Origin of the sequence: Cytobacillus sp. IB215316, from assembly GCF_033963865.1 — a bacterium.
GTDB lineage: Bacteria > Bacillota > Bacilli > Bacillales > SM2101 > Nanhaiella > Nanhaiella sioensis.
Map to the genome: position 1 here is coordinate 692,060 of NZ_JAXBMC010000001.1, position 57,671 is coordinate 749,730.

General features: G+C 34.3%; 67 protein-coding genes and 2 pseudogenes (1 of these 69 cut by a window edge). 56 read left to right on the forward strand and 13 right to left on the reverse strand.

The genetic code is table 11. From position 1 onward, the window contains the following. From SLH48_RS03225 to SLH48_RS03245, 5 genes and pseudogenes are all read left to right on the forward strand, one after another. A protein-coding gene (locus tag SLH48_RS03225) for an ORF6N domain-containing protein (protein WP_320256981.1) crosses the window boundary here: on the forward strand, window positions 1–580 show its 3' portion. It extends 107 nt beyond the left edge of the window; only the last 580 of its 687 coding nucleotides appear in the window; the start codon falls outside the window, past its left edge; the stop codon is at window positions 578–580. A 45-nt stretch (window positions 581–625) separates the two neighbouring features. After that, window positions 626–877, forward strand: a complete 252-nt coding sequence (locus tag SLH48_RS03230; RefSeq protein ID WP_320256983.1) for a hypothetical protein — start codon at window positions 626–628, stop codon at window positions 875–877. 153 nt (window positions 878–1,030) lie between these two features. Continuing rightward, complete coding sequence (locus SLH48_RS03235) at window positions 1,031–2,005, forward strand: DnaD domain protein (protein WP_320256984.1); 975 nt, start codon at window positions 1,031–1,033, stop codon at window positions 2,003–2,005. A 42-nt stretch (window positions 2,006–2,047) separates the two neighbouring features. Then, on the forward strand, window positions 2,048–2,233 hold the full coding sequence (locus SLH48_RS03240) for a hypothetical protein (protein ID WP_320256985.1): 186 nt from the start codon (window positions 2,048–2,050) through the stop codon (window positions 2,231–2,233). Between the two features lie 123 nt (window positions 2,234–2,356). Beyond that, window positions 2,357–2,895, forward strand: a pseudogene (locus tag SLH48_RS03245) (site-specific integrase). 34 nt (window positions 2,896–2,929) lie between these two features. Here SLH48_RS03245 and SLH48_RS03250 read toward each other — a convergent pair. Continuing rightward, complete coding sequence (locus SLH48_RS03250; RefSeq protein ID WP_320256986.1) at window positions 2,930–3,400, reverse strand: hypothetical protein; 471 nt, start codon at window positions 3,398–3,400, stop codon at window positions 2,930–2,932. 692 nt (window positions 3,401–4,092) lie between these two features. Between SLH48_RS03250 and SLH48_RS03255 the strand changes: the two genes are divergently transcribed. From SLH48_RS03255 to SLH48_RS03405, 31 genes are all read left to right on the forward strand, one after another. Continuing rightward, entirely contained in the window at window positions 4,093–4,266 is a 174-nt protein-coding gene (locus SLH48_RS03255) for a hypothetical protein (RefSeq protein WP_320256987.1), read from the forward strand. Window positions 4,267–4,673: 407 nt separating this feature from the next. Continuing rightward, window positions 4,674–5,006, forward strand: a complete 333-nt coding sequence (locus tag SLH48_RS03260; RefSeq protein WP_320256988.1) for a hypothetical protein — start codon at window positions 4,674–4,676, stop codon at window positions 5,004–5,006. Window positions 5,007–5,038: 32 nt separating this feature from the next. Then, entirely contained in the window at window positions 5,039–5,206 is a 168-nt protein-coding gene (locus tag SLH48_RS03265) for a DUF3954 domain-containing protein (RefSeq protein ID WP_320256989.1), read from the forward strand. Between the two features lie 92 nt (window positions 5,207–5,298). Beyond that, window positions 5,299–5,499 (forward strand): hypothetical protein, encoded by a 201-nt coding sequence (locus SLH48_RS03270; RefSeq protein WP_320256990.1) that lies wholly within the window; start codon window positions 5,299–5,301, stop codon window positions 5,497–5,499. Window positions 5,500–5,519: 20 nt separating this feature from the next. Beyond that, complete coding sequence (locus SLH48_RS03275) at window positions 5,520–6,005, forward strand: ArpU family phage packaging/lysis transcriptional regulator (protein ID WP_320256991.1); 486 nt, start codon at window positions 5,520–5,522, stop codon at window positions 6,003–6,005. Then, window positions 6,002–6,544, forward strand: coding sequence for a site-specific integrase (locus SLH48_RS03280; RefSeq protein ID WP_320256992.1), 543 nt, complete (start codon window positions 6,002–6,004; stop codon window positions 6,542–6,544). Before SLH48_RS03275 ends, SLH48_RS03280 begins: the two co-directional genes overlap by 4 nt. 340 nt (window positions 6,545–6,884) lie before the next feature. Then, window positions 6,885–7,154, forward strand: coding sequence for a hypothetical protein (locus SLH48_RS03285; protein ID WP_320256993.1), 270 nt, complete (start codon window positions 6,885–6,887; stop codon window positions 7,152–7,154). A gap of 215 nt (window positions 7,155–7,369) precedes the next feature. Beyond that, on the forward strand, window positions 7,370–7,681 hold the full coding sequence (locus SLH48_RS03290) for an HNH endonuclease signature motif containing protein (RefSeq protein WP_320256994.1): 312 nt from the start codon (window positions 7,370–7,372) through the stop codon (window positions 7,679–7,681). A 137-nt stretch (window positions 7,682–7,818) separates the two neighbouring features. After that, window positions 7,819–8,154 (forward strand): hypothetical protein, encoded by a 336-nt coding sequence (locus SLH48_RS03295; RefSeq protein WP_320256995.1) that lies wholly within the window; start codon window positions 7,819–7,821, stop codon window positions 8,152–8,154. Continuing rightward, window positions 8,151–9,785, forward strand: coding sequence for a terminase TerL endonuclease subunit (locus SLH48_RS03300; RefSeq protein ID WP_320256996.1), 1,635 nt, complete (start codon window positions 8,151–8,153; stop codon window positions 9,783–9,785). The genes SLH48_RS03295 and SLH48_RS03300 overlap by 4 nt, the downstream gene beginning before the upstream one ends. Before the next feature lie 6 nt (window positions 9,786–9,791). Then, a complete protein-coding gene (locus tag SLH48_RS03305) occupies window positions 9,792–10,949 on the forward strand; it encodes a phage portal protein (RefSeq protein ID WP_320256997.1) in 1,158 nt (385 codons plus the stop codon). Next, the gene (locus SLH48_RS03310; RefSeq protein ID WP_320256998.1) at window positions 10,939–11,646 is read left to right on the forward strand and encodes a head maturation protease, ClpP-related; all 708 of its coding nucleotides are present in this window, start codon (window positions 10,939–10,941) and stop codon (window positions 11,644–11,646) included. The genes SLH48_RS03305 and SLH48_RS03310 overlap by 11 nt, the downstream gene beginning before the upstream one ends. Before the next feature lie 19 nt (window positions 11,647–11,665). Continuing rightward, window positions 11,666–12,811: a phage major capsid protein gene (locus tag SLH48_RS03315; RefSeq protein WP_320256999.1), complete on the forward strand. Its 1,146-nt coding sequence runs from the start codon at window positions 11,666–11,668 to the stop codon at window positions 12,809–12,811. Between the two features lie 22 nt (window positions 12,812–12,833). Further along, window positions 12,834–13,181: a hypothetical protein gene (locus tag SLH48_RS03320; RefSeq protein WP_320257000.1), complete on the forward strand. Its 348-nt coding sequence runs from the start codon at window positions 12,834–12,836 to the stop codon at window positions 13,179–13,181. Window position 13,182: 1 nt separating this feature from the next. Beyond that, window positions 13,183–13,485, forward strand: a complete 303-nt coding sequence (locus SLH48_RS03325; RefSeq protein ID WP_320257001.1) for a hypothetical protein — start codon at window positions 13,183–13,185, stop codon at window positions 13,483–13,485. Beyond that, entirely contained in the window at window positions 13,472–13,819 is a 348-nt protein-coding gene (locus SLH48_RS03330; RefSeq protein ID WP_320257002.1) for a phage head closure protein, read from the forward strand. The genes SLH48_RS03325 and SLH48_RS03330 overlap by 14 nt, the downstream gene beginning before the upstream one ends. Further along, window positions 13,820–14,179, forward strand: coding sequence for an HK97 gp10 family phage protein (locus tag SLH48_RS03335; protein WP_320257003.1), 360 nt, complete (start codon window positions 13,820–13,822; stop codon window positions 14,177–14,179). Then, window positions 14,176–14,490 carry a hypothetical protein gene (locus SLH48_RS03340; protein WP_320257004.1) on the forward strand — a complete coding sequence of 105 codons (315 nt, stop codon included), beginning with the start codon at window positions 14,176–14,178 and terminating at the stop codon, window positions 14,488–14,490. The genes SLH48_RS03335 and SLH48_RS03340 overlap by 4 nt, the downstream gene beginning before the upstream one ends. 1 nt (window position 14,491) lies before the next feature. Beyond that, window positions 14,492–15,061, forward strand: a complete 570-nt coding sequence (locus SLH48_RS03345; protein ID WP_320257005.1) for a major tail protein — start codon at window positions 14,492–14,494, stop codon at window positions 15,059–15,061. Next, window positions 15,061–15,387 (forward strand): hypothetical protein, encoded by a 327-nt coding sequence (locus tag SLH48_RS03350; protein ID WP_320257006.1) that lies wholly within the window; start codon window positions 15,061–15,063, stop codon window positions 15,385–15,387. The genes SLH48_RS03345 and SLH48_RS03350 overlap by 1 nt, the downstream gene beginning before the upstream one ends. Window positions 15,388–15,601: 214 nt before the next feature. Then, entirely contained in the window at window positions 15,602–19,225 is a 3,624-nt protein-coding gene (locus tag SLH48_RS03355) for a hypothetical protein (RefSeq protein WP_320257007.1), read from the forward strand. A 14-nt stretch (window positions 19,226–19,239) separates the two neighbouring features. Next, complete coding sequence (locus SLH48_RS03360; protein WP_320257008.1) at window positions 19,240–20,127, forward strand: phage tail family protein; 888 nt, start codon at window positions 19,240–19,242, stop codon at window positions 20,125–20,127. Window position 20,128: 1 nt separating this feature from the next. Beyond that, window positions 20,129–21,238 (forward strand): siphovirus ReqiPepy6 Gp37-like family protein, encoded by a 1,110-nt coding sequence (locus SLH48_RS03365; protein WP_320257009.1) that lies wholly within the window; start codon window positions 20,129–20,131, stop codon window positions 21,236–21,238. After that, on the forward strand, window positions 21,235–22,389 hold the full coding sequence (locus tag SLH48_RS03370) for a phage tail protein (protein WP_320257010.1): 1,155 nt from the start codon (window positions 21,235–21,237) through the stop codon (window positions 22,387–22,389). Before SLH48_RS03365 ends, SLH48_RS03370 begins: the two co-directional genes overlap by 4 nt. A gap of 12 nt (window positions 22,390–22,401) precedes the next feature. Further along, window positions 22,402–22,803, forward strand: a complete 402-nt coding sequence (locus tag SLH48_RS03375) for a hypothetical protein (protein ID WP_320257011.1) — start codon at window positions 22,402–22,404, stop codon at window positions 22,801–22,803. Window position 22,804: 1 nt separating this feature from the next. Continuing rightward, a complete protein-coding gene (locus SLH48_RS03380; RefSeq protein WP_320257012.1) occupies window positions 22,805–22,918 on the forward strand; it encodes a CD1375 family protein in 114 nt (37 codons plus the stop codon). Between the two features lie 169 nt (window positions 22,919–23,087). After that, entirely contained in the window at window positions 23,088–23,603 is a 516-nt protein-coding gene (locus SLH48_RS03385; RefSeq protein ID WP_320257013.1) for a hypothetical protein, read from the forward strand. An 11-nt stretch (window positions 23,604–23,614) separates the two neighbouring features. Further along, window positions 23,615–23,815 (forward strand): hypothetical protein, encoded by a 201-nt coding sequence (locus SLH48_RS03390; RefSeq protein ID WP_320257014.1) that lies wholly within the window; start codon window positions 23,615–23,617, stop codon window positions 23,813–23,815. Window positions 23,816–23,910: 95 nt separating this feature from the next. Continuing rightward, on the forward strand, window positions 23,911–24,318 hold the full coding sequence (locus SLH48_RS03395) for a phage holin family protein (protein ID WP_320257015.1): 408 nt from the start codon (window positions 23,911–23,913) through the stop codon (window positions 24,316–24,318). Then, on the forward strand, window positions 24,315–25,049 hold the full coding sequence (locus SLH48_RS03400) for an N-acetylmuramoyl-L-alanine amidase (RefSeq protein WP_320257016.1): 735 nt from the start codon (window positions 24,315–24,317) through the stop codon (window positions 25,047–25,049). The genes SLH48_RS03395 and SLH48_RS03400 overlap by 4 nt, the downstream gene beginning before the upstream one ends. Before the next feature lie 213 nt (window positions 25,050–25,262). Next, a complete protein-coding gene (locus SLH48_RS03405) occupies window positions 25,263–26,054 on the forward strand; it encodes a hypothetical protein (RefSeq protein ID WP_320257017.1) in 792 nt (263 codons plus the stop codon). A 270-nt stretch (window positions 26,055–26,324) separates the two neighbouring features. Here the strand turns inward: SLH48_RS03405 and SLH48_RS03410 are convergent, their stop codons facing one another. From SLH48_RS03410 to SLH48_RS03425, 4 genes are all read right to left on the reverse strand, one after another. Continuing rightward, complete coding sequence (locus SLH48_RS03410; RefSeq protein WP_320257018.1) at window positions 26,325–26,693, reverse strand: hypothetical protein; 369 nt, start codon at window positions 26,691–26,693, stop codon at window positions 26,325–26,327. Window positions 26,694–26,712: 19 nt separating this feature from the next. Continuing rightward, a complete protein-coding gene (locus tag SLH48_RS03415) occupies window positions 26,713–27,042 on the reverse strand; it encodes a YolD-like family protein (protein ID WP_320257019.1) in 330 nt (109 codons plus the stop codon). A 340-nt stretch (window positions 27,043–27,382) separates the two neighbouring features. After that, the gene (locus SLH48_RS03420) at window positions 27,383–27,538 is read right to left on the reverse strand and encodes a hypothetical protein (RefSeq protein ID WP_320257020.1); all 156 of its coding nucleotides are present in this window, start codon (window positions 27,536–27,538) and stop codon (window positions 27,383–27,385) included. Between the two features lie 128 nt (window positions 27,539–27,666). Continuing rightward, window positions 27,667–28,047 carry a hypothetical protein gene (locus SLH48_RS03425; RefSeq protein WP_320257021.1) on the reverse strand — a complete coding sequence of 127 codons (381 nt, stop codon included), beginning with the start codon at window positions 28,045–28,047 and terminating at the stop codon, window positions 27,667–27,669. Between the two features lie 147 nt (window positions 28,048–28,194). Between SLH48_RS03425 and SLH48_RS03430 the strand changes: the two genes are divergently transcribed. Beyond that, window positions 28,195–29,451, forward strand: coding sequence for a hypothetical protein (locus tag SLH48_RS03430; RefSeq protein ID WP_320257022.1), 1,257 nt, complete (start codon window positions 28,195–28,197; stop codon window positions 29,449–29,451). Window positions 29,452–29,942: 491 nt separating this feature from the next. Here the strand turns inward: SLH48_RS03430 and SLH48_RS03435 are convergent, their stop codons facing one another. From SLH48_RS03435 to SLH48_RS03460, 6 genes and pseudogenes are all read right to left on the reverse strand, one after another. Next, window positions 29,943–32,384, reverse strand: coding sequence for a hypothetical protein (locus SLH48_RS03435; RefSeq protein WP_320257023.1), 2,442 nt, complete (start codon window positions 32,382–32,384; stop codon window positions 29,943–29,945). A 57-nt stretch (window positions 32,385–32,441) separates the two neighbouring features. Beyond that, window positions 32,442–35,810 carry a hypothetical protein gene (locus SLH48_RS03440; protein WP_320257024.1) on the reverse strand — a complete coding sequence of 1,123 codons (3,369 nt, stop codon included), beginning with the start codon at window positions 35,808–35,810 and terminating at the stop codon, window positions 32,442–32,444. Beyond that, a complete protein-coding gene (locus tag SLH48_RS03445; protein ID WP_320257025.1) occupies window positions 35,800–36,927 on the reverse strand; it encodes a hypothetical protein in 1,128 nt (375 codons plus the stop codon). Before SLH48_RS03445 ends, SLH48_RS03440 begins: the two co-directional genes overlap by 11 nt. A 451-nt stretch (window positions 36,928–37,378) precedes the next feature. Then, window positions 37,379–37,576, reverse strand: a pseudogene (gene cotJC / locus SLH48_RS03450) (spore coat protein CotJC); the annotation flags it as partial. Window positions 37,577–37,613: 37 nt separating this feature from the next. Then, window positions 37,614–37,877 carry a spore coat protein CotJB gene (locus SLH48_RS03455; protein WP_214480075.1) on the reverse strand — a complete coding sequence of 88 codons (264 nt, stop codon included), beginning with the start codon at window positions 37,875–37,877 and terminating at the stop codon, window positions 37,614–37,616. Beyond that, window positions 37,874–38,104, reverse strand: a complete 231-nt coding sequence (locus SLH48_RS03460) for a spore coat associated protein CotJA (protein WP_214480074.1) — start codon at window positions 38,102–38,104, stop codon at window positions 37,874–37,876. Before SLH48_RS03460 ends, SLH48_RS03455 begins: the two co-directional genes overlap by 4 nt. A gap of 166 nt (window positions 38,105–38,270) precedes the next feature. On the opposite strand from SLH48_RS03460, the gene SLH48_RS03465 reads away from it, so the two are divergent. The 6 genes from SLH48_RS03465 to SLH48_RS03490 all read left to right on the forward strand — a co-directional run bounded on the left by SLH48_RS03465 (window position 38,271) and on the right by SLH48_RS03490 (window position 43,770). Continuing rightward, entirely contained in the window at window positions 38,271–38,903 is a 633-nt protein-coding gene (locus SLH48_RS03465; RefSeq protein WP_214480073.1) for a CBS domain-containing protein, read from the forward strand. 60 nt (window positions 38,904–38,963) lie between these two features. Next, window positions 38,964–39,359, forward strand: a complete 396-nt coding sequence (locus SLH48_RS03470; RefSeq protein WP_214480072.1) for a hypothetical protein — start codon at window positions 38,964–38,966, stop codon at window positions 39,357–39,359. Window positions 39,360–39,368: 9 nt separating this feature from the next. Beyond that, window positions 39,369–40,139: a metallophosphoesterase gene (locus SLH48_RS03475; RefSeq protein ID WP_214480071.1), complete on the forward strand. Its 771-nt coding sequence runs from the start codon at window positions 39,369–39,371 to the stop codon at window positions 40,137–40,139. Window positions 40,140–40,307: 168 nt separating this feature from the next. Next, entirely contained in the window at window positions 40,308–40,898 is a 591-nt protein-coding gene (locus SLH48_RS03480; protein WP_214480070.1) for a genetic competence negative regulator, read from the forward strand. Between the two features lie 341 nt (window positions 40,899–41,239). Continuing rightward, window positions 41,240–42,520 (forward strand): Glu/Leu/Phe/Val family dehydrogenase, encoded by a 1,281-nt coding sequence (locus SLH48_RS03485; RefSeq protein ID WP_214480069.1) that lies wholly within the window; start codon window positions 41,240–41,242, stop codon window positions 42,518–42,520. Between the two features lie 278 nt (window positions 42,521–42,798). Then, on the forward strand, window positions 42,799–43,770 hold the full coding sequence (locus SLH48_RS03490) for a YpdA family putative bacillithiol disulfide reductase (protein ID WP_320257026.1): 972 nt from the start codon (window positions 42,799–42,801) through the stop codon (window positions 43,768–43,770). Window positions 43,771–43,973: 203 nt separating this feature from the next. Here the strand turns inward: SLH48_RS03490 and SLH48_RS03495 are convergent, their stop codons facing one another. After that, on the reverse strand, window positions 43,974–44,942 hold the full coding sequence (locus SLH48_RS03495) for an asparaginase (RefSeq protein WP_214480067.1): 969 nt from the start codon (window positions 44,940–44,942) through the stop codon (window positions 43,974–43,976). A gap of 207 nt (window positions 44,943–45,149) precedes the next feature. On the opposite strand from SLH48_RS03495, the gene prsW reads away from it, so the two are divergent. The 9 genes from prsW to fni all read left to right on the forward strand — a co-directional run bounded on the left by prsW (window position 45,150) and on the right by fni (window position 53,657). Then, complete coding sequence (gene prsW, locus SLH48_RS03500) at window positions 45,150–45,818, forward strand: glutamic-type intramembrane protease PrsW (RefSeq protein WP_320257027.1); 669 nt, start codon at window positions 45,150–45,152, stop codon at window positions 45,816–45,818. 801 nt (window positions 45,819–46,619) lie between these two features. Further along, window positions 46,620–47,408, forward strand: a complete 789-nt coding sequence (gene sleB, locus SLH48_RS03505) for a spore cortex-lytic enzyme (RefSeq protein WP_250886450.1) — start codon at window positions 46,620–46,622, stop codon at window positions 47,406–47,408. A gap of 14 nt (window positions 47,409–47,422) precedes the next feature. Further along, the gene (gene ypeB / locus SLH48_RS03510; RefSeq protein WP_320257028.1) at window positions 47,423–48,769 is read left to right on the forward strand and encodes a germination protein YpeB; all 1,347 of its coding nucleotides are present in this window, start codon (window positions 47,423–47,425) and stop codon (window positions 48,767–48,769) included. 97 nt (window positions 48,770–48,866) lie between these two features. Beyond that, the gene (locus SLH48_RS03515) at window positions 48,867–49,517 is read left to right on the forward strand and encodes a flagellar brake protein (RefSeq protein ID WP_320257029.1); all 651 of its coding nucleotides are present in this window, start codon (window positions 48,867–48,869) and stop codon (window positions 49,515–49,517) included. 237 nt (window positions 49,518–49,754) lie between these two features. Then, window positions 49,755–49,940, forward strand: a complete 186-nt coding sequence (locus SLH48_RS03520; protein ID WP_320208488.1) for a YpfB family protein — start codon at window positions 49,755–49,757, stop codon at window positions 49,938–49,940. A gap of 161 nt (window positions 49,941–50,101) precedes the next feature. After that, the gene (cmk, locus tag SLH48_RS03525) at window positions 50,102–50,773 is read left to right on the forward strand and encodes a (d)CMP kinase (protein ID WP_320257030.1); all 672 of its coding nucleotides are present in this window, start codon (window positions 50,102–50,104) and stop codon (window positions 50,771–50,773) included. Between the two features lie 5 nt (window positions 50,774–50,778). Next, complete coding sequence (locus SLH48_RS03530; RefSeq protein WP_214480060.1) at window positions 50,779–51,372, forward strand: lysophospholipid acyltransferase family protein; 594 nt, start codon at window positions 50,779–50,781, stop codon at window positions 51,370–51,372. 84 nt (window positions 51,373–51,456) lie between these two features. Continuing rightward, window positions 51,457–52,596, forward strand: a complete 1,140-nt coding sequence (rpsA, locus tag SLH48_RS03535) for a 30S ribosomal protein S1 (RefSeq protein WP_320257031.1) — start codon at window positions 51,457–51,459, stop codon at window positions 52,594–52,596. 11 nt (window positions 52,597–52,607) lie between these two features. Further along, the gene (fni, locus tag SLH48_RS03540) at window positions 52,608–53,657 is read left to right on the forward strand and encodes a type 2 isopentenyl-diphosphate Delta-isomerase (protein ID WP_320257032.1); all 1,050 of its coding nucleotides are present in this window, start codon (window positions 52,608–52,610) and stop codon (window positions 53,655–53,657) included. 263 nt (window positions 53,658–53,920) lie between these two features. On the opposite strand, the gene SLH48_RS03545 is transcribed toward fni, so the two are convergent. Beyond that, window positions 53,921–54,061 carry a YpzI family protein gene (locus tag SLH48_RS03545; RefSeq protein ID WP_320208493.1) on the reverse strand — a complete coding sequence of 47 codons (141 nt, stop codon included), beginning with the start codon at window positions 54,059–54,061 and terminating at the stop codon, window positions 53,921–53,923. A gap of 159 nt (window positions 54,062–54,220) precedes the next feature. On the opposite strand from SLH48_RS03545, the gene SLH48_RS03550 reads away from it, so the two are divergent. The 4 genes from SLH48_RS03550 to der all read left to right on the forward strand — a co-directional run bounded on the left by SLH48_RS03550 (window position 54,221) and on the right by der (window position 57,497). Beyond that, window positions 54,221–54,820, forward strand: coding sequence for a hypothetical protein (locus SLH48_RS03550; RefSeq protein WP_214480057.1), 600 nt, complete (start codon window positions 54,221–54,223; stop codon window positions 54,818–54,820). Window position 54,821: 1 nt separating this feature from the next. Continuing rightward, window positions 54,822–55,718, forward strand: a complete 897-nt coding sequence (locus tag SLH48_RS03555) for a YIEGIA family protein (protein ID WP_214480056.1) — start codon at window positions 54,822–54,824, stop codon at window positions 55,716–55,718. Continuing rightward, window positions 55,715–55,900, forward strand: a complete 186-nt coding sequence (locus tag SLH48_RS03560; RefSeq protein ID WP_214480055.1) for a capping complex subunit for YIEGIA — start codon at window positions 55,715–55,717, stop codon at window positions 55,898–55,900. The genes SLH48_RS03555 and SLH48_RS03560 overlap by 4 nt, the downstream gene beginning before the upstream one ends. Before the next feature lie 286 nt (window positions 55,901–56,186). Beyond that, window positions 56,187–57,497: a ribosome biogenesis GTPase Der gene (gene der / locus SLH48_RS03565; RefSeq protein ID WP_320257033.1), complete on the forward strand. Its 1,311-nt coding sequence runs from the start codon at window positions 56,187–56,189 to the stop codon at window positions 57,495–57,497. The last annotated feature ends 174 nt before the right edge of the window (window positions 57,498–57,671 follow it).

The window sequence follows — 57,671 nt, forward strand, 5'->3', positions numbered from 1 at the left end:
AAATAACCAACAACGTTTCTTAGAAGATAAGCATTTTATCTTACTTGCTGGGAATGAACTAAGAAATTTCAAACGCGAATACGAAAATTTAGGAATCGCGCCTAACCTCAATAAATTATATCTCTGGACTGAAAAAGGTGCCTGGCTTCATGCTAAATCATTAAATACGGATAAAGCATGGGAAGCATATGAAATGTTAGTTGATGATTACTACAGGGTTAAACAAGAAACAAAAATGTTATCAGCGAGGGAACAATTATTAGCATCAGTGAGATTAACTTTAGAAAACTCTGAGAAAGTAGATCAGTTGGATAACAAAATAAGGCAATTAGAATACAAAGTTGATGAGCAAGTAACCTTGGATAGTGGGCAGCAAAGAAGAGTACAAAAAGCTGTAGGTGCAAAAGTGTACGAGCTAACCCTTGATAAGGGCGATCGAAAAGAATTGTTCAGGGAACTCCATCGAGACATTAAAGATCGATTTGGTGTAGCAAGTTATAGAGATCTGAAAAGAAGAGAGTTAGCATCAGCAATTAAATACATTGAAGCATGGATTCCAAAGAAGAAATTGGCATCATAATTCTACATAACTAGTAATCTCTCATTTTTAAGGAGGTGAATGATTATGACAATCATAAATTATGATAACCCTATAAAAAAACAGTTATTAGAGTTAATGAATCATGAAGCAATCATAGTGCAACTAATTGAAGTTTTATCTAAATCTGGGGATCGTAAAGAAGTTCGTTTACTGAATATTGAAAAAAGATTAACTAAAAATAGACGTATTTGTTTGCAGAAAGCTCTTGAACATAAAGAAATAGCAGTAAGCTGGACCAACAGCTTACTACACACAAACAAAAATAAACTAGCTTAATTTTATCATTGATAAATTAAGGCTTCAAGCTGTACTGAATAATCATACTTAATAATATGCAAAAGATGGACTAGCTATGTTATCAATTATTCTTTTGCTGAAAAAACCTTTAAAAACAAATAAACCAAACGATAAAGGGTGGAGTGATTTTATATGGCGGTATATAGACAAGTACATTGTGAATTTTGGCAGGATGCTTTTGTGTTGGATCTTACTCCAGAAGAAAAGTATTTTTACGTGTACCTTATGACAAACAGCAAGACCACTCAATGCGGTATTTACGAGCTTCCTAAGAGAATTATTGAAACGGAGACTGGATATAACAGAGAAACAGTTGAAAAGCTTCTACAACGATTTACCGAGTATGGAAAAATCCGTTATAACGAAGCAACGAAAGAAATCATCATTTTGAATTGGATTAAATATAACTTCATCAATTCTCCAAAGGTAAAAAAATGTATTGCTAAAGAAGTAGCTCAGGTTAAACATGAACCCTTTAGAAACCTTTATATAACCCTATTAGAACGATATGGATACCGTATAGATGGACTATCTATAGACTTGGGGGAAGAAAAAGAAAAAGAAGAAGAAAAAGAAGAAGAAAAAGAAAAGAATAATAATAACTTGGCTGACAAAATCGATGAAAAAAATTTAGGAAATCAAAATTCCAATGAACCAAAAGATATAGTAGGTCACAAACAACAAGGTCCAAACCCATTTGTTTTCTTTGAACAAAATGGCTTTGGCACAATCGGAAGTTATATTGCAGACAAAATCACAGGATGGATTAATGACCTTTCGCAAGACCTTGTTATTGAAGCTATGAAACTAGCAGTTGAGCAAGGTACAAAAAAATGGGCGTATGTTGAGGCAATATTAAAATCATGGTTTAATGCTGGTCTGAAAACACTGGAACAAGTGAATGCAGCAACATTAGCCCATAAAGAACAACAAATGAAAAGAACGGCTCATGGAGGTCAACATCCAACTAGACAGGAGATATTGCCTCATTGGTTTGAAGATAATCAAAGTCAATCTAGTGAAGGTAAGAATCATGGTGAAACAATTGATTTTGAAGCAGAAAAAGAAAAACTCCTTGAAAGAATGAAAAAATATAAGAGTAAGTAGTCATTCCCCAATCATTAACAGAGCTTAAGGGAGGCATTTGTAATGGCAGATACGAGACAAGTAGCTATGCATAAAGGTATTTCAAATGATCGTGAAACGCTCTCTATTATCACAATATATGAACCTGGTATTAACAAGCAGCAAGTAAAGGTAGAGAATCCCTTTACAAAAAACTGGGGAGTGTTATTGCTAGATAAATCTAATTCAGAGTGGGTTAGGGAGTTATGACGAGGGAAGAAAAGGAACAAATTGAACTTCAAAAGGAAATTATTCGAGAAGATTACGAAGACATAGACATAAAAAAATTACTTGAAAATCAATCAAAATAATATACCAGAAGGTGAAATAAGCTTGAAAGTAGTCCAACCCATTAGAAACGTTGAACAAATCGAAGCTATGAAACTAACACTTTTAAAACAAAGCAAACGCAATTACTTTTTATTCACGATGGGGATTAATACAGGTCTAAGAATTAGTGATCTACTCAAGTTAAGAGTAAAAGATGTAAAAAACCAAAGTCACTTGGTTATTACTGAGCAAAAAACTAAAAAGTCTAACGGATTTAAATTGAACAAGGAACTCCAGAAGCAAACGAGTACACGATCAACTTGAATGACAATGATTATTTATTTAAGTCATTCCGTGGTTCAGACCATATTAAACGATCTCAAGCATGGAAAATCCTAAATGAAGCAGCACAGGAGGTTGGTGTGTCAGAATGCGGTTGTCATTCAACGCGAAAGACGTTCGGATACTTCTTTTACAAGAAATATAAGGATGTCGCCTTACTGCAAGAAATATTTAACCACAGTCATCCTTCAGTTACCTTGCGGTATATAGGAATTAGTCAAGACCTTGTGGATAATGCTGTGGATAATTTTAACTTATAAGACTTATTTTGTATTGTGGTTACAAAAAAATAAATTAGTGTTTAATAACTAGCGCATTTAAAGCACGAGTTTGAGCACAAATGGTATCTATATCGACACATGGTCCAGCATCTTGAATAAATATTCGATAGATATGCAAACCAGTATCAGGATAATCAACCCAAGTTAGGTTAGGGGTTATAGTATCAGTTAAATTATCGTCTTGATTGCTGAATTCTCTTTGTAATCCAATTGTAGCTAAATTTATTGGTGTTCCATTATTGCTAATTCTTTGGAGGATATAATCTATGTTAATATTTACGGGCAAACCCGAACCATCAGTAGTAATTTCTAAAGTAACAACGGAATTTAAATGTATAATATTACCTTTTTTTACCAATATAGGAGGTAAAGTTAAAACAGCCTGAGGCATAAACATAGAGTTGGAAAATAAAGTTAATTTTTCTAATGATTGATCCTTAAATGACTCTAAAGGTTTCTCATTTTTGCATTTGCAATTACTCATAGTTTCACAGTCCTTTTACAGTAATAGTTGTTATTAATAAATGCAAAAAGTTAGAAGATGCAACTGATATATGACCAAGTAAAATATTTTATTTTTATTAAACTCAGAGTAATTTAGTTTGATAAAAAACACCTCCAAAAAATTGAAGGTGTCAAAACAATACATGTTTTCTATTTATTAATTTTTGATTCATTGATAGCGTTCTTAACAGCTAGTTTAATCACCCAATATAAAATAGTTATGCCGATTACGAAAAAAAATAAATAGAAAAATACATTATACATTTTTAGTCCCACTCCTGTTAATAAGGTTTAATTGATAGAAAAATACACATATTGTTTATTATAACAAACAGACACTTGAAAATATTGAATATTAAGGAAACTAAATAAGCATTGTGGTTACTAAAGCAAAAAACGCCCCAAGAATGGAGGGCGTTCACATGAAGAAACTTAGCTTAAACGGATCGTTGCTTTCTGAAAAACTTTCCTATCCAGTATATGATGGCCACAGGTATCACCGAAAGCACAGTTAATACAATAAATGCTAAGATGCCCAATGTTAATCGCTCCAAACATGAATTTTTTATGTTATAGAAATCCTTACCATTTATTATATAGCAAAATATTAGATTGTAAAATTAATGAAACATAATAGCAATTATGTCCATTAGCGAAAGGAGATACGAGGTTGTGAGTAGTAAAGTAAATAAACTTTTGGACAGAGCAGGGCTATGGGAAACATGGTCAAAACGAGCTGAAGCAAAAGGTGATTATGATCGGGCAGGAAATCTTAGAACAAAAGCACTTCAATTGAAAGCTGAAGCACGTCGAATTGAAGAAAAAAATAAAGCTAAGGAAACTTAATGATAGTTTTGGAGAATTAAATGATTTATTCAATGGATAGTTAAACACCATTAGTAAAAAGTTGTATAGATTAACAATCCAATCAGTGCAATAAATAAGATTCGTCCAATAATAATATGAAAAGACTCTACTTTTATCATGGTATTAGACCAGGTTATTAGAAAAGGTCTCTCTTTATCAAACATATATTTAAAGAAAGCAAAAGGTAAACTAATTAATGCGTATATACCAACCAAAATTGGTATTGTAATTAACACCCTAAATATTGTCTTGAATATAGTTTCTATAAATTCCATAAGTTTTTCTTCTCCAAATTAATAATAAAATTATATTTTAGCATATATGGTGACTAATGGAATGATTAGGTCGTGATTTTTAGTAAACACAAGATAGATGGAGGCGATTAGATGGGAAAAACAGTACCAGGAGTACGTGTTACAGAAAGTAATGACGATCTCATTGTTAAAATTGATAAAGAATTGCTAATTAACATTTTTGAAAGTCATCCTGAGATGGTTTATGAGGATTCATCGGGAGATAGAGTACAACATGTGAAAATCAGGGACAAGCAAGTCTTTTTTAATAACCTAAAATATGCAATGACTGAAGTAAAAGATTTCGAAACGGGAGCTACTAGGACAGCATCATTCATGATCGAAATGATGTATTGTCTTTGGGAAGAAGACTTATCTGAATTTATAGAAGATATCTCTGATGATAGATGGGAACTTAAGGATTAGAAAATGATAGTTTATAGCAGGGAGGTTCACCAGTGAAAAGAAAGATTGATGAAATAGATTTGCAGAATAAAAGAAAACTATATGTTGTTAAAAATGGTGAATTGATAGCTCATGATCTTCCAGAGCATGGAGAAACGGTAGTTGTCATGCACCAAGGAGAAGCAAAAGATATCATTACTACCGTTAAAACAAGATTATAAGTCCGACCTGACAACAGGAGGACACTGATCATTACAGCAATTTAGCTGTATGGTTGGTGTTCTTTTTTATATGTAACAAGGAGATGAAAGGAATGAGAACGATCAAAGGAGAGATGGATAAGTGGGCAACTGAAAACCAAGTTAACGTTCACTTACCTAAGAATCGTAAACGAAGGAAGAATGTTAAAAAGAAGAACACTGAAGAACTTTCTACCCGTGAATGGGAAAACCTCATTGATAAATATAAAGATCGTTATTATCGAGGACCTGGTGGAGCTTTTCGTTCAAGATAACAATAGTGAGGAGTGGTCAAATGACAAAGAGTAACAACAAGGAAAATAAAAAGAGACAATTAACATTTGTATTACCTAAGATAGATGCTGGAGCCACAAAAGAACGTGTAGAAGGAGCATTTGAGCAATACAGAATATATTTATTGAGTGTTCCAGAGCAATTTGAACCGAAAGTAACACAATCCTTTTCATTTGTACCATCCTCACCAACGAATGAATTTAGATCATTTACTGAAGATGCTGCTATATCTAAAGTAGATTACGAAATAGAACAAGAGAGATATATACAGAAGGTGCAACGAGCTGTCAATCGATTAAGTTATCAAGAAAGAGCCATCATTATTAAAAGGTATATGAACGAAGAAGATGTATGTGATTATGAGATATATAACGATATAGGTATGAGTGAGAGAAGTTACTACAGGATCAAGAAGCGTGCTTTTTATAAGCTTGCTTTAGCTCTAAGAGTTGAAGTATACGAACAAGAAGAAGGTGATACAGAATGAATTTCGTTCAACCTATCCGAGATCCAGATATGATATTTGAAATTAAACGCTATTTAAAAGAACAGAGTTACCGAAATTACATGTTGTTTGTAACAGGCATTAATTCTGGTCTACGTATATCAGATATTCTTCCTTTACGAGTTAAAGACGCTAAACGATCATATTTCAATATTATAGAAATTAAAACAGAAAAGAAAAAACGTATTGATATGACACCTCAATTACAACGTGAATTCAAGCTTTATATTGAAGGTATGGAAGATCACGAGTATTTGTTTAAGAGTCGTGAAGGGATTAATAAACCCATCGGAAGAAGCATGGCTTATAAGATCCTACGAGATGTTGCAGATTATGTAGGGTTGGATGATATAGGCACACATACATTAAGGAAAACATTCGGTTATCACCTTTACAAGCAAACAGGGGATGTTGCATTATTACAGAAAATATTGAATCACAGTGACCCAGCATTCACGTTAAGGTATATTGGGATAGACCAGGATGCAATGAATAAGGCAATTAAAAACTTTAAAATATAGTTCACTCTCATAAATAGGGTGAGCTTTTATTTTATCTTTATGATCTCTCTAATTCTCTTCAATAAGGTAGTGTGTAACTCATTTTTAGGAAGTGGCATGAGGTTATGTGTATCAAGGCTTTCAGCCTCTAGGGGAATTACACACAATATAAGATATGGGTAACTCATTAATAATAATATAGATATTTTAATCAGTGGCAGAAAAGTGGCAGAAAGCTGGCAGAGCATTAGGGATTTAAGGTGTTATTATGGTATTAGGCAGTTTTACCAATGATCACCTCTCTAATTCTTATTCTCTGTATTTTTTGAAGGGAATTATCTCCTTTTGTAGAATATTGTAGATGAAAGGAGACGGATATTTAATGGGAGAAGAAATTTCTAGTATAGTGTCTGGTTCGTTTATTGCTTTGGGACTAGCAGTAATCCCAGTTATTCTAAAGTATTTTGTATTACCAGTAATAATAGTTATCGTAATAAGCAGATTTATATTAAAACTTCGAGGAAATGTGCTGCAGGGTTTAGTGAGTTTAACTGCGTTAGTGTGTTTGTTTCTCTTTGGAATTTATGGAGTACCAGAAATGCTACAGAATCTATCAGCAAGTTTAAATTAACAAAGAAAATTATAATATATATATTTTACAACTTTATTAGTTATGAAGACAGTCTATCCACAATGGGTAGACTGTTTTATATATATAAAAGTAGGTTCTTTGGGGACTTTAAATTCTTGCGGGTACGCTGAACCCCAAAGCTTAGCTAGTGACAGAGCTGAAAAGGTCATTACCGTTTCTGTTTAAATATAACAATACTGAGGTGTTATTCATGCATGTACAAAACTAAGGAACAAAAGAAAAAGTTCTACAAGTCAGGTGCTTGGCAATCAACAAGGATGAAAGCGTTAGAACGTGATAATTACGAATGCCAGGAATGTAAACGACAAGGAAGAGTCTACACAGACAATCATGATCCAGATAAACATAAACGTTTAGACGTGGACCATATCAAAGAGATCTATACACATCCTGAGTTAGCGTTGGAACTTGATAACCTAGAAACGCTTTGTGTTAAATGCCACAACAAGAAACACAGGCGTTTTTCTAAGAGTAAAAAGAAAGAATGGGATGATGAGAAGTGGTGATAGCCCCCCCATTAAAAGGTTTGGGCTATTCTTCAGAACCACAGGAACGGGGAGGTACTCTACTTTCCAAATTTACAGCAAAAATTCCGTGAATTAATTTATTGGGAAAAATTTCAAGTTGAAAGGAGGGTTGTCGGATGCCAAAAATTAAACGAGGAACTTTAAGAAGGCGGATAGAAAATGACTTGAATACGCAGTTGAAAGAAAAATCTGTTAGAGGGAATCATTATGAAAACTTGATACAAGATTATTTATCATTATGGGATTTAAAGTGTGAATTAATTGATGATATTGAATCTATAGGTATAAAAGTCTCTGGTATGCATGGTCCGAAATCTAACCCTTCTATCAACGATTTGCATAAAACCAATGATCGAATGATTAAGATATTAGATGCACTTGGTTTAAAAGCTTCACCTTTAGAAGATGATGATCAACCAAAGAATAAGCGCTCTGCTAATGATTTAATATGATTAGCAATAAACATGTAGATGAATATATCCGTCAGTATAAATCAGGTGAAATCAAACTGAATAAAGAGCGTGTCATGTTGATTGAATACCTGGAAAAACACATACTAACGAGAAATGACTTATACTTCGATGATGTGATGATTGATAATTTCATCAAGTTTACAGAGAAATGGTACTTCCCTTTACAGTCGTTTCAAAAGTTTTTGGCAGCATTTGTTTTTTTATTCTATAAAGAAGATGATTCAGTATTCTATGAGCAGTTTTTGATCATGATGGCGCGTGGTGCTGGGAAGAATGGATTCATTTCAGCATTAACTCATTTCTTGATTAGTGAGCTTCACGGGATACCAAAATACAACGTGTCAATTGTTGCCAACTCAGAGAAGCAAGCTAAAATGTCTTTTAATGAGGTCTATGACACAATTGAAGGCCAAGGAGTTCTTGAAGATTTATTTTATAAAACTAAAGTAGAAATCAAGAATAACAAAACGAAAAGTTTGATGCAGTTTCACACATCGAACGCAGGAACAAAAGATGGTTTCAGAGATGGATGTGTGATTTACGATGAAATTCACGAATACGAAAATGATGATATTGTAAGTGTATTCTCTAGTGGACTTGGTAAAGTGCCAAATGCTAGGGAATTTTTTATTGGTACAGATGGATTTGTAAGAGAAGGATTTCTCGACAAGACGAAAGAACGAGCATTGAATGTGCTTGAAGGAAAAGAACTTGATGATCCGTTCTTCCCTTTTATCTGCAAGATAGATGATCCCAAAGAATTAGATGATCCTGAACAGTGGGAAAAGGCTAACCCTATGTTCAGCGAGCCTAAAAGCGTATATGCAAAAGGGTTATTTAAAAAGGTTCTCACACAATACAAGCAACTGGCTAATAACCCTTCAAATCGTGAAAAGTTCATGACCAAGAGGATGAATTACCCAGAAGTTGATTTAAACAAAACGGTCGCATCATGGGACGACATATTGGCAACAAACAGACCATTTCCAGAATTGCAACATCGAACTGCAGTTGGTGGTCTTGATTTTGCTAGTATTAAAGACTTTGCTGCAGTTGGATTGTTGTTTAAGGTTGGGGATGATTATGTGTGGAAAACACATTCATTTGTACGACAAGGGTTTTTGGATAATGTAAAGCTAAAGGTGCCAATTAAAGAGTGGGAGAAACAGGGTTTTCTTACGATTTTAGATGAGCCAGTTATTAATATTTCTAACATTGTAAGTTGGTTCGTGAAGATGAGAGAGCAATATGGAGTCAATACAATCGTAGCTGATACTTTTCGTTTAGACCTGGTTAAAACAGCATTAGAAGCAGAAGGGTTTGAATTATTATATATACGGAATCCAAAAGCCATTCATTCTTTACTTGCACCGAGAGTTGAAACCATGTTTGCTAATCATAACATTATTTTTGCTGACAATCCTTTGATGCGTTGGTACACCAATAACGTTTATGTACACATCAAGAAAGACGGCAACAAAGAGTATTTAAAGAAGGATGAAGTTAGGCGTAAGACGGATGGGTTCCATGCGTTTATACATGCCTTGTGGCAAGCAGATAATATTCTGGTGGATGATGTGGACTTCTTTATTGGTGACATAAAATTCTAAAGGGAGGTGAATATAATTGGGTTTTTAGATGCGATATTGAAACGGAATAGCGAGTTAGGCTTTATGTTTGATATTGAAATGTTTGAAGATACATCAAACAGAATTCACATGAAGAAATTAGCCATAGACACATGTATTGCTTTTTTGGGTAGAACCATAAGTCAATCAGAATTTAAAATCAAGAATGGTACCACTCTTGAAAAAGATGAGTTGTATTATCGTTTAAATGTTAGGCCGAATAAAAACATGACCTCAAGCACCTTTTGGGAAACATTTATTCATAAGCTTGTTTATGATAATGAGTGTTTGATTATTCAAGCTGATGATGGGGACCTACTTATTGCTGATGATTTCCAGCATAATGAATATGCAGTTTTAGAGGATACTTTTACGAATGTTACTGTGAAAAATTATCTTTTCAAACGTAGTTTCCGACAAAATGAGGTCTTTCACTTGAAATATCGAAATGAAAAGTTATCACCATTGATTGATGGGTTATTTACTGATTATGGTGACTTGTTCGGTAAAATATTAAACTCTCAAAAAAGAAAAAATCAAATACGCGGCACAGTTGATATGGATATGATAGCTGCAAAAACCCCAGAACATCAAGCCAAACTACAAGAATTTATTAATAATATGTATAAAGCTATTGGAGAGAAAGATATAGCGATTGTTCCACAACAAAAGGGTACTGAGTACAAAGAATTATCAGGTGGAAATGCAAAGAATGGTCAGAGCGTGGATGAGATCAACAAAGTAACGAATGGATTCTTTGATCAAGTAGCAATGGCGATTGGTATCCCTATAAGCCTACTGCATGGTGATATGGCAGACGTAGAAAAACAAACAAAAAACTATATGTTGTTTACGGTCAAGCCCTTGCTAAAAAAGGTTGCAGATGAGGGTAACGTCAAGTTTTTCACCATGGAAGAATACTTGAATGGCCAAAAACTTGAGATTCAGAGTATTTCATATAGGAATCTATTTGACCTTGCAAGTAGTATTGATAAGCTTATTTCTTCTGGAGCCTTTACTGGAAATGAAATTAGACAAGAAGCAGGCTTTGAACCATCGAATGATACTAACTTGGATAAACACTACATCACGAAAAACTATACTGAAATGCAATCTAGTGAAGGAGGTGAGAAGAATGAAGCATAGAATCAAAGGAGACATTGTTAGATGGAATTCTAGCATTTGGGATTTTGACTATCGTATGAAATCCATAAAAGATGATGAGGACATTGAATTGTCAATTAACTCTTATGGAGGCGATGCATTTTTAGGAATAGATATGTGTAATACTTTAAGAGACCACAAAGGTAATGTAACAATTACGATAACTGGTATTGCAGCAAGTGCAGCATCAGTCATTTGTATGGGAGCTGATAAAGTAATAGCACATGCTAATACAATGATTATGGTTCACAATGCTAGTACACTGGCCTATGGGAATGCTAAAGAATTACGGAAGGCTGCTGATAATCTTGATAAAGTGAGTCATTCAGCAATGCAATCTTATCTCAAAAGAGTAGATGCTGATAAGATGAAGGAGTTAATGGATGAAGAAACATATCTCACTGCACAGGATGCATTGGATATCGGGTTAATTGATGAAATTATTAACGCTGAAGTTGAAGAGGTAGAATCAGAAATCTTCGAAAACAAAGCAAAAGAGTTTAATAATAAACTTGTCACAATGCAAGAACCATCAGTTGTAGCTAATAATGCAAATTATGAAGAAATGTTTAATGAATTAAAGAATGAAATAGAACAATTGAAGAAACAATCTCAAAAAGAGCCTGAACAAGAACCTGTGAGAAACAGCAACTTGAGCAAGCTCTTTTTAAATTTATAAAAAATTGGAGGAAAAAAGCATGACAATTACATTTAATAAATCTGAGCAATTTAAAAATGCAAAAGAGAAATTAACAACAGCCCTTTCAAATGCTGAAAGTACAGAATCTGAACAAGCAGAAGCATTTCAAAATTATTTTGATGCATTACAAAACGAAGTAGTAAATTCTGTTCGTTCTCAAGTGAATGATGAAATGTTGGATCGCTCAATTCTTCAACAACGTGGGCAAAACGTTTTAACCTCAGAGGAAACCAAATTCTTTAATGCAGTTGTAGTTGATGGAGGATTTAACGATGATTCAATTCTTCCAGTGACAACGCAAGAGCGTATATTTGAAGATTTAATAACAGAGCATCCTTTACTTTCTGCGTTAGGATTGCAAGATCTGGGAGCTGTAACTCGTTTTATTTATTCTGATCCAACTAAGGCTTATGCATGGGGGCCATTATTCGGAGAAATTAAAGGTCAAATAAATGCAGCGTTTAGAGAAGAACAAATTGGACAAATGAAATTAACAGCATTTGCTGCAATACCAAATGACATGGTTGAACTTGGTCCTATGTGGGTTGAGCGTTATGTCCGTACAGTGTTAGTAGAGTCCTATTCTGTTGGATTAGAATTTGGCTTTGTAAACGGTGGAGGACCTAGTGTTAATCAACCAATTGGACTTATTAAAGACGTTGCTGAAAACGGAGCAGTATCTGACAAAGCATCATCTGGTACACTTACATTTGCTCCTTCTGAAAAGGGCGAAATTGTAGCAGGGGAATTGTACAACGTTATCAAAAAGTTATCTACTGATACTAACGATAAATCACGTAAAGTATTAAACAGAATAGTTATGGTAGTCAATCCTGTGGATGCTATTGGTGTACAAGCTAGGAACACCATTCAAACAGCAAATGGTCAATGGATTATGGCTCTACCTTACAACATTCAACCTGTGGAGTGCGAAGAAGTACCAGTAGGTAAAGCTATCTTCTTTGTAAGAGGAGAATACCTTGCAGCAATTGCTGGTGGGTACAAACTGAAGAAGTTCGACCAAACACTTGCGATTGAAGATGCAACATTATATACAATCAAACAGTTCGCAAACGGTAAACCAAAAGATAATAAAGCAGCATTGGTTTATGATTTAGACATTGATTTTACACCTACAGCTTAAAATGAAAGGAGCGTAATTATAGATGCCTTATAAAGTAATTAATAATTTTATAGATAAAGAAACAAACTCTTTTTATGAGGTTGGAGAAGAGTATCCTAAAGATAACGAGGAACCAACAGAAAAACGAATTGATGAGCTGTCAAAGAAACATCCTAAATATCGGAAAATATTCATTGAGGAAATTGAAAGTGATTTAAAAGATGATGGATCTGATGAGTCTTTTTCTGAAAGTGAATTGAAAAATATGACCAAAAGTGAACAAGAGAAAATAATTATAGATTTAAACGGTGATCCAAAAAGCGCAAAAAACGAAGGAGAACGTATTAAGTTAATCTTGCAACTTCAAACTCCTGTTAAACAGGGGGAATAAGATGAGCATTGCGGATTATATTTTAACAGAATTTAAGGAAAGGATGCATTTAGGTGATGACGAAGATGAAAACCTAAGACGCATCCTTTCTGCGTCTAATAATAGTTTAATTCGTATATGTGGTGATTACGATATTAACACTGATGAGGAATTTAAAGAGCTAGTTTTCGAGCGATCACGATACGTTTACAATGATGCTTTAGAATTCTTTAATACCAACTTTTTAAATCAGATCAATAGTTTAAGTGTATCGAAGGCACTTGAAGAGATCCAATTAGAGGGTGATACAGATGCAGCCGTTTAAATATAAGCCTAAACTGAATTCCGGCCAGTTCAGACATCGAATTACTTTTATTAAAACTGAGATGGTTGAAGATGAACTTGGTCAAAAGATTGAGAAAGATGATGATTACGTAACTTGTTGGTCTGATATTAAGACAATGCAAGGTAGAGAATATTTTGCTGCGTCTGCTGCACATGCTGAAAGAACATCTCGTTTCATCATTCGTTATCGATCTGACATTGATCCTTCTATGAAAATTAGATTTATGGATCGAATTTTTGACATTACTCATCCTCCTATTAATGATAATGAACGTAATCTTACGCTTACTATTATTGCAAAGGAGCGTGTTTAAATGATTAACATTAACGGGTTGCAAAAAGCATTAGAAGAAGAACTACAACAATACCATAATGATGTAAATAAAAAGGTGGAAACGGCTAAAGAAGAGGTTACTAAAGAGCTTGTGTCTACATTAAAGCAACACCCGTCTCCAAAATTAACGGGGAATTATCGCAAGGGATGGCGCATTAAGCGAGTTGGTAATAAAATCATTGTTCACAATAAAACAAACTATCAACTCACTCATTTACTTGAACACGGACACGCAAAAGTTGGCGGTGGTCGTGTGCCACCAATCGTACACATAAGGCCAGCCGAGGAAAAGGCTGTGGATGATTTTGTTAAGAAATTAGAGCGAGGTATAAGCTCATGACTCTTGTGGAATTGAAACAGATATTGGATGCAACAGGCTTACCTATTGCTTATTCGCATTTTAAAGAAACACAATTACCTCCGTATATCTGTTATTTAGCCTCGTATTCTTCTAATTTCATGGCTGATAACAAAGTTTACAAGAATATCGATAATATTCAAATTGAGCTTTACACAACAAAAAAAGATTTAGTTGCTGAAGCTATTATTGAAGCAGCTTTAAATGACAATCAGGTTCCTTGGGAATCAACGGAGACTTTTATTGAGTCTGAACAATTATTTCAAAAAATATACGAAATGAGGTTGATATAAGATGTCCGAAAACAAAGTCACTTTTGGATTAGAAAATGTCCATTATGCAACCTATACTGAAGCAAATGGAACAATTACTTATGACACACCAATTCCTATTCCTGGAGGTGTAGAGCTTACGCTAGATCCACGTGGGGAGCTTACTGAGTTATATGCAGATAATATTTTGTATTACGTTGCGAAAAGTAATCAGGGTTATGATGGAACTTTATCGATTGCTAACATCCCCGAAGAGTTTGCAATCGATTGTTTAGGCGAGATTAAGGATGAAACGGATGGGGTTATTTCTGAAGTGGCGGATGCAAAGACTAAGCCATTTGCATTGCTGTTTGAATTTGACGGAGATATAAAAGCAGTAAGGCATGTTTTGTTCAATTGTACTGCGAATAGACCTTCAGATAAATCATCTACGAAAACAAATAGTTCTGATCCTAACACTAAAGAATTAAAATTCGTCGCAAGTCCACGAACAACAGATAAGCATGTGAAAACAAAAACATCTTCAACCACTAAACAGGAAGTTTATGATGCATGGTATGACGAAGTTTATGAAAAGGCAGATGTTGCATAATGGAAAAAGTGATCCATATTGATGGAAGAGATGTTCGTTTTAAGGCGACTGCGGCAGTACCAATGAGATATAAAGCTCAGTTTGGGAAGGATTATTTTTCTGAAATCCTGAAATTATCCGACTTGAAAGGTAGTAAAGATAAGGTTTTGAAAGAAATTGATTTTGATGTGTTTTATAATATCGCGTGGACAATGGCTAAGACGGCTGATAAGTCCATTGGTGATCCATTAAGTTGGTTAGATGAATTCGAAGAATTTCCAATTATAGAGATTCTTCCAGAGCTTCAAGACATGATCGTGAAAACCTTACAATCTAAAAAAAAGTAAACGAGGGAACTAGCAGTGGAGAAACAATCTCCACTGAAAAGTTCCTTTACTTATGTAAAAAAGCTGAATTGTCAAAGGGTGATCTTGAAGACATGACAATTGGCATGTGCATTGACTTTATTGATGAGACTGTAGAAATGTCAAAGCCACCTGAAAAACGTGTAAGAAAAGCTAGTCAAAGCGACTTTGATGCTTTTTAAAGTGAGGTGAGAACATGGCACAAAGAATAAAAGGTATCACTGTTGAAATTGGCGGTGACACGGTTGGTTTACAAAACTCCTTAAAAGATGTGAATAAAAGAAGTAAACAATTAAATACCGAACTACGAGACGTTGAAAGATTACTTAAGTTTGATCCAGGTAACACTGAATTAGTTGCTCAGAAACAAAAGGTTTTAGCGGATCAAGTGGACAATACAACAGATCGTTTAGATAAATTACGCTTGGCTCAATCTCAAGTGGAAACACAATTTGCACGTGGGGACATTGGCGAAGATCAATATCGTGCCTTTAAGCGTGAAGTCATCGCAACAGAAGGCCAACTTGATAACTTGCGTAAAAAAATGGATGATGTCGGTAAAAGTCGTGGAGCTGATAAGGCTGCAGATGACATTGATAAGGTCGAGAAGGAGTCTAAACAAGCTGAAAAAGCCCTAAAAAAAATGGGAGAAGCATCCGAAACAGCATTTAAAGGTTTAGCTGGAGGAGCTGTAGCAGGAGCAGCAGCAATTGGCGGTCTTGTTGCAGGTATGCAAGATCTGAATAAAGACTTAGCTAAACTAAAAACAAATGCTTCAAATGCAGGTTATGACTTAGAAGGTGTTGAAGAAGGCTTTCAAAAAATTGCGGCTGTATCAGGAGAAACAGACTCAGCAGTAGAAACGATGTCTAACTTAATGGCCACAGACTTTTCAGACCAGCAAATATCTCAAGTGATTGACGAGATAAACGGTGCTGCCATTCGCTTTTCTGACACATTAAAAACAGAAGGAATTGCTGATGGTTTACAAGAGACATTCGCAACAGGTGAAGCTGTTGGCCAGTTTGGTGAATTATTAGAACGTAGTGGTGTAAGCCTGGACACATTCAATGCAGGCTTAGCAGAAGCAAAGAAAAACGGTTCTGAAACTGATTATGTGCTACAGCAACTATCTGAACTAGGCTTATCATCGGCTTATGATGAATACAAAAAACTCAATCCTGAACTCGTTGCTCAACAAGAAGCCCAGTTGGAATTACAAATGGTTTTAGCAGATTTAGCATTAGTGTTAACACCACTTGTAACATTGGTTATCGAATTCTTAACAACGATAGGTGAATGGATAAACGAGAACATTCAATTGGTAAAAAGTTTCGATTCAATTGGTGAAGGGTTAAATGCCGTTGCTAGTACTCTAGTTGATAAAGGGATGTCATTAGTCACCAACCTTGTTGAGGGTATTATTAACAATTTGCCTATGTTTATTGAGACTTGGCAATCATTATTGGCAAGTTCCATTGAAAGGATAGCTGAGTATTTACCTCAATTATTGGATGTCGGGATAGAGCTTGTGGGCACATTAGTAGATGGCTTAAATCAAATGTTACCTAGCTTAGCCCAAGAAGCATTAACCTTAGTTAATGTCATTATTGAAACAGTATTAGATGCAGTACCAAAGTATTTAGATACAGGGTCAGAAGTGCTATCCTCACTGATCGAAGGATTGAGTCAAACATTACCTAATTTAGTTGATATGGCCGTTACTGTTGTAGATACCATTATTGATAAAGTAATCGAGTTGTTACCTGGAATTTTGGAGACTGGTGTTGAAGTATTGTTGGCGCTGATAGACGGGATTCTAGCAACATTACCTGAGTTAACTAAATCAGCAATTGGACTAATAGATAATACTGTGAAAACTTTGGTAGAAAATTTACCAAAGATCATTGAATCAGGTGTAAACATACTTAAGTCGTTAGTAAGTGGGATCATTGACAGAATACCAGAATTAATTAGTGCAGCCATTACATTAGTTGCTGAAATTGTTTCTACAATAGCTAAAAACCTTCCTGACATCTTGTCTGCAGGAGTTGATATATTACTAGAATTAATTGCTGGGATCGTTTCAATCGCGTTCCAACTTGGTGAGGCAATTTTCACAGATATTATCCCTGAAATTGTAGAAACACTTGGAGAAGTGGATCTTTTACAGATCGGAAAAGACATCATTCAAGGACTTATCAACGGGATATTATCTATGGGAGCTGAGTTGTGGGGAGCAGTTAAAGGTATAGGTAATTCTATTATAGACACTTTCACTGGAGATTTAGATATCAACTCACCTTCACGAGTGTTTGAAGGATATGGTAAGAATATAAATGAAGGTCTTATAAAAGGAATAGACAGTACCATTGCAGATGTTGAAAAACAAGCGAAAATATTAGCTGAATCAATTGTTCCAGATATGAAAAAACCTATCAAATCAAGCAAAAAACAACTCGAAGAATTAAGTAAAATAGCAGAAAAAGAAGCGAAAGATCGTTATAAAAGCGTTGAGGAATACATCGAAAAACAACAAGACCGTGAGCAAATAACAGCCGAGGAAGAGGTTGCAATATGGGAATACGTAAAAAATGAATTTGTCTTAAGCCAGGAAGAAAAAAGACAAGCTAGTCTCAATTTAAGAGATGCCAAACGTGTTGTCGATCAGCAAATGTTTGAAAGTGAAAAGGCATGGATAAATGCGCGCAAAGATTTGAACGAACTTTCTCTTACTGAAGAACTCGCAGCATGGGAACAAGTAACAGCAAGGTACGATGAAGGTTCGAGTAAACGCATTGAAGCAGAACAAAATGTATTTCGAGTGCGTGAAGAGATTCATTCTAAGCTTACTGCTGCCAGTGAAGAGTTTCTTTCAAAAACTCAAGAAATCAACTCTAATGTGGAAAAAGAAGAAAAACGACTAAATGGTGTATATGAGAAGGCTGTTGAAGAACGAACAGCATCAATTCGTGATTTTGCAGGGTTGTTTGATGAGGTAGTAAATAAAGCAGATATTACAGGACAACAACTCTTGAAGAACCTTGAAGGTCAAGTTAATCAAATTGATACTTGGTCATCGAGCATAGAAGAACTAGCGAAGCGTGGGATTGATGAAGGTTTACTTGAAGAACTGCGCCAAATGGGGCCGAATGCTCTACCCGAGATACAGGCTTTATTATCTCTTTCTGATGAAAATTTAACTCTTTATGAACAATTATGGAAAGAAAAAAGTTCACTTGCCAGACAACAAGCAGTTGGAGAATTAGAAGGCTTAAAATTAGATACACAGCAAAAAATTAATGAGCTTCATATTAATTCAAAGGGACAATTGGAACTAGTAAAGCTTGATTTTGTTAAAAAAGTTCAAGAAATTAGGGGAGGAACTACCGAAGAGTTTAATGCAATGAAAGATGACCTTCCTAGTATTGGTAAGAATGCAATTGAAGGGCTTATTGATGGTATGAATAGTATGAAATCATCTGTCATTAGCAAGGCGAGAGAAATCGCAGATGCGGTTAGTAGTACAATCGAAAGTGCTTTAGACATTAATTCTCCTTCAAGAGTGATGATGGATGTGGGTAAATGGATTCCTGAAGGGTTAGCTGAAGGGATGGAGAGTAACATCAGTTCTGTAATTGCGGCAACAAACAACATGGCACACGCAGCGATACCTAATATGCAAGATTACCAAAGCTCTCCTGTTTCAAAGACATTTGATCAATCCAAAAAGATGTATAACACAATTAATATAAGTGCTACATCGAGTGATGCTCGTGCAGTTGATAGAGCGTTAAGGAGATTAGCATATGAATTCTAAAGGATGGTGATCGAATGATAATTAAGAATATGACAATAAGCAACAGTCGTGGCGATTCGATTACATTCGATCGCTATTTTCGTTTAGTTGATGATTTTTCCTTAAGTGGATTGACTGCAACTGTAAATTATATAAATGGAACGACAGATGGCTCTCATTATCAAAATACTGTTTTGGATAATAAGGACTTTGAAGTTCCTTTTTTTATTGTTAAAGAAATGACCGATGCCTGGTGGATTGAGGAAAAGAGGAATGATGCATACAAGGTGTTCAACCCGAAGGTTAATCCTATGAGGATTGACATTGTAACGAAAGGAGGAGAAGAATACTACCTTAATGCAAACTTAGAAGGCGCTCCATTATTCCCTACTGGATTTGAAAATAACAACCAGGAGTGGCAGCGAGGATTATTGCAATTTAGTGCAAATGATCCTTATTTCTATAGTAAAAAAGAAGAAAAAGTTGATATTGCATTGTGGGTACCTGATTTTGAGTTTCCTCTCGAAATTCCTGAAGAAGGGATTGAGATGGGACATCGAGATCCTTCATTAATTGTGAATGCATTAAATGAAGGGCAGGAAAGTACTGGTATGTTAGTTCGTTTTAGAGCTTTGGGAACACTCTTGAATCCATCTCTAGTCAATGTTAACACATATGAATCTATCAAATTAAATACAACAATGATTGCAGGAGATGTGATTGAAGTGAGTACCTACAAAAGACGTAAACGAGTCTATTTGATTCGAAATGCTGTTAAGTCCGATGCGTTTAACTCGTTGGATCTATCAAGTAAATTCTTACAACTTGAGATAGGCGATAATCTTTTTAGATTTGATGCAGAAGAAGGGTTGAACAATCTTGAGGTATCTCTGACGTTCACACCGAAATTATTGGGGGTGTAATATGGATCTTTATGTTTTTGATAAAGAGCTAAATAGAGTTGGGGTAATTGATGATTTTATTAAGTCAGAGATACAGCGTCATTATACAAAAATGGGACAATTATATCTGACGGTGGAGGGTAATTCTGAAACAGTTGGGCTATTACAAAAGGGAAGAATTATAGCCAAGGCAGACGATTTATCGCACGGTTATTTAATCCTTACTAGGGGTTATCGAGATGAAAAAAGTACCGAACTTGAGATTATTGCTCCATCTCTAAACACCTTACTTTCTAGACGTTCTTTGTTTGGACAGCAATCATTTTCTGGAAATGTAGAAGATGTTATGAAGTCCTTTGTATTTGTAAATGCGGTCAGTCCTAGTAATGCAAACAGGATAATTCCCAATCTTTTTATATCTAGCAGCACTGGTATTCCAATTTCAGTAACAGAAGGTGGTACTGGTAGTAAGCTGGATGAGTTTTTATATGAGATTGCTAATAAACATGATGTATCCTGGTCTATCTTAATGGACGTACACAGTAAGCAATTCATATTCGATGTCTGGCAAGGAACTGATCGGAGCGCGGAACAATCCATTAATCCACATGTGATCTTTTCGAAAGAACGTGAAAATGTCCTTAAACAGCACTATGTAGAATCCGACAGTGACTATAAAAACGTGGCTATTGTCGCTGGTGAAGGAGAGGGTGCAGTAAGAGAATTAATTACTGTGAATGATGATGTTACAGGGTGGGACCGAGTAGAAATATTTGTAGACGCTAGGGATTTGCAGAGTACTTATGTAGATGAAAATGATGAAGAAGCTACTCTCTCTGCAGCAGAATATCACCAGTTATTATTCGAACGTGGTAAAAGTAAACTTGCTGAATACTCACAGGTTGTCACGTTTGAGAGTGACATAGATTTATATGCTAATGGTGTGTATGGCGAGGATTATTTTTTAGGAGATAAAGTTAGTGTTAAAAATGATGACCTTGGTATTATTTTACACACTAGGATCATATCGACGATTGAAAAGACAACCAGGAAGGGTTCAACACTTAAAATCGATTTTGGGAGTAATATCCCTACCTTTATCGATAAAGTGAAAAGGACGGTGAAAAAATGACAATTAAAAGCGGTATTTTTAACAGCGTGAATGGAGATAGGAGATACAAGGCTGAGGACTTTGCGGCATACTTTGCGACGTTTATTAAAGATGGTGTTTTTCCTAATCCAAGTAATGGCTTTCAGGTGATCGCTAACGGGGATATGACCGTATCATTAAAAGCTGGTCAAGCATGGATTAAAGGCTATTACATCACAAACGACAGTGATTACAACATAACCTTAGATGTTGCAGATGGTGTGTTAAATCGTATTGATCGTATAGGACTAAGATTAGATTTTTTAAATAGAGAAATCCTTCCCGTTGTTATGAAAGGGGAATTTGCGTCAAGCCCTGTTGTTCCAGCATTGCAGAGGGACGCTGATGCGTATGAAATTGCTTTAGCAGATGTGTTAGTAAACAATGGAGCTTTAAGTATTTCACAATCAAACATCAGTGATCAACGGTTTAACACGGATCTATGTGGGATTGTTGCAGGTGCAGTTGATCAGATAGATACAACTAATTTATTTGCACAATATGATGATGAATTTAAAGCATGGTTTGAAACTATAAGAGATACTTTGTCTGGTGATGTAGCTGGCAATTTATCCAACCTAATAACGAGTATAAGCGAGGACGTTTCAGAACATAAGGCAGAAGATGCGACAACAAGCAGAAAAGGTCACGTGCAGTTATCAAGTAGTACATCAAGCACAAGTGAAATGCTAGCGGCAACACCAAAGGCTGTTAAAGCAGCAATGGACAAGGCTAACGAAGCTTTTACGCAAGTCAGTGATGGAAAAATAACAATCGCTACCGCCATTACTGACGTGGATTCTTCTCTTTCCCCAACTGGTAGCGATACATTTGATCAATTAGCTAATACAATTAGAATGATAAACACAGGAAAGAAATGGGCAATTGGGACGGCGACTTATTCAAACGGCGCTGTAACAGCTAGAGGGTTAGATTTCAGACCTAATTATATAATGGTGGTTTTAGCAACATCATATATAATTACTCACTATCCTAATTGGCCAACAAATGACTTTAGAATTGATGGTAGTGGGAATGTAGCGTATACATCTTCAGCCTGGGCTATTTTTAATGATGGCTTCTCAGTAAAAGCGAGTTGGATAGGAACAGGACAATTTATAGCATTTGAGTAAGGGGGATAACATATGGAAGTAGGTAGAAGAATTTATTACGACAAGTCAACCGGTAACATCCTTATTGATACTCAAGAAATATATGGCTTTGTCACAAAAACAACTGTAGATCACGATATTAATTCATACAAAGAGCTTTCTGATAGAAATAGAGAATCTTTTGATTTCATAGAATTAGAATATGGTGAGTATAGACAAGATTTTACAGAATGTAACGGGTATAGAATAAACACAGAAACACTCGAACTTGAATTTAGCTATCCAGATCCAAATGAACCCGAGCCACAAGAACCTGTATATGTACAGCCTTTAACAGAGCAGGTTACCGAACTAAAAACGCAAATCGAGCAAGAGAACACCGATACTCAGTTAGCTATTGCTGAATTAGCAGAGCTTGTAGTGGGAGGGGAGTAAAATGGCGAAAATTTATTATGAGTTAATCAAAAAAGAACTCAGAACAATTAACGATGTGCCTATAAGGTGGCGTGACGATGTACAGACATTAATTGAAGCTGATACTGTACAGTAAGTGGATGATAAAAAATAACCAAACACCCTAGATGGTGTATTTTTTTATGGTTATTTTTACTAAACACAATACCCAAATTATTGTGAAATACGTACTAGCACAAAAAGGAGATTAGAACAATTCTATTGAATAACACTTCATATAATAAAAAAAGTGGGAGTGTTATTTAATGAAAGATAATAATTCAACACAAGATATAGAACAACAATTAAAGAGGTTGGAAAATAATTTATATGCTTTAAATAAAGCATATCAAAGATTACAAAAAGCAATAGATTTAAACCACGAGCAAGAAATATACACTGCTATAGGGGAAACTCTATTATGGACAATGACAACTAATGAATGGCACCAAAGTCACAACCCACAATATAAACGAAGAAGAAATAAAGATGAGAACGGTCAATTACTTTTTGGTTTATTACATGCTTATAACTCAATGAAACATAATATGGAGTTTATAACGATTCATACTAATGAAGGAGGGGTTCAATTTCCAATCTCATTTCCTCTGGAAATTCCCCCTATCTCTGTTCACTGGATGCCAGCTGGTGAAATACTAGACGGTGGAGGATATAAACAAAAAGAGAATTACAAAAGGTATATAGAAGGAAAAGATGTATTGGATTCCTTTAAATTAGCCATGGATTTTTTGCAATCCGAGTATAATAATATATGTAAATAGGGTGTGATAGGATGACGAGAAGATCACAACTTAAAGAACTTGCTAAAAAAATTGGTGAGTTAGAGAAGGAATATAAAGTGAAAATTAGATCTGATAATGGTTACACTGGCGCACTAATAGAAGATAAAGTTGAACATCATGAATATCACTACCATTCTGAAGAAGGTAGAATATCACACTTTGATGGTTGTTGCCATTTAGAACTCGATTAAAGGGTTCTTTTTTTAGTAACCACAATACCCAATATGTTTACTAAAAAATTCAAGCCCTTGTGACAGGGCTTTTTATTATGGGAAGGAGAAAAGTTATGGAGAAATTAGATTTGTTACTTAAGACAGGTGCTACAGCAATAGGTGGAGCTTTAGGCTTCCTGGTAGGGGGATGGTCAAAACTGTTTATTGTCCTATTAATATTTGTAGTTACAGACTATATTAGTGGAATGATAGCAGCACGGATTGAAGATAAACTGAAAAGTAAAGTTGGTTTCATCGGTATTGCAAGGAAAGTAATGATCTTTGTAATTGTTGCTGTGGCACATCAAGTAGACCTAGCGATTGGGAATGGTAATGTCATTCGTGATGCAACTATTTTCTTTTATTTAGCAAATGAACTACTTTCAATTATTGAAAACACTGGAAGAATCGGTGTACCTGTTCCAAGTGTATTAAAAAAAGGTGTAGAAGTTTTAAAGGAGAAAGATGGTGAGCGTAAATGAAAATAATCTTTGATGCAGGGCATGGATATTTCACTCCTGGTAAACGTATACCAGATGGCTCAATGCGAGAATGGGAGTTTAACAGTAAGGTTTGCGAGTACGCAAAAGAATTGTTAATGGGATATGCTGGTGTTATTGTTAAGTTCACTCATGATATCACTGGAAAGTTCGATGTGCCATTAAAGGATCGTACAGATATAGCGAATAAATGGGGAGCTGATGTACTAGTTTCAGTTCATGCTAATGCTGCAGGAAATGGCTGGCATAGTGGCGAAGGTGTTGAAACATATGTAGATTCGTCAAAGCCAAAAGATGCCTATGACCTTGCAGTTAAGGTGCAGAATCAGTTGTTAAGGGAAACTGGACGAAGAAACAGAGGGGTTAAAACAGCAGATTTTCACATGTTACGTGAGTCAAATATGACGGCTATTTTACCTGAGTGTGGATTCATGACAAATAAAGAAGAAGCTGCATTATTGAAAGCTGACTCATATCGTAGAAAATGCGCTCAAGCCATTGTCAACGGACTTGTGGAGCACTATCAGTTACGTAAAATTGTGGTCAATCTAGAGGTTCCGAGTGATTACGCCTATGAATTAGCACTAGCTTTAGAGTGGGCTAAAGAAAACAACATTTCTAATGGTGAACGATTGAACGAACCGTGCACGAGAGCACAACAATTAATAATGTTATATAGATTCTTCAATTTGATGAATAGCTCAAATAAATAAGAATACAGCAAGATATCAACTCCACGAAAAAACAGTCCTACATAGCATGTGGGGCTGTTATATTATTTGTACGTTTGTTATGTCCTCGAGATACTCAAGCCACAATTTATGAAGTTGTTATATACTTCTTCTACAATTTTTTGCAGGCTTTAAATTTCATTTGTAGAAGGTATTTCTATAAATGAAATTTCTGGGAAGGTAGGAAGATAAATAATGAGCTTACGAATGAACAATTACTACAAAACCAAGGGAGATAAAAGGTTTTCTTTTGTTTCTTTCGGAAGTGTAAAAGAATATTTATACGGAAGAAATGAAGGTAGCTATGTCCCTTATTACAACAATGAAACAGTATTAGCCTTATGTGTTGAATATACAGATAAAGTAGTAGATTATTACTTTGTAGAGGAACGCAGTATTTGCCCTTTTGATTTCATGAATGACTGGGGTGAGAATAAGGTAGAATACTATAACTTTGCTGAGGAGCGTAATATGAGCTTCGATAATATCAAAGGAGATTTAACTAAAGATTTTAGTGAGAATATTTCAATTATACGGAGAGACAAAGGGTATTCATTTGATTATTTCCTTTTACTAAAGGATCAATGGTTTCTAGAAAATAATAACGGTTCTTTACTTTCATCAGGTAAAAAAGTTATTTATGTTGATGATATTGAGTTCTTTTTATTTAGTGTAAATAAGAAAAAATTTCCTGAAGGGCCGAAGATTTATTATAACGATAAAACTGTTATAGAATTAGAGATAGCTGAATTGATAGAGTGGGAAAAGAAATCTACACCTAGTGAAGGAATTGAACTATTAAGAAATATTATTGATAATAAGGAAAAAAGACATCTCCAAATAGAGCGAAACCAACAGATACATCTGGCTAGTAGTAATTATCATAATAATTACTATATATATAATAGAAAAACAGAAGAAAAATGGGAAATAATAAACGGTAAGGAAGTTTTAATTGATCATAGTGGTGCAAAACAAAAGACTTAATCTTAATACTTAAAAGTAATATTATAAAATAAATGGACAATCATTAATAAGTATAGATAAGTAAATGTAAAAGCGATAAATAACTGTTGGCGAGATAGCATCTTTGAATGCTGTGATTGTTGGCCGCCCTTTAAAAAACGCATACAAAAAATAACAATTGCATAATATAGAATACAGCAAGATATTCACTCCACGAAAAAACAGCCCTGCAAAGCATGTGGGGCTGTTTCATATTATATGTGATTCCCAGTGTAATCCCATCGACCTTGATCAATACCTCTTTGTCAAACGCTCATTAATCCTGCGAGTTAACCGATACTTTAGCGCGGCTTTCCAAAATCGTTGTGCACCTTCAAAAGATGCTCCAATAGTTTTTTGAGCGTACGGGTACTGTACAAACATATCATCTAGTTCTACGACTTCATAAACTTTTACGTTGTTTTCTTTAAGAACTAGCCCTATTTCTTTCCGTTTTTTTCTTACACTTGATACAACTTGCTTCATATACTTAACATAATCTTCATCTTTTCTCTGATTTCCTGCATCGATTAATTTCTTTTCTAAAATGTGGATTTCTAGGTCAAGATAGATCTTCTCAACAATTATATCTAATAAATCCTCTGATATACTTGGTCTCATTTACAACACCCTTAAATTCTTAAATTACTTGAACATTAATAATGTCTTCAAATTTAATCCTGTGTGTTTCTTCAAAATTATCAACTACTCTAATATTTTTGTTGAGCTGATCTACAAAATGAATATGACCCATACATGGTTTGTAAGATCCATCTTCAAAGTAGGTTACAGTTACTTCTTGCGTAAATTCCATAGCTTCAAGTATTGTATTGTTTATTTCTTCTATTTCATGCTCATCTAAAACAGGTTTTTTTACTTTATAATAATCAGCCTGGGCTTTTTTCATCATCTTCAAGTGTTCAGGCTGTATAAATGCAGGCATCCATTTCATAATTCCTCTATCCTTCAAACGTATCACCTCTGTATTTATTATATACGAAAGTATGTTCGTTTAGTAAAAGAAAAAATAAAATTTTCTAGTGTCCTGTCCACACAATTGATGGAGAAACTTCATATTTTGTTACAGGATGGGTCTAGTTGCTATACTTAACCTTTACTCTTATGGGTAAAGGCTTTTTTATTTTGCATTTATCTATAATATAGTACGTGAATGAAAAGATAATTTTGTCTGAGAGCGTTCTAGCATCACTGATTAATTAGAAAAAGCACTCAATAGATGAGTGCGTTAACTAAAGTTGGGTTGAGTAAACGTTTGATTATTTTGGCAGTTGTCTAATCTAGAATCATATTTATTCTTGTATCCTAAAAAGTAATTCACAATCATTGCACAAACCTATTTTTGAATTACCTTCAATTAAACGATTATCCTCAGAAACATCAGCCTTAACGCTAACTAAACCAACAGAATTATTACAATTGCAATATGGACATTTAATTGTACTCATAATAAATCCCTCCATATTTATTTATATTTTCATCCTTTCCTTAATAAGAGAGATTTAAAATTGTTTTCTAACCACAATGGACATTTTGTAGCATAAATATAGTATTTGATTTGCTCCTCTGTACGAAATTAATTCTCTTTGTTATTAAACTCTTTTTTAATTTTCTTATGACGTTCTTTAAATTCTATCCAATATTCATCATCTTTTGTGATAAGTTCTCTTCTCCTCTTACCTTCCTCTGCTATTCTCTTTCGTAAAGGGGTTATGTCTTTTAATGTATCTCCTTTTCTCTGCTTCTCCACCCAATTTTCCCAGTATTCATAGTCATCAGAATGTCTACCTTTACAATACTCGCAGACAAAAAAGTATTCATTATCCTTAAGAATATTCACAATTATATTTTCTGGTAACTCCTCTATTTCACACCAGGCGTATCTTCTTAAACAATGGTCACACAAAATATCATCATTATCCATTAGTTCCTGGAAATCTTTCTCAAAATCACTCAAATATATCACCTCAAAAAAAATTCGTATTGACCAATTATTAACTTTATTATAGAATGATTTACATTGCAAATAAATATATCTTTTTTTGTATTTATTTTGGTGTGTAGGAATCTTAAAGGGTATAATACATAATTTGGAGGTATACATATGAAGAAATTTTTCGCCCTATTTCTATCAGTAATTTTATTGTTTACGAGTATTCCAGCGTCTACTTTTGCTAATTTAGAAGCTAGTGATGAAGTAAGAGATTTTAGTGTAGAAGTAATTGAAGATTCATCTGAATTAACAGAATTATTAGTGAAACAAGTAGATATTGAAAACGAATCATTAACTATTAAAATATCTAAAAATCAAAAGGAAAACACTTTTGAATCTTTCGTAACAATTGATAAAGAAGTACATCCTTTTCAAAGTTATTTCATTGAAAAATTAGATAAAAAATTTGATGCTCAAGAATTTGCAACTACATTGGAAGAAGTTCTTGATGGAAAAGAAGACTCTGATTATCTTGTTAAATATTATAAAAAAGTTTTTAAACTTAAATATAAAAACAAAGATAAAAACAGTTCTTCTGCTGAAATTTCAGATGAATTATTAACAAAATCTACACCAATTCCTCAGGATGGGACTGTGTCAGCGGCATCTGTATCAGCACAAGCTTTTTGGTTTATACCTCTTGCCATAGGAGCTTTAGACGCGACAGCAGCAGCAGCTCTTGCAAATGCAGCAGTTAACATTTTAGGTATAGGAGCAGTAATCTATGTTGACGATGTTCTACAAGAAAGAATTAATACCAGTAACAAAGAAAATGCGGTTCAAGAGACAGGAACAACAGCAACAAATTGGGCTGATTTTACAAGCTATGCAGATGCAATAACAACTAGTGCTACTAAACATATGACGCTTTCTGCGGTTCAAACCATCGCTAACCGTATAAAAAATGATGATAATAATGATATGGATGTAAGAGTATATATGTCCACTCATGAAAAAGATACAGTAATGATTGTAGCTAATATTACTAGTAGCTTAACAACCACAGTAAACCGTCACCTAGCAAATTATGTAGGTGGAACTAAAAAGGACTCTAGTTATCGAGATGAGACGCTTAACTTAAATGGATACACAGTATTTTTGCTTTATGATCATTCATCTGAAAAAATATTTCACGCGCACTTCGTGCGATCATCAGACAGAATCAGAGAAACAACTTACATGAGATATAATAATAACCTTGACTTGCAGATATTCCCTAGTGTGATTTATACAAGAAAATACAATTACTATGCTGCAAGAAATGAAACAGAAAGACTTGAATCAGAAAAATTCCATATAAATGCAAGAAATAACAGAAATTTATTAGAAGATTCTAAAGGTAAGCCATCAGTAGTTCGATATAAATAATATTCAAAAAGTGAGTCAAAAATTTTCCTGCACATCAAAATTAAATTAGTTTAGGGGCATTTCAAAGCGCATAAATTGGCTATTGGATGCCCCTTTTCATATTCACTTGCTAGTTTAGTAACCACAAGTGATAGTAAGTCCATCAGATAATTCAAGAGGACAGCCGTTCTCAAGTCGAGAGACCGAACCTGTGGTAATCTTATCTATCTCTGAACAAACAAAAACTCGAGGGAGAGTATTCCTCGGGATTTTAATATTTATTCCCCTTTTTATTGAGTGGGGGATAAGGAGGGTAGCATTTAGGAATTGCACCATCCAAAATAGCAAAGGACTGTACTAGATGCACAGTCCATGTTTTCTTTCCATTGCCTTTTCTTCATCTAACGTCTAAAACCTAAAGAAACACTCCCGATTGTATTTATGATTTTTTGTTTTTTGCTATTTGTAAGGATCCGTATATCACTCATAGTGTTCCATTATTATTAATGATACTAAAATAATAAAGTTTCATGATGATGCTTCAACATATGAAGTGGATAAGGGTGATTTACAAAGGATTCAAACGTTACTGTAATGTTACGTAACAAATGAACGGCATAAACAATTTGATCCTGATTTTCTACATCACCTTCATAAGACTGAAACTGTAGTTTCATCGGTAGTCGATTTACGTATAGTTTGTTATTTTCTAACTTACTTACAGAATTTTTTGCATTTGTATCTGTAGGCATTTTTGAGGCTACAGAATAATAACCATCTAACGTTTTTGCAAGAAATGTTCCCTTGGAAGGAACCTCCTTAGTTCGAAAGTAAGAAATATATGGCACGTTATGTGTATTTAATTCATATGTAACAATGCTAAGGTGATCATCACCTTCGCTTTTTGTATAATTCTTTCTATCAAAAATGACAATAGGTTGAATGTTATCGATTTGATGGACAAGTCCTTTCCAAAACAAGGTGAAACTTCGAGTGGCATGTTTAGATATTTTTCGCTGTTGACCAATAGTTAAATAGGCAATTGACTCATCTAAGGTCAGCCAATCTGTTTCCTCATATCGAACGTGTAAGACTCCTTTATAAAATCGGGCTATAGTATAAATATGATGCATTTTACGTCCCTTACCGACCTCTAGTAAATAAGGCATGTAAAAGACATATTTATTCAATACTTCTTCATATGACTGTATATGTTGATTAAGGAATCCTCTTGTTGCAAATATATCTTGTAATGAACTGATTAGCCTATGCTCAATGGTTTCATCTTTCCCATAAAAACACTGAGTTAAGATGTGATTATCAAGAAAACCTAGCTTTATCGCTTGTTTCGGGTCTGTATGAGCGTTAAACCCGTCATATTCGCCAATCTCTATTAAGGCATGAGAATAAGAGGGGAAAGTAGTACCTAGTTGTTTTACTCTATCCTTCCGTTCTAAGATTGCTTCTCTATGTTTACTAGAGGACTCACATAACATTGGACCAAATAATTCAGAATCCCAGGAATGATACACAAATTCAACTGAAAAATCAGGTAAAACTGGTATTAACCCATCATCTGACTGTGCAATTAGGTTGAATTTGTTTTTTTGTTTAGGTGATTGTTCGATTTTGTAGTTTGAACTACCTTTTTGCTGTTTTCTATTAAACAAGTTCGCTATGGCTGATTGTAGTTCTTCTTTAATTTGTTTTCTAGTGGAATAGACATGAATATGAATTGCTTTGTCCAATAGGTATTCCTTTTGTTTTTCACTTATATCTACTCTTACCTTACCATCCTTATAAGATGTACTCATATTTGAAGCATCCCAATTAGTTTTGTTTAATTTTTCGGGTGATTTTAACAAGGTAAAAGTAGGAAAGATAGTTCGAGTTAAACAGAATAAATTGTAATGATCAACGATATTCAACCCGGAATCTATATGATTCCCGTTTTTTCCTTTATCTTCTGATAAATATGGAATCAGAACCATCGTTAGAGAAGGATTCTGATAATCTGGAAGCTTCGTTAAAATGGTATCTAAATCATCTAACTCTAAGCGGTTCTTCTTTAACCAATTTAGAGTTGTACGTTCATGAGTATAACGTGCGGATTTCCCTTTTTTCTCAATTGATAACCGTAACATATGGTGAGCACTCCAAGTTGGGTTCATTATATAAAAGGAGCGTTTGTCATAAGACTTCTTCATTGGGTTAAAGTGAAACTGTTTGTTAGGATGTAGACCTATTAACCATCTACGCAAGGAAAAATATACATGGACATGCCATTCACCAAGAGTATAGATAATATCAAAACGACAAACAATCGATGCCTTTTGTTCTGTTTTAGTTTTTATAGGTAAAGTAATTGGCTTGGAGACCACTTCATACGATTTCCCGTTATGAGATTTATACCATGTCGTTGGATAAAGTACATCTGTACCGACCTGACCGAAGTGAGTAGGAATCTTTCTTTCAATCATAGCCGATGAAAGGTACCCTTTCATAAAAGATATGAAAGTACTGTTATCTTGTGAAAATAGAGAAGATACTTCTATTTCATGGTATGGCAGTTCGGCGTGTTTAACGGAAGAAGGTAGTAAAGTGAAGGAATCATCATCATCTTCTAAGCAGCCTTCAATCCATCGGTAAAACTCCCAGTACAAAACTTCTACGTCTCCTTGAGATGAAATGGTTAAATACATCCATGGATCTTCTCCTTGTATAGAAGCGGGTGAAAGATGAATGGAAATAATAGAAGGATAGAGGCCTTCTATTATTGTACGAAAATCACTGAATGTAAACCTGTTGTTACGATATTCAAAACTAAATGAATGTAAGAACTGTATCATTTCAGAAGGTAAATAAACTGCTAGTACCTTCTGCTCAGCAAAATTTTCAGGTTTTATCATAAAACCATGAGGTTGAATTTTAGAAGTAGAATTCGTATTTGACATATTTTAGGTCCTTTCTCACAGTGCCCTCTGCAAAGGTAACAGAAGGCACATTGTACTCTAATAAGGTGGAGTATAGGCGTGGTACTTAGGTGAAAACGAATTCTCCACGCTTTCAATAAACGGTAGATATAATTGATTGATAATATTATCGTGATGCTGAGTTAGAATCTTGTACCATTCTTCAAGTAAATTATTACTGTTCTTTTCAGTTACATCTTTAATACGATTAAATGAAAATTTAGCATCCACATAGTGAACTCGTGCGTCAGTGTTTCCTCGTAAGGTTCGACCAATCATCTGCCAAACATTAACGAAGGTATACCATGAAATAATATGACGAACTTCTTCATCAAGCGTGTCAAATGCTTCTTCATTTGCAATCAACTTTTCAAAGGTGCTGTTAGCTCTTTTCACTACATGACTAATACCATCACCAAAATATTTTCCTTGGGCAGTAGCTTCTTCTACCAAAGTGGGAAGGTATCCATTAATAATAGAAATGGCATTGGATACATTTTCTGTTACAAGATAGGGGCGTACCATAAACAAGACTGACCCAAAATACGAATAAAAGCTATTTTTCTGAAGAATGTTGTATCCACGGTTAATCGATTGTAAAGGTACGATTAACACATCGATATCTTTTTCAGCACTATAAATAACCTCATCTCGGATCATCATGTCGGATTCAGGTTCTTGGGTTAAAGCTTGTACTTTATCACGAAAAAAAGGAAATAAAGCTTCGTATACCCATTTTGATTGTTCATAGGAATTGACCACTACGAGGACTTTTCGACCTTTGTTAATGTCTTTCTCTGATAATTCCCAATAGTAGAGTTCCTCTCTAATTAGTGAAACGATTTGTTGACTTAACCGCTGAAGTCGAGCTTTTTTCTTGTTCTCCGAACTACCTGAAATAAAGATAGGTTTATGATCTTGATTCACAAAAACGTGCGAAAACTGCTCTAGCTTAGGTAAAGTCTTGATCTTGGACTTAAGAACGTATGAAATGGGTACGTCAACATGATAGTGGGTAGAACCTATTGCATAGCTAGTACCGGATAAAAAGACCACACATGTTTCCTGTTTATCTCGATATTGATACAAATCTCCCCAATTAGTTAGAGCTGATCTACCTACACCTAAATACTGATAGACTTCAAAAGTACCAAATTGTTGAGAAGATGGATTCCCTTTAAAGTAATATTGAAAACGACGCATAGTAAGGGCATCAGGAATAAAAGGTAAATATTTATAGATGTGTTGATATATAACATTAATTAACTCATCAAAATTACTGTTTGTTCGTATTTCTACATAATCTTTTAATTGTAGAATTTCATAGAAACAGGTATCAAATACATAAAAATACAGATATAAAGCAAACTTTACCAAATCATCTTCTTCTGGTTCTTTAGGAATTGAGCCATTTATATTTGGCAAAACATAATTCATTAAGAAATCCCTAGAAACGTTTATTTCTTTTTCGAATTTTTCTACTTCTTTTCGATCGTAATTGGGATCCATTTTTATTGCTTCAATTTTGTCTAATTGGGAGGCTACTAAATCTAGATATTCCTCAGTGTTAAAGCGTTCTTGATCGAAGAACCACTGAAAAAGCGGATTTTTCATGACATCTTCATCTCTTTGCATATCAAACCATTTTCTTGTTACATTAGATAGAAGAAGCTGAGGAGAAAACGTACGCTTTTTTAAAAAGTGACGGACAGACTCTTTATTTTGAATCAGTCCAAAAATTAGATTTTTAGAACGATCCGCTAACTGTAGATAGCGACGGAAACGTAATATGTTCCCATCATTTTGGATCTTTTGATTTTGATCAAATAATTCAAAAGCCTTTTGCCTTAATTTCTCAAAGGTTTGTTCATGGTTCCCAAACAATTTGTTGTCATTGTTATACATGCTATCAAAAGTTTCTTGTATACCATCTGCTTCATCTACAAAAATGACATCCATATAGATATTCATTAAATCATAATACGTTTTTTGCTGAGGATTAAGAAATAAATATGGTGCTGATTGTTGAATTGCGGGTGACGTTCCTACCCATACATCCGCTTCTGTTAATTGTCGTTCCGCTTCAAAATGACCACAAGTTAAATAAAGGGGACATAAATATTTGTCTTTGTCTTTGTCTTTCGAAGTAATGAGGCTTGTACATGGATAATTTTTTAGCGGTTCGGTTGGATCTGCATTTTTAGAAAATGCATCAACAATACATACTCCACCAAAAAAACTTAAGACATAATTCATCGCTAGTTCTGACAAGATATGTTTACTTCCATCAGATGTACGTGTTACTTTGCGAATAAATTGCTGTAAGTGACTATCTAAATTCGTCTTTCCGACAATCGGGACAGCTTTAATACCCACTAAGTATAGATCATAAACCCATTTGAGTGTGTCGGTAGTATTTATTGTTACAATGCCACATTTATTTCCTTTTTGAACTAATCGAAAAGTTTCTAACTGAATGAATGTTGTTTTTCCAGCTCCAACAAGTCCTGCAATTCCAACCTTGGTATCGTATTCGAAAGTTTGATTTGTTGAATTGACAGGAATAAGGGTGATGCTTTTTTGTCGTTCTTGCCAATAGGAAGTATTACTATCGTTTTTCCCTATTGAAGCAGCTATTTCTAACCGCTTTTGATCCATGTCTTTTGCAACTTCATCCCAATGGGTTTCTCCTTCTAATGATAAAGAAAAAGTAGAGTGAGGTTGCTTTTTTCGACCACGAATTAATAAATGAGAGCCGCTTTTTAACACATCATCACCATGCTCCAACCAATGGGTTGCAAAGCGGTTAGAATTTCCTGGGTGAGCTAGACAGTTATGACTTAGTGTAGTAAATGTCCCTTTTTTTTCATCTTTATAATTACGCCAAAAGGAAATAGGCATGTACAAATCAGAAAATTCTGGTATGATGGGATCTCGCATGATATGAGAAAAACGTAGTATCTCATCATATAAACTAAACCTTTGTTGCAAGACTGATGGGATTTGTCTTTGTAATTGGATCACTTTTGGGTCGTTAGAGCCGCTTTTTTCGTATGCACGAAACAGCGTAGAGATTAAAAGGTAACGATTGAACTTATATTGCCACGTCGTTTTGGATGATCGTTTTTTAAAATAAATCCGAAGAACTTGTATTTGTTCAAAATCAATTGGCTGCGGAATTAAAGCATCTATCCCCATAAATATCGAATATACATTAGAAGCGGTTAAGGGAATATTCGGATAGTTTTTTTCGAAAGCATAGCACGACAATTCTACTTCAGCTAGCATATTAAAATCTGATTTATCTAGTGATTGAGAATCGATTTGTTGCCACTCTTCTTTTAATGGTTTAAGAAAATCCTCTTGCCTCTTATATAGATACTTAAACATTGATAATCTATTTGACATGTAGAACCTCTCTAGTAGTAAGCCATTTTTCAATTTCTTTGAACTTTAAGACCATTAGTTTAGGTGTGTTTAATCTTTTGTTTATGAAATCGATATAAGGTTTTGATTTATTATCGGGTACTGCAATTATTGTTGTATAGGAAGGGTGATATTTATTTCTTTCAATTTCTTTCTTTAATTCTGTTAATAGATCGAATGCACTACGATAATTTTTTACGTCTATAAATAGTGAATTCCCATGAAAATCAATCATTAAATCTCCGTACCGTTCAAGATTAGGATATAATTGGACGATTGCACCTTTTTTTTCTAATCTTGTTTTTAATTCCATCTCCCACAATCCAGAAATAACTGTAGATAATTGAACCGCTTTTTTAGTTCTAAGTTCCGCTCCATCACCAATTAAAGAACCTAAAGTAGACCTTACATCAAAGTGCTCTTCACAATCTTTGGTTAAACAACGGTAATGGCTATCAGTTATTTTCTTCATAGTCCAATCACAACGAGGACAAGGAACATAGTCAGGATTTGTTATTGGTTCATAACAACCATAAAGGAAGTCTTCAAGTTTATTGTTTTGTAATTCTTTTCTCATAAAACCCTTTAAATATTTTATTGTTAGCCGTGGGTGTTGTTGAATGAAAAGTCGGAATTTTGTGTATAATTGTTGGGCGTTATCTAATTGATGTTCATATTGACGACAGAATAATAATGCTTTAGCTACAGCACTACTTTGATATTCAAAACGTGATTTTCGTTCAGCATAAATATAGTGACAATCATCTGTTAGACCGTAATCGTCTAGGAAGCAAAAATCTTCTAGTTTTAAGTCATTTAAATCTTTTTTAGTAAAAATGCCTTCTCCCCATTGGGAAAGCGGTGTTTTAAACAATTTTAACAATTTCTGATAATTATTAGGAAATAATTCTCGGTTTCGATCCTCTGGATATTTACCAGTGAATCGTCTGTCGCTACTTAAATATCGTTTCACGATTTCGGTATGTATTTCTTTCAATGGCTTATACGTTGGTAATTCCTCTGGATGACGATCTAAATATTCCAACGTTTCGGTAATTTTTAAGATTAAGTCTATAGGATCCTTATTGAATACTTCCACAGTTAAAATCCTTTCAATGTATACTCTTACAATAAAATTATTGATACGAACAAAAATAATACTAAACCACTATATAATTATAAGAAAGTGGTAAATAAAGGAAAATGATAGGAATTGGAAAAAATTGAACCTAGACAGCTATGAAGAATATACTCAAAGAGAACTATGTTAATTAAAAGCAGCACAGTATTTACAGAATATTGTAGGTTTTTACATCACTTTGATATGGAAAGTAGCCTAGTAGAAGAATTTATTTGCTTGGCTTTAGGAGGTTTAATTTTTTGTCAAATATAAATGATTCTATACATTGTGAATTTATCAAGGTTTTGGAGAGTGGTAATTAATTTATTTTCTTATTGTTAAATTCAGAACTAATAAACACAAGTTATAAAAAAGTATATATAATGAAGGTTTATGTTTTAGGAGTATTAAAATACAGATAACAAATAGGTGCAAATTCTTCAGTACCAATATCGGTTAATAAACCGATAACTTTATCAGGAATCGTATACCTTTGATTGAGGTACCTTAGTGCAGCAGCGAGTTCTCCATCTGCACCACCGTATTGTTCAATGAGGTACTTTGCAAGTACTGGATTACATGTACTAACCTTTACTGGGTATTGTAGTTTTTTTTCATATATCCACATATCGTAAGAACACACTCCTTTTAACTTATGTCATTTGTTATATTTGCCATGGCCAAGGAGATTCGTTCCAATTCCATGGGTAGCCAGCATAGCTATTTCCATATTGTTGCAAAGGACCGTAAATAGGCTCAAGTTGTTTTGTTACTTGGTGTTTTTTTGTTACATAATGATTGAATTGTTGAATTGCTTCATAGTCTCCAGGGTGTGTATCTAAGTACAAAGATAATTCAAGGAGCACAAAATCTATCGACTGCAGTTCCTCCATCAGTGAATAAAATTGTTCCGGTAATTGTTTATTCATTGTGATTCTCCCCGCTCTTCTACCTCATTTGGACCATAGTATGGATCATAAAAGATAGGCCATAATGTTCCTTTTCTTAATGCTTCTTTTGCTGAATATTGTGGTAGCCGGTTTGGTTGGAATGTTATATATAGATTAGGTGGGGTAACGAAATATTTTTCGTATATGGGGTTACACGGATCATGTGGGCTAATATACGGATGATATGATTTTCTAAAAGTAACCATTGATAACCTCCCTGTTTAAATTCTTTTTCAAAGTATCATTCCATTTTTATGTTTTATTTTAAGGTTTCATGCCCACAGAATAAAAAAACATATACTTATAGGAGGAAAACTATTTTCTTTGTAGTATAATATATTATAGAGATATTATAGAATAGAGGTGTTTTTTATGTTTGTAAAGAGCCTACTTATCCCAAAAAGTAAATGTATATCGGTAGCTCATGATGAGTCTATCCAAACAGCTTTGAAGAAATTAAATGATCATCAGATTGATGCACTACCTATCGTAATGAACGAAAGTTATGTTGGTACCTTAACCCGATATCAAATATATGAAAGTTACTTTCAATCAACGTATAGCAAAGAAGAGTTTTTATCGAAAACGACAGCAAGTGAATTAGCTACTCATCAGGATACATACCTAGAAGGTGAAGAGGTTTTTGAAAAGACGTTAGTCCAATTAAAAGATTTTCCTTTGCTAGCAGTTGTAGACGAAGATAAAACATTTTTAGGGATTGTCACTCGTTATGATGTATTGAAACAGTTCCAAAGTGCATTTGGCATGCAAAAACCTGGTGTTAGAATTGCGTTTTCATCTGTAGAAACTGAAGGAAGAATAGCTAGGTTAGCAGAAATAGCAAGGAGTTTCCATGAGCACATTATTTCATTGGTCACTTTTGACGAGACAGATAAGTTAGTTCGAAGAATTGTCATGAAAATTGAAAAAAAGGACAATATTGATAAATTTGTTGCGAAGTTAGAGCAATCTGGTTTCCGCGTTCTAGATATATACGAAGACTAAGCCTTTCTATGTTCATGATTTAATCCTTCCATACATAAATGTAGTATGGGGGTTTTTTTTATGTTAATGAAAATAATGAGTTTAATTACCGGTTTTTTATGTGGCTATGTCTTTATTCGTTGGATTCCAATTGAATCTCCAGTGACTTTGTCAGGACTTTTAAACAACCTTATATTTGATCCGTTAAAGTTCATTGCTGCGATGATCTGCTTTTTTGTAGGTTTTATTTGTAATGCCTTTTTAATAAGAAGTGCTATTGAACAAACTTATTTAATCTTCAAAAAAAATAAAGTTTCTTTTCTTGATATTGCTTTATCCTACGCGGTTTTACCTAGCTTTTACTTGTTATTTAATATGGGGTACTGGCAATCATTAATTTATTTATGCTTTGCTGTGATTTATGGTATGATCTCAATAGACTTGAAGAGGAACTCAGTTATTGAGCTAAATCGTTAGGGAGGAAACATGATTTTTTTTGTTATCACAATAATTTTATTAGGATTTTTAATTAGCTATATGTTTTATGAGGCGTTTCAAAACAATGTGAGAGAAATTACTCTTGAATTCAACACCTTTCCTGCTAGCATAGATTCATTTAAGATGTTTTTTATTTCAGATATTCATCGTAGAAATATTGCTGACGAGATTATTAACAAAGTTAAAGGGGAAGTTGATTGTGTAGTCATAGGTGGGGATTTAATGGAGAAAGGTGTCCCCTTTTCTAGAGTAAAGGCTAACCTTCAGAAATTAAAGGAAGTCGGACCGATTTATTTCGTATGGGGAAATAATGATTATGAAGTTGATTATCACCAATTAGATGCCTTACTCCTTGATTACGGAGTGAAAATATTAGACAATACAGCGGAGACCTTAGAATCGGCACAAGGTGAAAAGATAATTATGATTGGTGTCGATGACATGACATATATGCGCGATCGAGTTGATCTAGCACTATTAGACGCTGAGCAAGATGGGTTTAAAATTTTGATAAGTCATAATCCAAAGATTATCCAAAAAATAACGATGGAAGATGATATTAAACTGATTTTGAGTGGACATACTCATGGGGGTCAAATACGTTTTCTTAAATGGGGACTTTATGAAAAAGGCAAATTAAGAAAGGTCGATTCAACCAATATACTCGTTAGTAACGGCTATGGAACGACAGGTTTACCTCTTAGGCTAGGAGCTCCTTCTGAAACACATCTTATAACGTTAAAAAAATGTGATGAATGAACGGTAGGTATTATTCATACATGAGGAAGAAACTTGCTTAATTAATGACAAAATGCTTGTATTTATTATACAAAACATTGTAAACTGATAATTAAATCTAAGAACCTTTTGTTCGATTGAACATAAACTATAAGAAACTTGAGGATGTGTAGGTGGGGAGAGCTGATTATGAGACTCGAGCGTTTGAACTACAATAAGATTAAAATTTTCCTAACATTTGATGATTTAGTCGATCGTGGTTTGACAAAAGATGATCTATGGCAGGATTCTATAAAAGTCCAGCAATTATTCCGTGACATGATTGATGAAGCAAGTGAAGAGCTGGGTTTTGAAGCAAATGGATCAATAGCAGTTGAAATATTCTCCATACCAGCTCAAGGAATGGTCGTTATTGTAACGAAAGACCATGCAGATGTGGATGTAGATGATGAATTTTTAGATGACTATATCGAAATGAAGGTTACTTTAGATGAAAGCGATGATTTATTTTATGAGTTTTCATCAATTGAAGATGTTATTCAGTTAGCAGGACGACTATTTTTGTTAAACATTACCGACGGAAAATTATATTCGTATAATAATCGTTTTTATATTCACTTTGATGAAAAAATTGACTTGTATAAAGAGCATTTTATCGCAGTTGTAGCTGAGTTTGGAAATCCTGCAACGATTACTACACATCGTGTTCATGAATACGGTAAGTTACTAATGGATGAAAATGCCATACAGCAACTTTATGAGTATTTTATCAAAAAGTAAAAGTCCTTTTTATTTTTTAAATAAAGAGGCTTTTTCTTGTGGAAAAAACAAAAATGAAACCGATTACATTTTTGGGTATAAAAATTAAGAAACTTGTTTTTTTCATCTTGCATTCTATGTAAGAAGGTGTATACTATGTCATGAAAGGTGGACACTAACCTTTAAAAAGTGTTGTTACAAATAAGGGATAAAAAGAACGGAAATGAAACTGAGGTAGGCACATAATAATTGCCATGTCATTTGACAACCGTTGAATCAGTATACTGTGAAGTATATTTGAAAAGCCTTTTTCCGGTTTTTTGACATCCTCTATAAGTGATTTTTTTCTAGGAGGTTTATCAATGGTAGCCGATAATAACACCGCTGGTGAGCATGGTAAAGAAGACAAACTAGATGTCCTAAAATCAACACAGACTGTAATACATAAAGCTTTAGATAAGTTAGGATATCCTGAAGAAGTTTATGAGCTATTAAAAGAACCAATTCGTATGATGACAGTGAAAATTCCGGTAAGAATGGATGATGGGTCAGTTAAAATTTTTACTGGTTATCGAGCACAACATAATGATGCAGTCGGACCAACAAAAGGGGGTATTCGATTTCATCCAAATGTAACTGAAAAAGAAGTTAAAGCGCTGTCAATTTGGATGAGTTTGAAGTGTGGTATTGTTGATTTACCTTATGGTGGAGGAAAGGGAGGCATCGTTTGTGATCCTCGAGATATGTCTTTTCGAGAATTAGAGCGGTTAAGTAGAGGGTATGTACGTGCCATTAGTCAAATTGTCGGACCTACAAAAGATATTCCAGCACCTGATGTATTTACCAATTCACAAATCATGGCTTGGATGATGGATGAATATAGCCGCATAGATGAATTTAATTCACCAGGATTTATTACTGGAAAGCCTTTAGTTTTAGGTGGCTCACACGGTCGTGAATCTGCAACAGCTAAAGGGGTTACAATCTGTATACGTGAAGCCGCTAACAAAAAAGGTATTGATATTGAGGGTGCCCGAGTAGTAGTTCAAGGGTTTGGTAATGCAGGGAGCTATTTATCAAAGTTCATGAATGATGCAGGCGCAAAAATTGTAGGTATTTCAGATGCATATGGCGCTCTTTATGATCCAGATGGTTTAGATATTGATTACTTACTTGACAGAAGAGACAGCTTCGGAACAGTAACGAAGCTATTTAATAATACAATTACGAATAAAGAATTATTGGAACTTGATTGTGATATATTGGTACCAGCTGCAATTGAAAATCAGATTACTGAGCAAAACGCTCATAATATTAAAGCTAGTATTGTTGTAGAAGCTGCTAATGGTCCTACGACAATTGAGGCGACTGAAATATTATCAAAACGTGATATACTACTTGTTCCTGACGTATTAGCAAGTGCAGGTGGTGTTACAGTATCGTATTTTGAATGGGTACAAAATAATCAAGGTTATTATTGGACAGAAGAGGAAGTAGAAGAAAAGCTTGAGAAAGTAATTGTGAAATCATTTAATAATATATATGAAACATCAAAAACGCGCAGAGTCGATATGAGGCTAGCTGCATATATGGTTGGCGTTCGTAAAATGGCGGAAGCCTCACGCTTCCGTGGCTGGATTTAAGGTCAACCAAAATTTAAAAATATGTATAATTAATAACGTTAATGTAAATATCGTTGCATGTAATTATAAAATCCCCTATCATTTTGATAGGGGATTTGCTTTTGGAATCTGTGATTCTGAACGCAGATCAAAAGCATCACGAGTTGTCTAGTTAAACCATCTATCCCTTTAAGAATTAACGACATATCAACTGAATAACGTACTTCATAAACTGTACCTCCAGAGCTAATGGGCAGGGAGGTGAGTATTCGTATATATTCAGCAAGGAGTGAAATATCATGCAAAAGGAAGACGTAATAATTGTAGGTGGTGGACCATGTGGTTTGGCGGCAGCTATATCGCTACAATCTAAGGGTTTTTCTCCACTTATTATTGAAAAAGGTAATATTGTTAATGCAATTTATCATTATCCTACACACCAAACCTTTTTTAGTTCTAGTGAAAGGTTAGAGATAGGAGATGTACCTTTTATAACAGAAAACCGTAAGCCAGTTAGAAACCAAGCATTAGCTTATTATCGAGAAGTAGTCATTAGAAAAAATTTACGAGTGAATACATTTGAAAAAGTAGCTAAAATTTCAAAAAGTAACCGTGGAGTTATAGAAGTAGTTACTTCTAATCAAACATATGAGACAACAAATGTGATCATTGCAACAGGATATTATGATCATCCAAATTTCATGAACGTACCAGGCGAAGAACTAGAAAAAGTACATCATTATTTTAAGGAGGCTCACCCCTACTTTGACACGGATGTTGTAGTTATTGGAGGCAAGAATTCTGCGGTGGATGCTTCGCTTGAGCTTGTTAAAGCTGGTGCAAGAGTGACAGTGTTGTATAGAGGTAATGAATACTCAAATAGTATTAAACCATGGATATTGCCAGAATTCGATGGCTTAATTCGAGATGGTGTTATTAAGATGGAATATGGAGCTCACGTTACACAAATTACTGAAGATAAAGTATTTTATCATGTTAATAATGAGGAAAAATGTGTAAAAAATGATTTTGTATTTGCGATGACAGGCTATCATCCAGATCATACATTTTTGAAAAATATCGGAATAGATATAGATGTGAAAACTGGACGACCTGTTTTTCACCCAGACACGATGGAAACAAACGTGTCAAGTGTTTTTGTGGCAGGTGTCATAGCAGCTGGAAATAACGCAAATGAAATATTTATAGAAAATGGACGTTTTCATGGAGAACAAATTGCAACATATCTTAAAAAAAATAGACAGGGTTAATGTATTTAGTTTATGTAGTATCTTTAATCAGGTGGAGAGTCTCTTCCACCTGATTTTCTTATGTATGTTTATCTTTTTACGAAAGCCACCGTTTTATAGAAGAAACGATCTGCGTGGTTATACGTGTTAAAGGCTCTCTTGTAGACTATCGAATAATTGCATTATTAAAAATGATTTAGCTTTAATGGCATAGGCGATTTAATTTATGAAAAAAAGTTGTTAATTTGTTCATGATTGTTAGTAACTTCTAAAGCGATCATCAATTTAATTCTTGCCTTTTGACCATTTAGTCCATTAGAAAAGATAATACCAAGATTCTTTAATTCTTTCCCACCACCTTTATATCCATAAATATCTTGTACAATCCCATTGAAACAGCGAGAAACTAACACGATTGGTATGTTATCTTCAATAAGATCTTGTAGTCTACCTACAGTGTTAGGGGGAAGATTACCTTGACCTAATGCTTCAATAACTAAGCCATCAAGTTGAATTGATTTAATCGCGTTAAATATTGAATCATCCATACCTGCATAAGCTTTTAATAATACAACGTTCTTCTGAATGCTTTTGATAGAAAATTTATCTCGGCTAGAAGGAATGTGGTGGAAAAACACCCCCCTTTTTGTAACGATGCCAATTGGACCATATTGTGGACTTTGGAAGGTCGCAATATTGCTAGTATGTGTCTTTGTAACATTTTTGGCAGTATGAATTTCATCATTCAGAACAACTAACACACCTTTCCCTCTAGCATCTTCACTTGATGCAACTTTAACTGATGAAATTAAATTATATAAACCATCTGCACCAATTTCGTTACTTGACCTCATCGCACCTGTAATGACAATTGGCACGTCAACTTGTATAGTTAAATCAAGGAAATACGCGGTTTCTTCTAATGTATCCGTTCCATGTGTGACAACTACGCCTTCAATACAGTCACTAACTACTTTCTCTTCAATTTGTTGTTTAAGCTGTAGCATTTCAATAGGCGTGATATGAGGTGAAGGAAGATGAAATAGTTCTATTACCTGGACTTGTGCGATATCAGATAAAGATGGTGTACTATCATGCAATGGGTTTATTTCATCAGGTGCAACATTGCCTGTTTTTTCATCCTCTTTCATAGAAATGGTACCACCAGTATGAATAATTAATATCTTTTTCACTTAATACACTCCCTTTTAAGAATAAAAATATTTCAATTTTCTATAAGTCTAACCTTTACTATCCTGTAATTAAATCATCCCAAGTGAAAAATTAAATGCTTCATCTTTTTTCCAATTAACACCTGAAAATGTATATGGATGTTATTTTCAAATATAGTTTATCATGGTACGATACATTTAACATTTAAAAAGAAAAGAGGACAGATGATGATAGCGGTTGTTTCCGCAGGTATTGCTCCTGGCCTAGCTTTGTTATGTTATTTTTATTTAAAAGATGATTATGAGGTTGAGCCTATATCTATGGTTGTACGATCTTTTATTTTTGGCGCAATCTTAGTTTTTCCTATTATGTTTATTCAATATGTAATTCATGAAGAATATAATATCAGCTCAAATTTTATTGATTCATTTCTCGTAACAGGCTTACTTGAGGAATTTATTAAATGGTTCATATTATTTTATACAGTATATCAACATATAGAATTCGATGAGGTTTATGATGGAATTGTTTACGGTGTAAGTGTTTCATTAGGGTTTGCAACTGTCGAAAATATATTATATTTATTTGCGCAGGGGGTAGAGACAGCAATTATGAGAGCGATGTTACCTGTCTCAAGTCATGCATTGCTAGGGGTTGTGATGGGGTATTATTTAGGTAAGGCACGTTTTTCCGAGGAAACGAGCAAAAATAAATGGTTAATCCTGTCTCTGTTGACCCCGTTTATGCTACATGGATTATACGATTATATCATTTTAATAGCACAACAATTAGTACAAGAAAAGTGGATTTTATTTATCATCCCTTTTATGATATTCCTATGGTGGTTAGGTTTACGCAAGGTGAAAAAAGCACGTGCTATCAAACATATATATTAGATACAGGGTATAAATGATATTTATACTGCGGATAGTTATTTCACTATGTTTAAAACTTACTTGTGCGAGTTCCTTTAAGATTGTCTCTTGCAATAGAGGCGATCTTTTTATTTTGCATTTTCGAATGATTTGTAGCTTTTCTTCATGAGACCTAAATACAGAAATTCAACGTTTCTTCTCTAAATACTATAAAAATGATCTATTACACATCAGTTCCTGCAATAAAAGTGAAAAAAGTCATAAAGTTGACGAAGAAGAACCTTTTTCTTATGACTGACTATACAACAATCAGCGGCTCGTAAAAGAAGGTGTCATTTAGCTTTTTTGAGATATTAGAAAAGCTTGTAAATCGACAATTTATGCAATGAAAATCCTTTCATTCACAGCATGACAAGCTAGTGTTCAACGTTATTATGGAAATCCAAGAACATCAGTAGCTGCCATGCAACTCGTGCTGAGGTATTCCTACATCATACCTTTTACCCAGTAAAGTGAAAACGAATGTTAACAAGATAAATTTTTCATCGTGAACACACTTTAAAAGTATTTTAATATTTTTCTTTGCAAGAACAACCTCATTGCACTGTTTTAAAGAAGAATAGATGCCATGAAAGCTAGTTTCTTTTTATTAAATCTGCATATGACGACAATCTAAGCAAAAACAATCTCTGAATAAAAAGTCTATGTCTACGGAAATCTAATAGTTGAAATTGTAGTATGTGAAAAGAGTTGGAGGTTAACAGAATGGACAAAAAATTATGTAATAAAGTATTTTTACTTGCCCTAACATTTACTTGTCTCATGCTTACAAACACTTCACCGATCGTCACAAATGCTTTTAGTAATCAAGTCATACAAAAAGGTGCTGTCGGTGACGACGTTATAGAATTGCAATCTCGCTTACAATTCATAGGTTTTTTTAAGGGGAAAATAGATGGAGTATTTGGATGGGGCACATATTGGGCTGTACGTGAATTTCAATCTGAGTTTGGATTACCAGTCGATGGTATAGCAGGACCTAGTACAAAAGATAAGCTAGCTAATGCCTCAAAATTTAATAAAGATTTTGTTTATGAACAAATTAATAAAGGAAATCATTTTACTCATTATGGAAACGTTGATTTAGAAAAGCAAGTAAAACAAAAAAAGCAGCAAAAAGAGTCTAAACCAGCGAAGAAATCGCAAAAAGGAACGGCACCTAAAAAGTCAACTGCAATGAATATTCCAAGCGGTTACTCGCAAAATGATATTCAACTCATGGCGAATGCAGTATATGGAGAATCTCGAGGAGAGGAATATATCGGGCAAGTAGCAGTGGCCGCAGTCATTTTAAATCGAGTAGAAAGCAGTTCCTTTCCAAATACAGTCTCAGGTGTCATATTTGAACCTAGAGCATTTACAGCAGTTGCTGACGGTCAAATATGGTTAACACCTAATGAAAAAGCGAAAGAAGCTGTTTTAGACGCAATAAATGGATGGGATCCTTCAGAAAATGCACTTTATTATTTTAACCCAGATACAGCAACAAGTGAATGGATTTGGACCCGTCCACAAATCAAAAAAATTGGTAAACATATGTTTTGTAAGTAGAGAGGCGGGATATTTTGATTAGAGGAATAATAATAGGAATATTAACATTAGGTGTAGCGAGTGTATCGTACTGGGGGTATCAGGAACATAGAGAAAAAAACGCAATATTAATTCAGGCAGAAAATAATTATCAACGTGCATTTCATGACTTAACTTTTCAACTTGATTTGCTACAAGATAAGATAGGAACAACATTAGCTATGAATTCTCCTTTATCGCTTTCTCCTGCACTAGCGGAAGTATGGAGAATTACATCAGAAGCACATTCAGATGTAGGGCAATTACCTTTGACGTTATTACCTTTTAATAAAACGGAAGAATTTTTATCAAAGATTGGTGAATTTAGCTATCGAACTGCGATTAGAGATTTAAATAATCAGCCATTATCAAAGGACGAATATGAGACATTAAAAGTGCTTTATGGAAATGCTGCTGAGATTCAAAATGAGCTAAGAAAAGTACAATACCTTGTGTTAGAAAATAACTTACGGTGGATGGATGTTGAATTAGCATTGTCTACCGGCGACGAGCAAATGGATAATACGATTATAGATGGGTTTAAGACAGTAGAAAAAAACGTCGAAGGCTATTCGGAAACAAATATGGGACCAACATTTACGAGTTTAAATATGAAAAATGAAGGCTTAGAGCAAATAAAAGGTGAAAAGATTGATGAAGCCAAAGCTCAAAAAATTGCGATTGACTTTCTTGGATTAAAGGGAGATGAGAAAATAAAGATTAGTGAAAATGCTGACGGTTCAAACTATGATTTTTATAGCTTAACAATCCAGGATAACAAAAATAAAGCTAATACGTATATGGACATAACTAAAAAAGGGGGCTACCCTATTTGGGTGATTCAGGACCGAGAGATTAAAGAACAACAAGTAAGCTTAAATGATGCAGCTAATAAAGCAGCTACATTTTTAAAAAAGAATAAGTTTGAAAACCAGCAGCTTTTTGAGAGTGCTCAATATGCAAATATAGGAGTGTTTACGTTTGTTACCGAGATGGATGGTGTAAGAATTTATCCTGATTCAATAAATATGAAAGTAGCCCTAGATAAAGGGAATATTATTGGATTCTCTGCTCGGGATTATTTAACGGCTAAGAGGGATAGGGACATCCCACAAGCAACATTAACAGTAGAAAAGGCAAAAGAGAATATAAACCCTGATGTAACAATAATGGAAGAGAGACAGGCGATCATTGTAAATAACTTAGGAGAGGAAGTTTTGTGCTTTGAGTTTATAGGTACGATCGACTCAGATACTTATCGAATCTTCATAAACGCAGAAAATGGTTTCGAAGAAAAAGTTGAAAAACTAAAAAATACAGAGCCAATCTACGAACAGCTTTAATGCTGTTCTTTTTCGTTGTTTCATGATTTAATAGTATTAATATATTAACATATTTTAGTGAATTTTTGGTTTGATTAATTACATAGGAGTGGTTTAGATGTTGAAAGTAGGGGATACGATTATACTTTCTCAAACAAGTGATGAACAGACAGATACATATAAATGTAGAATTGTTGAGTTGAATAAAAAAAACATCTATATTGATTATCCGATTAATACGTCAACAGGAAAATCAGCATTTTTTACGATCGGTACTCACTTTAATGCTAAATACATAAGAAAAGATCAGCAAGTTTATACATTTAAAACACATATTACTGGCAAAACTAAACAACAAATTCCTATGATTACGTTAGAAAAGCCAGCAAAGGACAAGTTTGTAAAGATACAAAGAAGACAATTTGTTAGAATTGAGACTTCTGTCGATGTTGCGGTACATCCTAAGTATGATGATTTTCCTCCTTTTTTAACTGTTACGAGTGATTTAAGTGCAGGTGGAGCAGCCTTGATTATGCCTCAAGGTGTAGAGGTTGCACCTGATACAGAAATGTCAGTATGGTTTGTTCTTCCTTACCAGTCAGGAGAGTATAAATATTTGAAAATTCCTTGTAATGTCATTCGGGTAGTTGGAGAGGATGATAATGACAGAAAAAAAGCGACAATTAATTTTCTTGACATGAAAGAAACCGAACGCCAAATGCTGATTAAATACTGCTTTGAACAGCAAGTAGCCATGAGGAAAAGATAATTTTAGTTATTTTCTTTTAATTTGAGCGTTTATATTAAAGGCTCATGTAGGAAATTTGTTGTTATTGAGAATCTAGAACCAGTTTATATTATTTTAGAAGAGAAAAAATACAACGAATGCTTGGTTTATACGGAACTATTTCTAATTACGAAAAGTAACAATTAATACAAAAACAGCCATATAAAAATGTTGATTGCATAATTTACTCTGTTTTTTAGCACAATAATTAAAAACGGAGTGTTTAAATTGAAAAGATTTGAAGGTATTATCATGAAGCTAGTCATCATTCAAGTTATTTTTTTAATCATAGCTCAAAGTTTATTAGCTCACAATGATGTAAAGCCATATATATCCAAATTGGTTGACTATGAGGGAGTGCAAAAAAATAACTTTACAATTGTGCTTGAAACGTTCGACCAGTAGGTCAGTGTATGTTACAATATAGAGGGAATTTTATTAAAGATATACTCTGCGCTTATGTGTGAAAAGGAGATTTTCATGTTTTTTTTGATCTGTAGCATGTTAATTTTCTTGTATTAATGAGCGCTTTTTATTTATCTTTGTAATTAGTTGTAGGAGGCATCATGAAAAAACTGATTTCAATAGCGATTGACGGTCCAGCAGCCGCAGGAAAAAGTACAGTTGCAAAAATTATAGCAGAGCAATTATCCTATATTTATATTGATACAGGTGCAATGTATAGAACTATTACGTATAATGCGTTGCTGAACAAACTTAATCTTGAGGATGAAAAAGTCTTAATTCATTTATTAAAAGATACGGATATTCAATTAAAGCCATCAATAGACGGACAAATTGTTTTTATGAATGGAAAAAATGTTACAGAAGAAATTCGCACAGATGATATTTCAAATCAAGTATCAATAGTAGCTAAACATAAACTCGTTCGAGAAGAAATGGTACTTAGGCAACAACGATTTGCTCAAAACGGCGGCGTGGTTATGGATGGAAGGGACATCGGTACTCATGTACTTCCTGATGCTGAGGTAAAAGTATTTTTATTAGCATCTGTTGAAGAAAGAGCGAAAAGACGCCATGAAGAAAATATTAATAAAGGTTATGATTCAAACATCGAACAAATAATGAATGATATAGAATTAAGGGATAAACTTGATTCCGAGCGTGAGATTGCACCTTTGAAAAAAGCTCCTGATGCGATAGAGATAGACACAACATCGTATTCGATCCTTGAGGTTGTTAATATGATTATGGATATCGTTAAAGAGAGGATTTGATAAGGTTGGCTTTTTATACAATAGCAAAAAATATTGTTTGGGGGATATTAAAGCCGTTATTTCGCATAAAAATTATCGGATCAGAAAATATCCCTAAAGAAGGATCAGTATTAATTTGTTCAAACCACATATCTGTATTAGATCCACCCGTTGTTGGCATTACTTCAACTAGACCTATTCATTTTATGGCAAAAGAAGAACTTTTTCGAGTGCCAATATTAAAAACAGCGATTAGCAATTTAAATGCTTTTCCAGTAAAGCGTGGCATGGGTGACAGGAGCGCTATTAGGAATGGCTTAGCAATATTAAATGATAATAAAGCATTAGGAATATTTCCTGAAGGCACTAGAAATAAAGAAGGAAATCTCGGTAAAGGTTTAGCTGGCGTTGGGTTCTTTGCACTCCGATCAAATGCACTTGTAGTACCATGTGCGATCATTGGACCTTATAAACCATTTCGTAAGCTTTATGTGGTTTATGGGCGGCCTGTTGATATTACTGAGATGCGTAAACAAAAAGCATCAGCAAGTGAAGTGACCGATGTAATTATGAATGCCATTGGTGAAATTCTTGAAAATTACGATGTTAAAGCAAGTTAACACTTGACAAAAGGTTTTATTTGTAAGAAGTTATTAAAAAGAACTTTTAAAGCTGTTGTTGGGGAATTAAGGAGGTAAATAGAGATGACTGAGGATTTGAATCAAGTGGAAGTAACAACCTTTGAAGTTGGCGATGTAGTAAAAGGGCAAATCACAAAGGTAGAAGAAAAGCAAGTATATATTGATGTAGAAGGTAGTAAACTAAGTGGTATCATTCCAATAAGTGAACTATCTAGTTTACATGTAGAAAAAGCAAGTGATGTAGTTTCAGTTGATGATATGTTAACAGTAAAGGTTAAGAAAGTAGAAGAAGATGCATTAATTTTGTCTAAAAAAGAAATTGATGCTGATCAAGCATGGGATGATTTACAACAAAAATTTGAATCTGGTGAAATTATTGAGGCAGAAGTAAAAGACGTTGTAAAAGGTGGACTAGTTGTAGATATTGGCGTAAGAGGATTTATTCCAGCATCTCTTGTGGAAAAATTTTATGTAGATGATTTCACGGAATATAAGGGTAAGCAATTAACATTTAAAGTAGTCGAGTTAGATAGAGATAAAAATAGAGTTATTTTGTCACACAGAGCTGTCGTTGAAGAAGAAATAGAAACGAAAAAACAACAACTACTAAATACTTTAACCGAAGGTCAAGTGTTAGAGGGAACAGTCCAAAGATTAACGAACTTTGGGGTTTTTGTTGATATTGGTGGAGTTGATGGTCTTGTACATATTTCACAACTCTCACACAATAGAGTAGAACAGCCGGCAGAGGTCGTTGAAGTAGGTCAAGAGGTTAATGTGAAAATATTGGCTGTTGATCGAGATAATGAACGTATATCCCTGTCAATAAAAGAAACTTTGCCTGGCCCATGGTCAAACATTTCTGATAAGTTAAAAGCTGGTGATATTCTTGAAGGAACGGTTAAGAGACTAGTATCATTTGGAGCATTTGTAGAGGTGTTACCAGGAGTAGAGGGGCTCGTTCATATTTCTCAAATATCAAACTCTCATATAGGAACACCTCATGAAGTGTTGAAGGAAGACCAAAGCGTTAAAGTGAAGGTATTAGATGTTAACGAAGCTGAAAAACGAATTTCGTTAAGTATTAAAGAACTTGAGGAAAATGTGAAAGAAGAAGTAGAAAGTAATTATCAAGCTTTAGAGGAAAATACAGGGTTTCAGTTAGGCGAAGTCATTGGTGATAAACTAAACGAATTTAAATAATGGTGATGGATTTGAGTAGAGCAAAAAGGAAGCAAGAGCATATATTGTTTGCACTTGAAACAGGGCAGAAGCGAAATAATGGTTTCGATGATGTCCAGTTTGTCCACCAGAGCTTACCAAATATAGCATTAGACAATATTGATGTTAGTACAGAATTAGGCGAACTTAAGTTAAGTTCGCCTATTTTTATCAATGGAATGACTGGTGGTGGTGGAGAGGAAACGACAAAGATAAATAAAAGCCTGGCTATAGCTGCTAATGAATGTAATGTTGCCATGGGTGTTGGCTCAGGAATGTCAGCACTTAAAGATCCAGCTGAAAAAGAATCGTTTCAAATCATTAGAAAGGTAAATCCGAATGGGATTGTCTTCGCAAATATCGGTAGTGAAGCTACGGTGCAGGATGCACAGCGAGTAGTTGAAATGATCGAGGCTAATGGCTTACAAATACACTTAAATGTAATCCAAGAGCTAATTATGCCTGAAGGTGATCGTGACTTTACAAGTGCGTTACATAGAATTGAAAAAATCGTACATGGATTAGAGGTTCCTGTTTTAGTTAAAGAAGTTGGCTTCGGTATAAGTAAAGAAACAGCTCAACAGTTGTTTGATATTGGTGTGAAAATCATTGACGTAGGTGGATACGGAGGAACTAACTTTTCTAAGATTGAAAATAAGAGGCGCATAGACACTTTAAGTTACTTTGATAATTGGGGGATTCCAACAGCTGCTTCTATTTGTGAGGTGCGAGCTAGCCAATCTGAACTTTCAATCGTAGCGTCTGGTGGCATACAAAATGCTTTAGATGTGGCCAAGGCAATTGCGCTCGGAGCAAATGTAACTGCTTTTGCTGGTTACTTTTTATCAATATTAACTAACCATGGTTTACACGGCTTAATCGATGAGATTACGAAGCTTAAAGATCATTTAAAGATAATTATGACAGCTTTAGGTACGAGAACGATTCCAGAACTTCAACATAGCCCTTTAGTCATTAATGGGGATACGTATCAATGGCTATGTCAAAGAGGAATTAATATAAGTCAATATAGTAAAAGATAAGAACCTGACACTATCTACTCAATAGTGTCAGGTTCTTTTTTATCGCAACAACTGGTTTAATGCGTATGTCATCGTTTTTAGAAAAGGCGCCCCGAAATCTAGTTCCGTACGTATTTATATCTTAATACGAAAATAACAATCATTGCGAAAACATCCTTTTTATAAGGATGTTTTAGTTTGTTCGATTAAATTACAACGGCTAAATGAGTTTTATGCAATCGTCTTTCTGTAGCTACCTTTAGAAAACAACAAAAACTCAGGTGTTACTGTTCTTGCCCATTGCGTAATCTAGCTTGACTAGGACTCTCAAGCTCTGTTGCACCACGGTAATGTAGAGCTTGATCTCTATCAGATTCAGTTTGCTTCTTTTTTTGCAGTTTTTTTTCCTGTCGATCTTTTCCCATTCAATAACCTCCAAGTTGTTTGTTTTTAAAGAACACAAGTTGTTAACAAGATAATTCTAATATTCGTTTTAATAAAGCTATCTATTCATGATGTTTTTCATTTAATTGGATTAAATTTTTTGTTTTGTAGCAATAATGGTTATGAAGGGAGAATTGGTCGTGGAGGGACAATTTTTTTATTGGTTCTTTTGGTCTTTGTGGGTTATAGCAACTTTTTGTCTAAATAAGAGTACGAAGAGATTAATGATAGCGATAGTTGCATTATTAACAATCATACTTTCGGTAAGTACGTTAAAAAATGACAGCATGTCTGTGTCATATAGTTATGTAATGTTACTAGTCGTATGTTATGCAGTCATATCTAAAAAGCGCTGGAACCAACAAATATATACGTTTATTTCAATGATTACCATTACATTTGCTTATGTTAGCTTTCATTTATTTGAGTTGTTTGATCCCGTTTGGGTTTTATTTGATCGAAAGTGGATGCTATCTATCCCATTAGTATATGTCACTTTTATGCTTGCTAAAAATGCAAAAGATAGAGTGGTTTTATTTGTAACCGGATTATGTCACGGTGAGTTATTATACTTTATCATTTTACAGAGATTTAACTTTTATTATGAGATTGGTTCACTTAATTTTCTAGATGTAGTCTCCATAGGGTTATTTTTAATTATGAGTTGGGCTGCGTTTGAATATTTTACAAAATATTTTGATCTGTTAATTCATAAAAACATAAAGGAGAAACAAGGCTAAGATGAATGAATATACGTATCCTATTTTATTTGGTGTCATTTTTGGTACTATTGCACGTTTATATATGCTTCGTACAGATTATAGGCAATATCCGACATACCTTCATGGCAAGATTATTCATATAGCTCTTGGGTTTATCGCTGCAGGTTTAGGAACAATTGCTGTACCTGCCATTATGGAAGAAGATTTTTCTGCAATTACTTTTTTAGCATTAGCTGCATCACAATTTCGGGAAGTAAGGAATATGGAAAGAAATACATTAAATGAACTAGATCAATATGAACTAGTTCCAAGAGGTAGTACTTATATTGAAGGAATAGCAATTGCTTTTGAAGGTCGCAATTATTTAGTTATTTTTACTTCGCTCATTGCAACATTAACCTATTTAGCGTTTGGGATGTTGGCTGGAACAATAGTTGGGTTTATCGCAATTGGGTTATCAAGAAAGTTGATGACTGGTGGAAAATTAAAGGAAATAGTAAGTGTGGAATATGTTGAGCCTCGATTTGATGGAAGTGGATTGTATGTAGATGATATCTATATTATGAATATCGGGTTACCAAAGAGACAAGAAGAGGTACTACAATACGGAATGGGTTTTATTTTATCTCCTAAAAATTTCGATGCCCGTTCAACGATCGCGAATTTAGGACAACGCCAAGCGATTCTCCATGATATATCTACCGCATTGGGTGTATATAGAGATTCTGGTACACCTGCGCTCATTCCTTTAGCAAAACGAGATTTAGATGATGGTAGGGTTGGCATTTTTATTTTACCACAGGAAAAAGACGTAGTAAAAGCAAGGGAGATCATCGGTGAAGTACCTACATTAGAAAGTGCAATTCGTATGCCTACAGAATCTAAAGCTAATGAAAAGGGGCGTGAGCTTAAATGAATCTCGAAAAGTATATTCTTGCAGTAATTACTACAAAAAGTAATAAGGTAGCAGGAGGAGCCCCTACGTTTACTTGTGATAGTACAGCAGAAATGGAAAAGGTTGCGGCAAATCTGGAAGCAATTTTAGACGGAATTGCACATGGTTTGAGCGATGATTTATATATCATTGTAAAACATTAAAATAAGATGCTGTATTAGCCCTTGTGTTCTAGTTATACAGATGGTATTTATTATCGAGAGAGCTTTCAATCTTGAAGAATGTACTTTTTAACTTGTTCAAGTTCACTAAGGGGTTTGTCCTGTTGTTGGTTTTCTGATAATATATAAAAGTTAAACCCTTCATTATTGAAGGGTTTATTTATTAGCATTACTTCTTTATTATATATATGATTGATATAAAAGCACTTTGATTCAAATACGACATTCATATTCTTAATATAGATAACAGAGAGAGGTTGACAAAACTATGACTAAACCAGTTGTTGCAATTGTAGGTAGACCAAATGTAGGGAAATCAACAATTTTTAACCGATTAGCAGGCGAGCGGATTTCTATTGTCGAAGATATACCTGGAGTAACACGAGATAGAATATACAGCTCAGCTGAATGGTTGAATTTTGATTTTAATATTATTGATACAGGTGGGATTGATATAGGTGATGAGCCTTTTATAGAGCAAATCCGTCACCAAGCAGAAATTGCGATTGAAGAGGCAGATGTTATCATTTTTATGACAAATGGTAGAGATGGCATCACGGCATCAGATGAAGAAGTAGCAAAAATATTATATCGATCTAAAAAACCAGTAGTTTTAGCTGTTAATAAAGTAGATAATCCTGAAATGAGAGATCAAATTTATGATTTTTATGGACTAGGTTTCGGTGAACCATTTCCTATTTCAGGTACTCATGGCTTAGGGTTAGGAGATATGTTAGATGCTGTCGCAGCTCACTTCCCAAAAGATTTAGTTGAAGAATATGATGATGAAATTATTAGGTTTTCACTTATAGGTAGACCGAATGTTGGAAAATCTTCATTAGTTAACGCTATTTTAGGAGAAGATCGTGTAATTGTAAGTGATATAGCTGGAACGACAAGAGATGCAATTGATACTGAATATCAGTTCAATGGGCAAGACTATGTTATTATTGATACAGCAGGGATGAGAAAAAAGGGGAAAGTATATGAAAGCACTGAAAAGTATAGTGTGCTTCGAGCGTTAAAAGCGATAGACAGATCTGATGTTGTATTAGTTGTACTCAATGCTGAAGAAGGAATCATAGAACAGGATAAAAAAATCGCTGGCTATGCCCACGATGCAGGAAGAGCCATTGTGATAGTAGTGAATAAGTGGGATACAATTCATAAGGATGAAAAAACGATGCGTGAATTTGAACAGAAAATTCGGGATCACTTTTTATTCTTGGATTATGCACCAATTGTATTTTTATCTGCAAAAACGAAGAAACGTATGCATACGCTTCTTCCGATGATCGGTTTGGCAAGCGAAAATCACTCGCTACGAGTTCAAACGAATATCTTAAATGATGTAATTATGGATGCTGTAGCGATGAATCCAACACCAACTAGTAACGGCAGCCGTTTGAAGATTTACTACGCTACACAAGTAGCGGTTAAGCCTCCTGCTTTTGCTATATTCGTAAATGACCCTGAGTTAATGCATTTTTCGTATGAACGTTTTTTAGAAAATCGTATTCGTGATGCTTTTGGTTTTGAAGGGACGCCTATAAAAATATTTGCACGTTCCCGTAAATAGGGTATGAAATGTAAGTGTTTATAGCATTTGATCGTAAGGAGAGGGTAATATTGGATATTACGAGTCCTTAAATCATCCACCGATTACCCTTAATAACTTAAATTGTATTAAATTAAAAAAATATTGAATTTATTTAGTTAACATCATTTTTTGAATAAGCAAATATGCCACGAA

Coding starts and splice junctions, on each gene's coding strand:
- SLH48_RS03230 (WP_320256983.1), top strand. CDS start 626: ATGACAATCATAAATTATGATAACCCTATAAAAAAACAGTTATTAGAG.
- SLH48_RS03235 (WP_320256984.1), top strand. CDS start 1,031: ATGGCGGTATATAGACAAGTACATTGTGAATTTTGGCAGGATGCTTTT.
- SLH48_RS03240 (WP_320256985.1), top strand. CDS start 2,048: ATGGCAGATACGAGACAAGTAGCTATGCATAAAGGTATTTCAAATGAT.
- SLH48_RS03250 (WP_320256986.1), bottom strand. CDS start 3,400: ATGAGTAATTGCAAATGCAAAAATGAGAAACCTTTAGAGTCATTTAAG.
- SLH48_RS03260 (WP_320256988.1), top strand. CDS start 4,674: ATGGGAAAAACAGTACCAGGAGTACGTGTTACAGAAAGTAATGACGAT.
- SLH48_RS03270 (WP_320256990.1), top strand. CDS start 5,299: ATGAGAACGATCAAAGGAGAGATGGATAAGTGGGCAACTGAAAACCAA.
- SLH48_RS03275 (WP_320256991.1), top strand. CDS start 5,520: ATGACAAAGAGTAACAACAAGGAAAATAAAAAGAGACAATTAACATTT.
- SLH48_RS03280 (WP_320256992.1), top strand. CDS start 6,002: ATGAATTTCGTTCAACCTATCCGAGATCCAGATATGATATTTGAAATT.
- SLH48_RS03285 (WP_320256993.1), top strand. CDS start 6,885: ATGAAAGGAGACGGATATTTAATGGGAGAAGAAATTTCTAGTATAGTG.
- SLH48_RS03290 (WP_320256994.1), top strand. CDS start 7,370: ATGTACAAAACTAAGGAACAAAAGAAAAAGTTCTACAAGTCAGGTGCT.
- SLH48_RS03295 (WP_320256995.1), top strand. CDS start 7,819: ATGCCAAAAATTAAACGAGGAACTTTAAGAAGGCGGATAGAAAATGAC.
- SLH48_RS03300 (WP_320256996.1), top strand. CDS start 8,151: ATGATTAGCAATAAACATGTAGATGAATATATCCGTCAGTATAAATCA.
- SLH48_RS03310 (WP_320256998.1), top strand. CDS start 10,939: ATGAAGCATAGAATCAAAGGAGACATTGTTAGATGGAATTCTAGCATT.
- SLH48_RS03315 (WP_320256999.1), top strand. CDS start 11,666: ATGACAATTACATTTAATAAATCTGAGCAATTTAAAAATGCAAAAGAG.
- SLH48_RS03320 (WP_320257000.1), top strand. CDS start 12,834: ATGCCTTATAAAGTAATTAATAATTTTATAGATAAAGAAACAAACTCT.
- SLH48_RS03325 (WP_320257001.1), top strand. CDS start 13,183: ATGAGCATTGCGGATTATATTTTAACAGAATTTAAGGAAAGGATGCAT.
- SLH48_RS03330 (WP_320257002.1), top strand. CDS start 13,472: ATGCAGCCGTTTAAATATAAGCCTAAACTGAATTCCGGCCAGTTCAGA.
- SLH48_RS03335 (WP_320257003.1), top strand. CDS start 13,820: ATGATTAACATTAACGGGTTGCAAAAAGCATTAGAAGAAGAACTACAA.
- SLH48_RS03340 (WP_320257004.1), top strand. CDS start 14,176: ATGACTCTTGTGGAATTGAAACAGATATTGGATGCAACAGGCTTACCT.
- SLH48_RS03345 (WP_320257005.1), top strand. CDS start 14,492: ATGTCCGAAAACAAAGTCACTTTTGGATTAGAAAATGTCCATTATGCA.
- SLH48_RS03350 (WP_320257006.1), top strand. CDS start 15,061: ATGGAAAAAGTGATCCATATTGATGGAAGAGATGTTCGTTTTAAGGCG.
- SLH48_RS03355 (WP_320257007.1), top strand. CDS start 15,602: ATGGCACAAAGAATAAAAGGTATCACTGTTGAAATTGGCGGTGACACG.
- SLH48_RS03360 (WP_320257008.1), top strand. CDS start 19,240: ATGATAATTAAGAATATGACAATAAGCAACAGTCGTGGCGATTCGATT.
- SLH48_RS03365 (WP_320257009.1), top strand. CDS start 20,129: ATGGATCTTTATGTTTTTGATAAAGAGCTAAATAGAGTTGGGGTAATT.
- SLH48_RS03370 (WP_320257010.1), top strand. CDS start 21,235: ATGACAATTAAAAGCGGTATTTTTAACAGCGTGAATGGAGATAGGAGA.
- SLH48_RS03375 (WP_320257011.1), top strand. CDS start 22,402: ATGGAAGTAGGTAGAAGAATTTATTACGACAAGTCAACCGGTAACATC.
- SLH48_RS03380 (WP_320257012.1), top strand. CDS start 22,805: ATGGCGAAAATTTATTATGAGTTAATCAAAAAAGAACTCAGAACAATT.
- SLH48_RS03385 (WP_320257013.1), top strand. CDS start 23,088: ATGAAAGATAATAATTCAACACAAGATATAGAACAACAATTAAAGAGG.
- SLH48_RS03390 (WP_320257014.1), top strand. CDS start 23,615: ATGACGAGAAGATCACAACTTAAAGAACTTGCTAAAAAAATTGGTGAG.
- SLH48_RS03395 (WP_320257015.1), top strand. CDS start 23,911: ATGGAGAAATTAGATTTGTTACTTAAGACAGGTGCTACAGCAATAGGT.
- SLH48_RS03400 (WP_320257016.1), top strand. CDS start 24,315: ATGAAAATAATCTTTGATGCAGGGCATGGATATTTCACTCCTGGTAAA.
- SLH48_RS03405 (WP_320257017.1), top strand. CDS start 25,263: ATGAGCTTACGAATGAACAATTACTACAAAACCAAGGGAGATAAAAGG.
- SLH48_RS03410 (WP_320257018.1), bottom strand. CDS start 26,693: ATGAGACCAAGTATATCAGAGGATTTATTAGATATAATTGTTGAGAAG.
- SLH48_RS03420 (WP_320257020.1), bottom strand. CDS start 27,538: ATGAGTACAATTAAATGTCCATATTGCAATTGTAATAATTCTGTTGGT.
- SLH48_RS03430 (WP_320257022.1), top strand. CDS start 28,195: ATGAAGAAATTTTTCGCCCTATTTCTATCAGTAATTTTATTGTTTACG.
- SLH48_RS03435 (WP_320257023.1), bottom strand. CDS start 32,384: ATGTCAAATACGAATTCTACTTCTAAAATTCAACCTCATGGTTTTATG.
- SLH48_RS03440 (WP_320257024.1), bottom strand. CDS start 35,810: ATGTCAAATAGATTATCAATGTTTAAGTATCTATATAAGAGGCAAGAG.
- SLH48_RS03455 (WP_214480075.1), bottom strand. CDS start 37,877: ATGAATAAACAATTACCGGAACAATTTTATTCACTGATGGAGGAACTG.
- SLH48_RS03460 (WP_214480074.1), bottom strand. CDS start 38,104: ATGGTTACTTTTAGAAAATCATATCATCCGTATATTAGCCCACATGAT.
- SLH48_RS03465 (WP_214480073.1), top strand. CDS start 38,271: ATGTTTGTAAAGAGCCTACTTATCCCAAAAAGTAAATGTATATCGGTA.
- SLH48_RS03470 (WP_214480072.1), top strand. CDS start 38,964: ATGTTAATGAAAATAATGAGTTTAATTACCGGTTTTTTATGTGGCTAT.
- SLH48_RS03475 (WP_214480071.1), top strand. CDS start 39,369: ATGATTTTTTTTGTTATCACAATAATTTTATTAGGATTTTTAATTAGC.
- SLH48_RS03480 (WP_214480070.1), top strand. CDS start 40,308: ATGAGACTCGAGCGTTTGAACTACAATAAGATTAAAATTTTCCTAACA.
- SLH48_RS03485 (WP_214480069.1), top strand. CDS start 41,240: ATGGTAGCCGATAATAACACCGCTGGTGAGCATGGTAAAGAAGACAAA.
- SLH48_RS03490 (WP_320257026.1), top strand. CDS start 42,799: ATGCAAAAGGAAGACGTAATAATTGTAGGTGGTGGACCATGTGGTTTG.
- prsW (WP_320257027.1), top strand. CDS start 45,150: ATGATAGCGGTTGTTTCCGCAGGTATTGCTCCTGGCCTAGCTTTGTTA.
- sleB (WP_250886450.1), top strand. CDS start 46,620: ATGCTTACAAACACTTCACCGATCGTCACAAATGCTTTTAGTAATCAA.
- SLH48_RS03515 (WP_320257029.1), top strand. CDS start 48,867: ATGTTGAAAGTAGGGGATACGATTATACTTTCTCAAACAAGTGATGAA.
- cmk (WP_320257030.1), top strand. CDS start 50,102: ATGAAAAAACTGATTTCAATAGCGATTGACGGTCCAGCAGCCGCAGGA.
- rpsA (WP_320257031.1), top strand. CDS start 51,457: ATGACTGAGGATTTGAATCAAGTGGAAGTAACAACCTTTGAAGTTGGC.
- SLH48_RS03545 (WP_320208493.1), bottom strand. CDS start 54,061: ATGGGAAAAGATCGACAGGAAAAAAAACTGCAAAAAAAGAAGCAAACT.
- SLH48_RS03555 (WP_214480056.1), top strand. CDS start 54,822: ATGAATGAATATACGTATCCTATTTTATTTGGTGTCATTTTTGGTACT.
- SLH48_RS03560 (WP_214480055.1), top strand. CDS start 55,715: ATGAATCTCGAAAAGTATATTCTTGCAGTAATTACTACAAAAAGTAAT.
- der (WP_320257033.1), top strand. CDS start 56,187: ATGACTAAACCAGTTGTTGCAATTGTAGGTAGACCAAATGTAGGGAAA.